The 57,671-nt window shown below is 60.5% G+C and carries 48 protein-coding genes and 3 pseudogenes (1 of these 51 only partly in view); 24 read left to right on the top strand and 27 right to left on the bottom strand.

The annotated features are described in order from the left end of the window. On the bottom strand, positions 1-447 hold the 5' end (the start) of the coding sequence (locus NB311A_RS09515) for a glycosyltransferase family 4 protein (RefSeq protein WP_009798318.1). It extends 621 nt beyond the left edge of the window; the window shows 447 of its 1,068 coding nt (coding positions 1-447); its start codon is at positions 445-447; the stop codon falls past the left edge of the window. Between the two features lie 318 nt (positions 448-765). Between NB311A_RS09515 and NB311A_RS09510 the strand changes: the two genes are divergently transcribed. The 4 genes from NB311A_RS09510 (at position 766) to NB311A_RS09495 (ending at position 6,861) form a co-directional block, all read left to right on the top strand. Further along, on the top strand, positions 766-2,529 hold the full coding sequence (locus NB311A_RS09510) for an ABC transporter ATP-binding protein (RefSeq protein ID WP_040674679.1): 1,764 nt from the start codon (positions 766-768) through the stop codon (positions 2,527-2,529). A gap of 75 nt (positions 2,530-2,604) precedes the next feature. Continuing rightward, positions 2,605-4,803, top strand: coding sequence for an amylo-alpha-1,6-glucosidase (locus NB311A_RS09505; RefSeq protein WP_009798316.1), 2,199 nt, complete (start codon positions 2,605-2,607; stop codon positions 4,801-4,803). A gap of 287 nt (positions 4,804-5,090) precedes the next feature. Further along, the gene (locus NB311A_RS09500) at positions 5,091-5,537 is read left to right on the top strand and encodes a PRC-barrel domain-containing protein (protein ID WP_009798315.1); all 447 of its coding nucleotides are present in this window, start codon (positions 5,091-5,093) and stop codon (positions 5,535-5,537) included. 40 nt (positions 5,538-5,577) lie between these two features. Next, positions 5,578-6,861: an MFS transporter gene (locus tag NB311A_RS09495; RefSeq protein ID WP_009798314.1), complete on the top strand. Its 1,284-nt coding sequence runs from the start codon at positions 5,578-5,580 to the stop codon at positions 6,859-6,861. Positions 6,862-6,968: 107 nt separating this feature from the next. Here the strand turns inward: NB311A_RS09495 and NB311A_RS09490 are convergent, their stop codons facing one another. Then, positions 6,969-8,975 carry a carbohydrate porin gene (locus NB311A_RS09490; protein WP_009798313.1) on the bottom strand — a complete coding sequence of 669 codons (2,007 nt, stop codon included), beginning with the start codon at positions 8,973-8,975 and terminating at the stop codon, positions 6,969-6,971. A 254-nt stretch (positions 8,976-9,229) separates the two neighbouring features. Here NB311A_RS09490 and NB311A_RS09485 point away from each other — a divergent pair, with 254 nt between their 5' ends. Continuing rightward, on the top strand, positions 9,230-10,321 hold the full coding sequence (locus NB311A_RS09485; protein WP_009797950.1) for an IS5-like element ISNisp7 family transposase: 1,092 nt from the start codon (positions 9,230-9,232) through the stop codon (positions 10,319-10,321). Positions 10,322-10,562: 241 nt separating this feature from the next. Here the strand turns inward: NB311A_RS09485 and NB311A_RS09480 are convergent, their stop codons facing one another. Beyond that, positions 10,563-11,381 (bottom strand): creatininase family protein, encoded by an 819-nt coding sequence (locus tag NB311A_RS09480; RefSeq protein ID WP_009798312.1) that lies wholly within the window; start codon positions 11,379-11,381, stop codon positions 10,563-10,565. 247 nt (positions 11,382-11,628) lie between these two features. On the opposite strand from NB311A_RS09480, the gene NB311A_RS09475 reads away from it, so the two are divergent. The 4 genes from NB311A_RS09475 to NB311A_RS09460 are packed head-to-tail and all read left to right on the top strand — an operon-like array spanning position 11,629 to position 15,040. Further along, positions 11,629-12,651 (top strand): ABC transporter substrate-binding protein, encoded by a 1,023-nt coding sequence (locus NB311A_RS09475; RefSeq protein ID WP_009798311.1) that lies wholly within the window; start codon positions 11,629-11,631, stop codon positions 12,649-12,651. Positions 12,652-12,663: 12 nt separating this feature from the next. Then, the gene (locus NB311A_RS09470) at positions 12,664-13,464 is read left to right on the top strand and encodes an ABC transporter ATP-binding protein (RefSeq protein ID WP_009798310.1); all 801 of its coding nucleotides are present in this window, start codon (positions 12,664-12,666) and stop codon (positions 13,462-13,464) included. Beyond that, positions 13,461-14,300, top strand: coding sequence for an ABC transporter permease (locus tag NB311A_RS09465; protein ID WP_009798309.1), 840 nt, complete (start codon positions 13,461-13,463; stop codon positions 14,298-14,300). Before NB311A_RS09470 ends, NB311A_RS09465 begins: the two co-directional genes overlap by 4 nt. After that, the gene (locus tag NB311A_RS09460; protein WP_009798308.1) at positions 14,300-15,040 is read left to right on the top strand and encodes a protease inhibitor Inh/omp19 family protein; all 741 of its coding nucleotides are present in this window, start codon (positions 14,300-14,302) and stop codon (positions 15,038-15,040) included. Before NB311A_RS09465 ends, NB311A_RS09460 begins: the two co-directional genes overlap by 1 nt. Positions 15,041-15,095: 55 nt before the next feature. Here the strand turns inward: NB311A_RS09460 and NB311A_RS20545 are convergent. The 3 genes and pseudogenes from NB311A_RS20545 to NB311A_RS09450 form a co-directional block, all read right to left on the bottom strand. After that, positions 15,096-15,260, bottom strand: a pseudogene (locus tag NB311A_RS20545) (JAB domain-containing protein); the annotation flags it as partial. A gap of 270 nt (positions 15,261-15,530) precedes the next feature. Further along, positions 15,531-15,773, bottom strand: coding sequence for a helix-turn-helix domain-containing protein (locus tag NB311A_RS09455; protein ID WP_009798306.1), 243 nt, complete (start codon positions 15,771-15,773; stop codon positions 15,531-15,533). A 218-nt stretch (positions 15,774-15,991) separates the two neighbouring features. Then, positions 15,992-16,228, bottom strand: a pseudogene (locus NB311A_RS09450) (helix-turn-helix transcriptional regulator); the annotation flags it as partial. 161 nt (positions 16,229-16,389) lie between these two features. Between NB311A_RS09450 and NB311A_RS20540 the strand changes: the two are divergent. The 5 genes from NB311A_RS20540 (at position 16,390) to NB311A_RS21100 (ending at position 24,603) form a co-directional block, all read left to right on the top strand. Beyond that, positions 16,390-16,746: a hypothetical protein gene (locus tag NB311A_RS20540; protein WP_207382369.1), complete on the top strand. Its 357-nt coding sequence runs from the start codon at positions 16,390-16,392 to the stop codon at positions 16,744-16,746. Positions 16,747-16,996: 250 nt separating this feature from the next. Then, a complete protein-coding gene (locus NB311A_RS09445) occupies positions 16,997-17,248 on the top strand; it encodes a helix-turn-helix domain-containing protein (protein ID WP_009798304.1) in 252 nt (83 codons plus the stop codon). After that, positions 17,248-18,555: a type II toxin-antitoxin system HipA family toxin gene (locus tag NB311A_RS09440; protein ID WP_009798303.1), complete on the top strand. Its 1,308-nt coding sequence runs from the start codon at positions 17,248-17,250 to the stop codon at positions 18,553-18,555. The genes NB311A_RS09445 and NB311A_RS09440 overlap by 1 nt, the downstream gene beginning before the upstream one ends. Before the next feature lie 252 nt (positions 18,556-18,807). Continuing rightward, a complete protein-coding gene (locus NB311A_RS21110; protein ID WP_131522906.1) occupies positions 18,808-21,432 on the top strand; it encodes an ATP-binding protein in 2,625 nt (874 codons plus the stop codon). Between the two features lie 891 nt (positions 21,433-22,323). Next, positions 22,324-24,603: a hypothetical protein gene (locus tag NB311A_RS21100; RefSeq protein ID WP_165475248.1), complete on the top strand. Its 2,280-nt coding sequence runs from the start codon at positions 22,324-22,326 to the stop codon at positions 24,601-24,603. A 202-nt stretch (positions 24,604-24,805) separates the two neighbouring features. Here the strand turns inward: NB311A_RS21100 and NB311A_RS22925 are convergent, their stop codons facing one another. Together NB311A_RS22925 and NB311A_RS09430 are read right to left on the bottom strand one after the other, a co-directional pair. Further along, on the bottom strand, positions 24,806-24,940 hold the full coding sequence (locus NB311A_RS22925) for a hypothetical protein (protein ID WP_256365414.1): 135 nt from the start codon (positions 24,938-24,940) through the stop codon (positions 24,806-24,808). 131 nt (positions 24,941-25,071) lie between these two features. After that, a complete protein-coding gene (locus NB311A_RS09430) occupies positions 25,072-26,517 on the bottom strand; it encodes an IS4 family transposase (RefSeq protein ID WP_009798298.1) in 1,446 nt (481 codons plus the stop codon). A gap of 161 nt (positions 26,518-26,678) precedes the next feature. On the opposite strand from NB311A_RS09430, the gene NB311A_RS09425 reads away from it, so the two are divergent. The 6 genes and pseudogenes from NB311A_RS09425 (at position 26,679) to NB311A_RS22615 (ending at position 29,349) form a co-directional block, all read left to right on the top strand. Beyond that, entirely contained in the window at positions 26,679-27,083 is a 405-nt protein-coding gene (locus tag NB311A_RS09425; protein WP_009798297.1) for a transposase, read from the top strand. Beyond that, positions 27,080-27,400, top strand: a complete 321-nt coding sequence (gene tnpB, locus NB311A_RS09420) for an IS66 family insertion sequence element accessory protein TnpB (protein ID WP_009798296.1) — start codon at positions 27,080-27,082, stop codon at positions 27,398-27,400. Before NB311A_RS09425 ends, tnpB begins: the two co-directional genes overlap by 4 nt. A gap of 34 nt (positions 27,401-27,434) precedes the next feature. Beyond that, a pseudogene (locus tag NB311A_RS21315) lies at positions 27,435-28,293 on the top strand (IS66 family transposase); the annotation flags it as partial. Continuing rightward, positions 28,280-28,426 carry a transposase domain-containing protein gene (locus NB311A_RS23175; RefSeq protein ID WP_366071731.1) on the top strand — a complete coding sequence of 49 codons (147 nt, stop codon included), beginning with the start codon at positions 28,280-28,282 and terminating at the stop codon, positions 28,424-28,426. The pseudogene NB311A_RS21315 and the gene NB311A_RS23175, both read left to right, overlap by 14 nt. Beyond that, on the top strand, positions 28,423-29,040 hold the full coding sequence (locus NB311A_RS09410; protein ID WP_009798294.1) for a plasmid pRiA4b ORF-3 family protein: 618 nt from the start codon (positions 28,423-28,425) through the stop codon (positions 29,038-29,040). Before NB311A_RS23175 ends, NB311A_RS09410 begins: the two co-directional genes overlap by 4 nt. A 48-nt stretch (positions 29,041-29,088) precedes the next feature. After that, complete coding sequence (locus NB311A_RS22615; protein ID WP_116394750.1) at positions 29,089-29,349, top strand: transposase; 261 nt, start codon at positions 29,089-29,091, stop codon at positions 29,347-29,349. Between the two features lie 215 nt (positions 29,350-29,564). On the opposite strand, the gene radC is transcribed toward NB311A_RS22615, so the two are convergent. Together radC and map are read right to left on the bottom strand one after the other, a co-directional pair. Beyond that, positions 29,565-30,275 carry a DNA repair protein RadC gene (gene radC, locus NB311A_RS09405; protein ID WP_009798293.1) on the bottom strand — a complete coding sequence of 237 codons (711 nt, stop codon included), beginning with the start codon at positions 30,273-30,275 and terminating at the stop codon, positions 29,565-29,567. 384 nt (positions 30,276-30,659) lie between these two features. Beyond that, positions 30,660-31,484, bottom strand: a complete 825-nt coding sequence (gene map / locus NB311A_RS09400) for a type I methionyl aminopeptidase (RefSeq protein WP_009798292.1) — start codon at positions 31,482-31,484, stop codon at positions 30,660-30,662. Between the two features lie 320 nt (positions 31,485-31,804). Between map and NB311A_RS09395 the strand changes: the two genes are divergently transcribed. Continuing rightward, positions 31,805-33,601 (top strand): potassium/proton antiporter, encoded by a 1,797-nt coding sequence (locus tag NB311A_RS09395; RefSeq protein WP_040674784.1) that lies wholly within the window; start codon positions 31,805-31,807, stop codon positions 33,599-33,601. Here the strand turns inward: NB311A_RS09395 and modC are convergent, their stop codons facing one another. The 11 genes from modC to NB311A_RS09340 all read right to left on the bottom strand — a co-directional run bounded on the left by modC (position 33,602) and on the right by NB311A_RS09340 (position 44,211). Continuing rightward, on the bottom strand, positions 33,602-34,267 hold the full coding sequence (modC, locus tag NB311A_RS09390; RefSeq protein WP_009798290.1) for a molybdenum ABC transporter ATP-binding protein: 666 nt from the start codon (positions 34,265-34,267) through the stop codon (positions 33,602-33,604). Between the two features lie 2 nt (positions 34,268-34,269). Further along, positions 34,270-34,965, bottom strand: a complete 696-nt coding sequence (gene modB, locus NB311A_RS09385) for a molybdate ABC transporter permease subunit (RefSeq protein WP_009798289.1) — start codon at positions 34,963-34,965, stop codon at positions 34,270-34,272. Between the two features lie 467 nt (positions 34,966-35,432). After that, positions 35,433-36,257 (bottom strand): molybdate ABC transporter substrate-binding protein, encoded by an 825-nt coding sequence (modA, locus tag NB311A_RS09380; RefSeq protein ID WP_009798287.1) that lies wholly within the window; start codon positions 36,255-36,257, stop codon positions 35,433-35,435. Positions 36,258-36,578: 321 nt separating this feature from the next. Then, positions 36,579-37,547 (bottom strand): penicillin-insensitive murein endopeptidase, encoded by a 969-nt coding sequence (gene mepA, locus NB311A_RS09375; RefSeq protein ID WP_009798286.1) that lies wholly within the window; start codon positions 37,545-37,547, stop codon positions 36,579-36,581. 209 nt (positions 37,548-37,756) lie between these two features. After that, on the bottom strand, positions 37,757-38,116 hold the full coding sequence (locus tag NB311A_RS09370; protein ID WP_009798285.1) for a hypothetical protein: 360 nt from the start codon (positions 38,114-38,116) through the stop codon (positions 37,757-37,759). A 113-nt stretch (positions 38,117-38,229) separates the two neighbouring features. After that, positions 38,230-40,041 carry a translation elongation factor 4 gene (gene lepA / locus NB311A_RS09365; protein WP_009798284.1) on the bottom strand — a complete coding sequence of 604 codons (1,812 nt, stop codon included), beginning with the start codon at positions 40,039-40,041 and terminating at the stop codon, positions 38,230-38,232. Positions 40,042-40,140: 99 nt separating this feature from the next. Beyond that, the gene (locus NB311A_RS09360; RefSeq protein ID WP_009798283.1) at positions 40,141-40,470 is read right to left on the bottom strand and encodes an HPr family phosphocarrier protein; all 330 of its coding nucleotides are present in this window, start codon (positions 40,468-40,470) and stop codon (positions 40,141-40,143) included. Beyond that, complete coding sequence (locus tag NB311A_RS09355; RefSeq protein ID WP_009798282.1) at positions 40,467-40,868, bottom strand: PTS sugar transporter subunit IIA; 402 nt, start codon at positions 40,866-40,868, stop codon at positions 40,467-40,469. Before NB311A_RS09355 ends, NB311A_RS09360 begins: the two co-directional genes overlap by 4 nt. Before the next feature lie 153 nt (positions 40,869-41,021). Continuing rightward, positions 41,022-41,519: an HPr kinase/phosphorylase gene (locus NB311A_RS09350; RefSeq protein ID WP_009798281.1), complete on the bottom strand. Its 498-nt coding sequence runs from the start codon at positions 41,517-41,519 to the stop codon at positions 41,022-41,024. After that, positions 41,516-43,333 carry a sensor histidine kinase gene (locus NB311A_RS09345; protein ID WP_009798280.1) on the bottom strand — a complete coding sequence of 606 codons (1,818 nt, stop codon included), beginning with the start codon at positions 43,331-43,333 and terminating at the stop codon, positions 41,516-41,518. The genes NB311A_RS09350 and NB311A_RS09345 overlap by 4 nt, the downstream gene beginning before the upstream one ends. 176 nt (positions 43,334-43,509) lie before the next feature. Further along, the gene (locus NB311A_RS09340) at positions 43,510-44,211 is read right to left on the bottom strand and encodes a response regulator transcription factor (RefSeq protein ID WP_009798279.1); all 702 of its coding nucleotides are present in this window, start codon (positions 44,209-44,211) and stop codon (positions 43,510-43,512) included. 213 nt (positions 44,212-44,424) lie between these two features. On the opposite strand from NB311A_RS09340, the gene NB311A_RS09335 reads away from it, so the two are divergent. Together NB311A_RS09335 and NB311A_RS09330 are read left to right on the top strand one after the other, a co-directional pair. Further along, a complete protein-coding gene (locus NB311A_RS09335) occupies positions 44,425-45,162 on the top strand; it encodes a HugZ family protein (RefSeq protein WP_009798278.1) in 738 nt (245 codons plus the stop codon). Positions 45,163-45,280: 118 nt separating this feature from the next. Beyond that, positions 45,281-46,894 carry a phosphoenolpyruvate carboxykinase gene (locus tag NB311A_RS09330; protein WP_040674772.1) on the top strand — a complete coding sequence of 538 codons (1,614 nt, stop codon included), beginning with the start codon at positions 45,281-45,283 and terminating at the stop codon, positions 46,892-46,894. A gap of 102 nt (positions 46,895-46,996) precedes the next feature. Here the strand turns inward: NB311A_RS09330 and rocF are convergent, their stop codons facing one another. The 6 genes from rocF to NB311A_RS09300 form a co-directional block, all read right to left on the bottom strand. Continuing rightward, entirely contained in the window at positions 46,997-47,968 is a 972-nt protein-coding gene (gene rocF, locus NB311A_RS09325; protein ID WP_009798276.1) for an arginase, read from the bottom strand. Next, a complete protein-coding gene (ligD, locus tag NB311A_RS09320) occupies positions 47,965-50,703 on the bottom strand; it encodes a DNA ligase D (RefSeq protein WP_009798275.1) in 2,739 nt (912 codons plus the stop codon). Before ligD ends, rocF begins: the two co-directional genes overlap by 4 nt. Before the next feature lie 135 nt (positions 50,704-50,838). Further along, on the bottom strand, positions 50,839-51,027 hold the full coding sequence (locus tag NB311A_RS09315) for a hypothetical protein (RefSeq protein ID WP_009798274.1): 189 nt from the start codon (positions 51,025-51,027) through the stop codon (positions 50,839-50,841). A gap of 12 nt (positions 51,028-51,039) precedes the next feature. Beyond that, the gene (locus NB311A_RS09310) at positions 51,040-52,011 is read right to left on the bottom strand and encodes a Ku protein (protein ID WP_009798273.1); all 972 of its coding nucleotides are present in this window, start codon (positions 52,009-52,011) and stop codon (positions 51,040-51,042) included. A gap of 237 nt (positions 52,012-52,248) precedes the next feature. Then, positions 52,249-55,311 (bottom strand): DNA polymerase I, encoded by a 3,063-nt coding sequence (polA, locus tag NB311A_RS09305; protein WP_009798272.1) that lies wholly within the window; start codon positions 55,309-55,311, stop codon positions 52,249-52,251. A gap of 111 nt (positions 55,312-55,422) precedes the next feature. Further along, positions 55,423-56,472, bottom strand: coding sequence for an acyltransferase family protein (locus NB311A_RS09300; protein WP_009798271.1), 1,050 nt, complete (start codon positions 56,470-56,472; stop codon positions 55,423-55,425). Between the two features lie 218 nt (positions 56,473-56,690). On the opposite strand from NB311A_RS09300, the gene NB311A_RS09295 reads away from it, so the two are divergent. Further along, the coding region (locus NB311A_RS09295) for a DEAD/DEAH box helicase (RefSeq protein WP_040674770.1) at positions 56,691-57,671 on the top strand (981 nt) is incomplete at its 3' end.

Genomic DNA, 57,671 nt, shown 5'->3' with positions numbered 1-57,671 from the left:
GGGCGCCGGGCGGCGTTGTGCGTTGGAGATTGAAATCAAGGGAATTGAGGAAAATTCGTTGAAGACCGGTTGAAGTTCCGGAAGGTCGAGACGGCCATGCAACGTGGTGAGAAAGGGTGTCGGTTGTCTCGAAAACAGCGAGAAGGGATAGTAGTCGAGATGAAAGTGGAGAAAGTCGAATGCTCCATCCTCGCACTTCCGGCACACCCGTTCAAGCATCACCATATGCAGGGCGTTTGGATCGCGCACGGCGCCATCCAGCCGCAAGGCTCTCGGCCAGGGCGCATCGAGCCGGGCCGAGGTAAGAGAGTCGCCGCTGGCGAAAAGGGTCACGTCGTGTCCCAACGCGACAAGTTCCTCCGTCAACCAATGCACCACACGTTCGGTGCCGCCATACAATTTCGGAGGAACGGCTTCCGTCAACGGGGCAACCTGCGCGATGCGCATCTAGCAGTCTCCTGTGATTTGTTTGATTTGTTTCATGTCACTTCCGGTCAGGGAGAAGGCGTTGGTTTTTTCGGGATTCAGGAACGCTTTCGGATTTGAGAGGTTCCTTTCTTCCGCGCAACTTCTTCCATGTTGTCTGTTGGCCACATTGTCGTCTTGGTGATGCCATCACTCCCCGGCAGACAGACAGCCTATGCAGGCTTTGCAACGAAGTTTCTGCGCATTGACGGCTTTTCTGAGGGTCTTGTGCGGCATTGTCGAACGGGGTCCCGAGCAGGCGTCTAACTCTGGTGGCTATCAAGCAGCTCGGTAGGAATCATGGACGATTTCTCGGGATACGCCTGTCGACCCCTTGCATTCGTGATGCGGTATTGCCGTCGGCGATTGGCGGCGCACGCCGCGATCCTTTTATGTGTCGTGGCGGCGGTGGTGTGTTCAGTGGGGACGCAATACGGCGTCAAATCGCTGGTCGACGTGCTGGCGCACGGGCCCGCGCATAGCGGGGCGGTATGGCTGGCGTTTATCTTTCTTGTGTCGTTGATCGCCGCTGACAACTTCCTTTGGCGTATCGCAAGTTGGGTCGCAAGCTTCACCTTCGTTGGCGTTACCGGCGACCTGCGCCGCGATATGTTCAAGCATCTGACAGGTCATGCGCCAAGTTATTTCGCTGGACGGATGCCGGGGATGTTGACGAGTCGGATCACGGCGACATCGAACGCGGTCCATACCGTCGAAAACATGATGGTCTGGAACGTGCTGCCGCCCTGCATCGCCACTGTAGTTGCGATTGCGTTTATTGGGACGGTCAGTCCCCTGATGGCGGCAGGGTTGACGCTTGTCGCCGTCATCATGATCCTCGTCATGTTCGGAATGGCTGCCGCGGGTAAGACGCTGCATGACGATTTTGCCGCCAAGGCTGCGATGGTCGATGGCGAGATGGTCGATGTCGTCAACAATATGCCGCTGGTCAGGGCTTTCTGCGGGACCGACCATGAGCTGGACAGGTTCAATACCACGGTTGGCCGCGAAATGAGCGCGCGCGGACGAAGCCTCCGTTATCTCGAAAAGCTCAGGATCGCACACGCCGCGGTCACGGTCGTGCTGACCATTTCCCTGCTGGCGTGGGCCATTACGTTGTGGCAGCGCGGCGATGCCAGCACGGGGGACGTCGTTCTGGTCTGCACGCTGGGTCTGTCGATTCTGCACGCAACCCGAGATCTGGCTGTCGCGCTCGTGGATGTCACCCAGCATGTTGCGCGGCTATCGGAAGCCGTTGCTACGCTGCTGGTCCCGCACGAACTGACCGATCACCCGGAAGCGAGGCCGCTACGAAAGAACGGCGCGGCCATCGCCTTCAACAATGTTTCGTTTCACTACCCCGGCAGCCCATCCGTTTTTGAGCGGTTCAATCTCAGGATTCAGGCCGGGCAGCGCGTCGGATTGGTTGGAGAATCGGGCGGCGGCAAATCGACCCTGTTTGCCCTGTTGCAGCGGTTCTACGATCCGAAGCGCGGAAGCGTGACGATCGACGGTCAGGATATCGCGCGAGTTACGCAGCGGAGCCTGCGCGCAGCCATATCTGTAGTGCCGCAGGACATTTCGCTGTTTCACAGGTCCATTCTGGAGAACATCCGCTATGGCCGTCCGACGGCGACCGACGACGAGGTGCTGCGCGCAGCCATCGCCGCGCGTTGTGATTTTGTCGAAAATCTTCCCGAAGGACTGGCGACCATAGTCGGCGACCGCGGCGTAAAGCTTTCCGGCGGTCAGCGCCAGCGTATTGCCATCGCGCGCGCTTTCCTCAAGGATACGCCGATCTTGCTGCTTGACGAGGCGACCGCAGCATTGGACAGTGAAGCCGAAGAGGCGATCCGGGAGGCGCTTGGAAGTTTGATGCGCGGTCGCACAGTGATCGCGATCGCACACCGGCTTTCGACCTTGCGCAATTTCGATCGCGTCGTCGTGCTCAAGGACGGCAAGATCATCGAAGACGGTCAACCTGCTTGTCTGATGCGCAAGGATGGACACTACCGGAATCTCGTCGCCAAGGAGATGGGCCGACTCTCTGTTCACGCGGCCTAAACCCTGATCCCGTCAAGCGCCGGGCGTTGGCCGCTGCCGGCGCCGCTTGATCGGGAATTCGGCAAGGGAGAGGTGATGGCAACAAAACGCGCGGCCCAGATCACGATCGCGCCGTCAGAAGTTTTCTCCGAATCGCCGTTCTATATTCCCATGACCGGGCCGTCGGCGCGCCCGCGCCGTACGCTGAAACACGATGATACGTTCGTCGTGCTGGACAGCCATGGCGATATCGGAGCTTCCGCGGGAGGGCCGGACGGGCTGTTTAATTCCGACACGCGATATCTTGCCCGGCTGGAGTTGGTTCTCAACGACATGCAGCCGCTTCTGCTCGGCTCCAACCTGCGCAATGATAATTCCGGCCTCACGGTCGATCTCACCAATCCCGATATCTATGACGGCGACCGGATCGTATTTCGTAAGGATACGATTCATATCGTGCGCACGATCTTTCTGTGGCGAGGAACGGCGTATCAGAGGATCGGTTTGCAGAATCACGGCGAGCAGACCGCAAGCGTCGTTCTCTCCCTTCAGTTCGACAACGATTTTGCTGACCTGTTCGAGGCGCGGGGCGAGCGGCGCAAGCGCCGCGGGACCGGCACCAGCGAACTTGCCGATCCCGCCACCGTCGTTCTGTCCTACACCGGCATCGATGACGTCGTTCGGACGTCGCGTCTGCATTTCGAGCCGCGGCCGACGCGTCTGGCGGTCAACAGCGCGATGTATCAGATCGATCTTCCACCGCAACAGACTGCGGGAATTTTCCTCACCGTGTCTTGCAACAAGCCGGAGACGGAGCGGCCCGTTGGGTTTTATCGCGGGTTGCTGGCACATCGCCGTGAGATGCGGCGCGCCTGGTCTCATGCCACGAATGTCGAAACCTCGAATAATATTTTCAACGAGGTATTGTGCCAGTCGATGGCTGATCTGAATATCCTGCTGACGCAGACGCCGCAGGGCCGTTATCCCTATGCCGGAATCCCTTGGTATTCGACGACGTTCGGGCGTGACGGCCTGATAACTGCCTTGCAGATGCTGTGGATCGATCCCGGCATCGCGCGTGGCGTTCTCCGGAGGCTCGCGGCCTTTCAGGCGACAACCGTCGATCCTCTCGCGGATGCCGAGCCGGGAAAGATTCTTCACGAAATGCGCGGTGGCGAAATGGCGGCGCTGCGCGAGGTGCCGTTCGCACGATACTACGGTAGCGTCGATTCCACTCCTTTGTTCGTGCTGCTTGCGGGGCTTTACGTCGAACGCACGGGCGACGAGTCGATTTTGAAAGAGCTGTGGCCGGCGATCGAGGCTGCGCTCGGCTGGATCGATGGCACCGGCGATCCGGATGGCGACGGCTTCGTCGAATATCGGTGCGCGTCCGAGCAGGGTCTTGCCAACCAAGGTTGGAAGGACTCGTTCGACTCGATTTTCCATGCCGACGGCACGCTTGCTGAAGGCAATATCGCACTCGCGGAGGTGCAGGGGTATGTCTTCGCCGCCAAGCGATCGGCGGCGCGGTGCGCGCGCGCACTCGGTCTGGCCGATCGCGCCCGAGAACTGGAGGACGCCGCCGAGCGCCTGGCGTGCCGGTTCGAGGAGACATTTTGGTTGCCGGATTTGCGCACCTACGCGCTGGCGCTAGATGGGAAGAAACGCCCATGCGAAGTGCGGACGTCGAACGCCGGGCAATTGCTGTTCACCGGCATCGTCCAAGAAGAACGTGCGCGGATGGTCGCCGCTGATCTGATGCGGCCGGCGTTCTTCACCGGATGGGGGATTCGCACCGTTGCCATCGGGGAAGCGCGTTACAATCCAATGTCCTATCACAATGGCTCCATCTGGCCGCACGACAATGCGCTGATCGCGCTCGGGCTCGCGCGATATGGTCTCAAGCACTCGGTTGAGCATGTTTTCAAGGGACTGTTCGATGCGGCCTCCTACATGGATCTGCGGCGGCTGCCGGAACTGTTCTGCGGCTTCCGGCGTGAGCCGCGCCGTGGGCCCACCCTCTATCCCGTCGCCTGTCTGCCGCAGGCATGGGCGAGCGCAACACCGTTCACGCTGCTGGAAGCAGCGCTGGGTTTGGAGTTCGATCCCGCAAGGAGCGAGATCAGGCTACGCAATCCGCGGCTTCCGGCATTTCTCAATGAGATGATCCTGCGGCGGCTGCATCTCGGCGAATCCACTGTCGATCTGCGTCTTCGCCGGCATGATGAGGACGTGTCGGTCGAGGTATTGCGGACGCAAGGCCATGTTCAAGTATCGATGGTGCTGTCTCGTTAGAGACCTTCCGCTTCTGATTGAATCAAAAGCGGGGCTCTCGGATTTTGAATTGACGTTTTCGTCACGCGAACCGGTGTTCATCCTCCGGTCAAGCCCGAGGACATGCTTCGCTCGAAAATGCTCTCGTGTTTCGCGTCCGCGTTCGCATGTCCTTGTAGCAGTGAACTTCGGAACGACCACGCTGACGGCGATTCGCGCAGCGTGGTTCATTTAGGCAGCGAGGATTCATGTCTCGAAAAGGCTCCACGAGCGCTATTCTCCCGTTGGCTGTCCTGGTTTTCACCGCCATGCATGTGATGGCCGAGGACGCGGGACGGCAGGAGGCTGATCCGGCTCCCGCCAACCCGCCGGCGGCTGCAAAACCGTCGGGCGAGACGACAGCTCCGCCCTCGATCACCGTGATCGATCCCGCCGATGCGCATGGCGTGCTGGGACGCGACGTGCGGAGCGCTAGCGGCCAGAACATGGGACGAGTCGTTGAGGTGATCGTAGATCGGGCGGGTGCGGTTCGCGCCGCCGTGATTGATTTTGGCGGCTTCCTCGGAGTCGGCAGCAGGAAAATCGTGGTCGATTGGAATGCGCTCCGCTTTAGCGGGGTGAAGGGTGCGACCGACAGCATCAGTCTTGCACTCACGCAGGATCAGGTGAAGGCGGCGCCGGAATATAAGGAAGGTGCGCCCGTCGTGGTGCTGGGCGCGTCAGGAACCCTGCAGCCGCTCAACTTCGGCCCTTGATTGAGGGAAGGTATCCGATCTGCGCGATGGGACCCGACGATTGTCCGATCTGAAGAGCGCACGCCCGCGACGGGCGGGGACAGGGGACGCGAATCCGCCGCCGGACCGCCGGCCGTCGGCGCAAAGTCAGCGCGGTCTCGACTGGTTCATTTTCTTCCTTGCCGATGTGCAGACTGGATTTGGCCCCTTCGTCGCGGTCTATCTCACCACGCAGAAGTGGACACAATCCGAGATCGGGCTGATCCTGTCGATCGGCGGGATCATTGGGTTGATAGGTCAGATGCCAGGCGGCGCCGTCGTCGATGCGGCGCGCTCGGAGCGTCTGGTCGCGGGGCTCGCTGTCGCCACGATCGGCGTCAGCGCGCTTGCCTATGCGGCGTGGCCGATCTTTCCGGTCATCGCACTGGCGGCGATCCTGCATGCCGCGGCGAGTTGCGTGCTCGGGCCTGTGATCGCCGCTATCAGCCTCGGTCTTGTGGGACCGAAAGCGATCGGCGAGAGACTCGGACGCAATGCGCGCTTTGCATCGCTTGGCAATGGCGTGGCGGCGGGAGTGATGGGTGTTATCGGATACCTGCTGTCGAGCCGCGCCGTGTTCGTGGTGAGTTTTGTGTTCGTAATCGCGACGCTGCTTTCGCTTGCCCGCATCCGTCACCGGGAAATCGATCCCGAACAGGCTCACGGGGCGACGGCGTGCGCGGAGCCGGATCTGGATGCGACCAGCATCGCCCATCTTCTGCATCAGCGGCCGCTGGTTATCTTCGCCTGTACGGTTTTCCTGCTCCAGCTCGCCAATGCGGCCATGCTGCCGTTGATGGCGGGCATCGTGACCCAACGTTCGAGCCAGGGCGCGCCGGCGCTGATCGCGTTCTGCATCATCGTCCCGCAGGCGATCGTCGCCCTGGTGGCGCCTACCGTCGGCCGCAAGGCGCAGGTATGGGGGCGCCGTCCGCTGCTCATGATCGCGTTCGCCGCGCTGGCTATTCGGGGAGCGTTATTTGCGATGGTCCACGATCCGGTCCTGTTGGTCGCCGTGCAGGTGCTGGATGGCATCACGGCTGCGGTCTTCGGCGTCATGATCCCGCTCATTGTCGCCGACGTCACCTTCGGCTCCGGTCATTTCAACCTTGCGCAAGGCGTCATCGGCACGGCCGTCGGAATAGGCGCCTCGCTTAGCAACATGGTCGCCGGTCATGTGAGCGATCATTTCGGGCATGGCGTCGCGTTCATGGGATTGGCCGCCGTCGCATTGTCGGGCCTGCTGGTGGTCTGGATCCTCATGCCGGAAACAAGGCTTCGGGAGGGATTGGAGCAACGATCGTAAGATGAATACTCGGCGGGCGGCTTCGTTCGCGCTCGAGCGTCGTAGCGCCGAACTGTCAGACTTGATAACCCACCCGACCGGGATAACCCATCCGGACGAGGCTATTTTCAGAACTCGCCGTGCAGCCGCCCGGAAAATACGTGAACCGGGCCGCGGTCGGCGTTGTAGGCGGGGTTCGTAACAAGCTGGTAGTCTGCGGTCAGCGTGAACCACTTGTTCAGCGCAAAGGCATAATACGCCTCCATCACGCGTTCGCGGCGGTAGTTGAGTTGGCCGTCGCCGATGAGAATGCCAAGACCTCCGGCCGCGATGAAGTCGCGATGATCCTGTGACAGGGCGTTGATCGCACCGCCGATACCGATCACATCGTCCGGCCGGCCCCAGCGCGTTCCCTTGATCGAGGTCCCGACCGCAAGGCTGGCGTCGATATCGGTGAATGCCATGATTTCAGTCCTGCCGTCATTCCAGCTCCAGCGTCCGAATAACCCGACGTCGTCGGTGACGACCTGTTCGACGCTAAAGACGTACCCGTACTTGATGCGCCCGGCCCGGGTCAGCGCGATGTCGAGATTGAAAGCGGGGTTATTCAGCGTGTCGCGATAGCTGCCCATGTAAGCGCTGTTGAGCCAGCCGATGGAGCGGAGCTTGCCAGGCCGGCCCAGCAGCGAATAGCGCGTCTCCAGTTCCAGCAGGTACTCGCCGCGCTCAAACAGGCGGCCATCGAAGCTGTTGGAATTCGATTCGGAAACCATCAGAAAATAGCCGCCGCGCAACGCCCATCGTTTCTGATTGAGCTCGGCGGTGACGCCGTAGCTGAGGCCAACTTTGTCCGCGGAATAGTCGAAGGCGCCCGGCGCCCACAGCGCCCAATTCATGAAATCCTTGCGGGTGTCCTTGGCGAAGTCGTTGCCGTCGAACACGTCGAGGACGGCGAACTTGCCGGCTTGCAGCGTCAGCCGGGAGATATCGGCCTTGTCCGACAACTGGGTTGGTCCGTTGGCCAGTTCTTCCTGCTCGCCACCGAGGCCAAAGGTCTGGCGTGCGAACAGCCGAGTGGTGTTGTAGTGCGGATAAGGAAAGTTGGACCTTTGCGCCTCGCCGTTTGTAAAACCCGCTATGCCCACGGTGTCGTTGAAGCCAAATCCCTGAAGCAACTCGGGGTTATAATAGACCTCGCCGCCGTCCCATAGCCGCGCGTTCAGAAACAGGCTGTTGCTCCAGGTCGCCTTGTATTGCGCGGCCGGGCTCAAACTGTTGGCGCCGCTATAGGGAGCGCCGAAGGATGGGTAACCCTGGCCGATATAGGTGGTCTGGCCGTGAACTTCCCAGCGATCCGATTCGGGATCGGTGAGCGAGGCCGCCGAAAGGTTGACGCTGGCTGCGTTCGGGAAGAGCTTGCGGTTAAGGCCGACGCGGATCGACTGAAAATCCATTGTTGCGGTATATTGCGCGGCTGATGGAAACTGAACGTTCGTTTTGTCGAACTGGTAATAGAGATATTCAAGCCGCGCGCTCCAGTGCGGCGCGAAGGCGTATTCAAGCCCTGCTCCGGCGACCCAGCCAAGTCGGGAGCCCAATGTTTTCTCCCGATCGCCCGATGGCGGATCGTTCAGGTAACGCTCACCCGCAATCGCTAGGCCGCCGGTGGCATAGGTGAGCCATGGACCCGTGGCGTAGCCGATCCGGCCGCGGGCCGATCCGATGAAGTCCCACTGGTGCGTGACGTCGGAGCGCGCTGTCGCAAGCTTCGAGACGAACGAATTGGATTCGATGTAGCTCGGAAATGAGATGTCGGTTTCGACGCCGAGCAAAAGCCCCGAGGGGAGCTGGAGGTTGTAGCCCGCCTGAACACCGCTGATCAGCCCGCCGAAATCGTTGCCGGTGGTGATCGGTGCAGGGTCCGCCAGTGTGGCCGTCGATCGGCCGCCGCCGAACCCGGCATGGGCCCCCAAATAAAGACCGGTCCACTGGATTATTGGATGGGGCACGGCTTTGGTGGGGATTGAGGCGCCGATATCCGCGGCGGCGGCCGAACCGGCCAGCGCGACCAGCACCAAACCGGTCAGGACGATTTGCCTCCCGCGTCGCAATCGGAATGCCCGGATCGTTGTCATCGGACCGCCTGGTTAAAACGGGTAACGCCCCGTATTTGTCGTTGTCGCCTATTCGATCGAAACGCGTCACGCAATGCCTTCGACCTGAGGTGGCGCCGGTTCGCGTGAGGAAACGCGTCAAATCAAAACCTTAGACGAGCGCTCTGCTTTTGATTCAATCAGAAGCGGAAAGGCTCTAGCAGGCTGTTGAAAAAGCCAGTCGCGGCCGAGCTGTGAGCATGATTTATTGCTCCGAAGCGATTTGGAGATGATGAGTGCGCGGTGGTGACAATCTGACTGGCGAGCTGTTCAGCTACGTTGATCTGGAGGCGCGGGTTCGACGCGACCACCCGCTTCGCGCCATCCGGGTCACGGTGAACGAAGGGCTTGTCGCTTTGGAGCGGGAGTTCGCGGCGCTGTACTCGCCACTCGGGCGGCCGTCGATCCCACCCGAGAAGTTGCTCAGGGCGATGCTCTTGCAGGCGTTCTACTCGATCCGCTCGGAGCGGTTGCTTATGGAGCGGCTGGAATACGACCTTCTGTTCCGCTGGTTCGTGGGCATCGGCGTCGACGATCCAGCCTGGGACCATTCGGTGTTCTCGAAGAATCGCGAGCGGCTGCTTGAGGGCGACATCGCGGCCAAATTCCTGAGTGCGGTGCTGGCCCAGCCCAAGGTGAAGAAGCTGCTGTCGACAGATCACTTCTCGGTCGACGGCACGCTGATCGAGGCCTGGGCTTCGATGAAGAGCGTCAAACCGAAGGACGGCTCTGGCGAGCCGCCGGCCGGCGGCGTCGGGCGCAATGCCGAAGCCGACTTCCACGGCCAGAAGCGGACTAACGACACGCATGCCTCGACCACCGATCCGGACGCAAGGCTCTACAAGAAGGGCAAGGGCAAGGAGGCGAAGCTATGCTTCATGGGTCATGGGCTGATGGAGAACCGCCACGGCCTGTTGGTCGACGCCTGCCTGACGCTGGCCGACGGACATGCCGAGCGGGTGGCGGCGTTGCACATGATCGAACCTCGCGCCGACCGGCCCCTGGCCATCACACTTGGCGCTGATAAGGCCTATGACACGGAGGACTTCGTCAATGAGTTGCGCGCGATGAAGGTGACGCCGCACGTGGCGCAGAACACGAGAGGCCGAAGCTCGGCGATCGACGGACGCACGACGCGGCACAGCGGCTATGCCGTCAGCCAGCGTATCCGCAAGCGCATTGAGGAAGCCTTCGGCTGGATCAAGACGGTCGCCCGCCAGGACAAGACCCGCTTCCGCGGCCGCGACCGCGTCGAATGGGCCTTCACCTTCGCAGCCGCCGCTTACAATCTGGTGCGACTGCCGAAGCTCATGGCGGTGCCAGCATGACCCCCCGTCCCACGGCCACGCCAAACTGCTCGACAGCTCAATCCAAATCTCATCACAACGGCGATTAAGCCATCCCGAAAGCCAGACGGGACACTTCTTCAACAGCCTGCTAGGCATCTTCTTGGTTCATATCATTGCAACTCATTTGCAATTGTTGGGTATTGGGGAGAATAGAACGTTCATCCCATCGCGCGATGACACCGACATGACGACGGCGATCGCGTACCCAACGCGAATGGTGTCAGGCGTGATCGCGTGGCCCGTCCGTCAGCACCGCCGGGTCGAACTTCATGATGTCCGCCAGCAATTCGCAAAACGCGCGGGCGCCATGCGCGAGCAGCCGCTCGCCTTTCTCGGCTGAAGCCAGGGTGGCGTCGCCGACGGCGCCGCTGGGATGAAGGTCCTGAGCCTGCCATGCGAAAGGCGCGGGCCGTCGTGTGCCGAGCCAGCGATAGGTTTTCTCGATTGCAATGCTCGCAGGGCTGAAATCGGCGATGCAGTCGCTGCGGACCTGATCCGGGTAGCGGGCCAGCATGATGGACGTTTCGACGGCGCCGCCGTGAATGCCATGGCGCAACTCCTGCGCATCGAACAGGCCGTCGGGCACGCCGAATCGTGACCACGCCGTGGAGACCGCGAGCATTCGATGCCGAGCCCGCAGGTCCTGCGCCACCATCGACATCGCCGCGCTGTTACCGCCGTGGCTGGACACCATCACGATCTTTTTGATACCGCGCCGCGCGACCTCCTCACCAAGCGCAGTCCAGGCCCTGAGCGCCGCCTCGTTGGTCAGCGTCCGGGTGCCCGGAAAATCCATGTGCTCGGTGGAAATGCCGACGGGCTGCACTGGCAGAAAGGTCGCGGGAATATCCTGCGGCAGCAACTCGCGGACCTTTGCAATGTAGGCCTCCGCGATCAGCACGTCGGTCGTGAGCGGCAGATGCGGCCCGTGCTGCTCGGTTGCGGCGAGTGGCAACACCGCGATCCAGTTTGCCGCGTTCTCTGCTGCAACGCCGGGCCAGTGCATGGTCAACCAGTCAAAAGGGGGCGTTCGGATCATCTCGCGCAGCGTTTTATTGAACGGAAACGCAGATTATAGCGTTTCGAGCAACGTGGACACCGGTTTGCGTGAAAACGCGCGTTCAGAATCAAAACCATGAAGCCAGCTTCTGTTTCTTCGGAAACGGAAAGGCTCTAAGCTGAGTGTCCGATCGAGGCCGCCGGACGAAACCAGCAGGCGCGCCGGTACGGTCGATTCCCGCCATGCCAGGTCCTGTCATGGGCCAGAACGATCGAGGAGCCGAAGGATGAACCTTGCCGTTTCGCTGCGAAGGTTAACTGCCGCAATCGTGCTTGCGCTTGGCATCGCACCATCAGCTTCGGCTGAAACGGCGCTGGACAAGGTTTCCTTCGGCACGAACTGGGTCGCCGAGGGCGAACACGGCGGCTTTTTTCAAGCCCTGGCCGACGGTACCTACAGAAAGTTTGGTCTGGACGTGACTATTGTTCCGGGTGGTCCCAATGTGAACAACCGGGTTCTGCTGATTGCCGGCAAGCTCGACTTCTTCATGACCGCGAACACCCTTCAGTCCTTCGATGCGGTCGCCAATAACGTGCCTGTCGTCGCGGTGGCCGCGATGTTCCAGAAGGACCCGCAGGTTTTTCTTGCCCACCCGGAAACGAAGGTGACGAAAGTCGAGGACCTGAAGCCGCTTAATCTGTTCATTTCCAAGGAAGGCATCGCAAGCTACTTCCAGTGGCTCAAGTCCGAGTATGGATTCAGCGCCGAGAAGGTCAAACCTTACACCTTCAACGCTCAGCCGTTTCTCGCCGACAAGAAAAGCGCGATGCAGGGTTACGTCACCTCGGAGCCATTCGCCGTGGAGAAGCGGGCCGGCTTCAAGCCGACCGTGATCCTGCTCGCCGACGCCGGATTCAATCCGTACTCGACCCTGATCGAAACCCGCCGCGATCTGGTCGAGAACAAGCAGGATTTGGTGCAGCGTTTCGTCGACGCCTCGATCATCGGTTGGTATACCTACCTCTACGGCGACAACACGGCCGGCAACGCCATGATCAAGAAGCTCAATCCTGAAATGACCGACGACCTTTTGGCCTATTCGGTGGCGAAGATGAAGGAGCATGGCATCGTCGATTCCGGCGACTCCTTGCGCGATGGCATCGGCGCCATGAACGATGCGCGCTATGCGAGATTCTTCGACATGATGGTGCGGGCCGGCGTGGTGCGCCGGGACGTTGATTATCGCAAGGCCTATACGCTGCAATTCGTCAACAAGGGCGTGGGTCTCGATTTGCGTCCCAAGAAATAGAACCCGCGGCCAATGACTGAGCACGCAACAGCGTTCTCCACGGCTGGCGCGGGCTCGTGCGCTGGAGACGCCGTGAGGCTGGAAGGCGTTACAAAACGCTATGACCGTGGCGTCGCGGCGCTGGGCCCTGTCGATTTCACTGTACGCAAGGGCGAGTTCGTGTCGCTGCTTGGGCCGTCCGGGTGCGGGAAGTCGACTGCGTTGCGGATCATTGCCGGATTGAGCGAGCCGACGGCCGGCAGGGTTCTGCTTGCCGGCGGCGGGCGCTCCATCGGCTTCGTGTTTCAAGAGCCAACGCTGATGCCATGGGCAACCGTGCGCGACAACGTGGCGCTGCCGCTGAAGCTTTCGCGCCAGCGCCGCGCTGACATCGGAGATCAGGTCGAGGTTGCGCTGGCGCAGGTGGGGCTTGCAGAGTTCGCAGCCGCCTATCCGCGCGAACTGTCCGGTGGAATGAAGATGCGGGCATCGCTCGCCCGCGCACTCGTTACCGACCCGGATGTCCTTCTGATGGACGAGCCGTTTGCGGCGCTTGACGAGATCACCCGATTCCGTCTCAACAACGATTTGCTCGCGCTGTGGCGCGGCCTGCGCAAGACCGTCATCTTCGTCACGCACTCGGTGTTCGAGTCGGTCTATCTCTCGCGCCGCGTCGTGGTGATGACGCCGCGTCCCGGCCGCATCAGCGCCGAGTACTGCATCGACACGATCGAGCCACGGGATGAGAATTTCAGAACCTCGGCGGAGTATGCGGCGTATTGCCGTAAGGTGTCGGCGGCGCTGTCGTTGGCCATGGGAGCACACCGCCGATGACGGCGTCCGGCTCATTCGCGCCAGCCGACAATGAGCCGCCGGAAGAGGGCGTTCGGACGACGCCGGTGGCACGCATGCTGTTGCCGTTGGCCGTGTTGGGGGCGAGCATACTGGTATGGCATGCGATCGTGGATCTCTACGACATTCCGCCCTATGTGCTGCCCGGCCCGGGGCTGGTGGCGGTGACGCTGCTGGAAGACTGGCCGATTCTATGGCGCTCGCTGCTGACGACCTTGCTGACCACTGTCGAAGGCTTCGCCGCCGCAGCGGTGGGCGGCATTGGGCTGGCGCTGCTGTTCAACCAGTCGAAATGGCTGGAACAGGCTTTCCTGCCCTATGCGATCGTCCTGCAGGTCACGCCGGTGATTGCGATTGCACCGCTGCTTTTGATTTATTTGCCGCAGCACACGGCGGTCGTCGTTTGCGCCTGGATCGTCGCGTTCTTTCCAGTGCTGTCGAACACCACGCTCGGCCTAAACTCGGTGGACCGTGGCCTCGTCGGGCTGTTCCAGCTTTACGGAGCGTCGCGCCTGCAAACGCTGCGTTATCTCAAACTGCCGGCGGCATTGCCGTACATTTTCGGCGGATTACGCATTGCCGGCGGCCTGTCGTTAATCGGCGCGGTGGTTGCGGAAATCGCGGCGGGTTCGGCCGGTGCCGGTTCGGGTCTTGCGTACAGAATTGCGGAGTCCGGCTACCGGCTCAACATTCCGCGCATGTTCGCGGCGTTATTGTTGCTCTCTGTGGCCGGCATTGTCATTTATATGTGCCTTGCGACGGCGTCGCATCTGATGTTGCGGCGCTGGCACGAAAGCGCGATCGGGAAGGAAAGCTGATGGCCGCCCCCGTCTCCCTGAACAAGATCGATGGCCGCACGTCTGTGTGGCGAAGGCGGAGATCTGTTCTTGTCGCAGTCGCGATGGTGATGTCTTGTGGATCAGCCGCATCGGCGCAGGATGCATCCGCCTTGAAGAAAAACATGGTCGGACAGTGGGAGTTGTCAACGACCGAACGCAGCAAGACTTGCGTGCTGACGCTCAAGAGCGATCCATCGCCGCAGGGTTTCAAGCTCGATCTTGAGCCGGGTTGCGCGGCGTCGCTGCCGTTCACGAAGGACGTTGCGGCCTGGACCGTCGCCGGTCTTGATATTGTGCGCTTGCGGGCCGCGACCGGAGAGCCGGTGATCGATTTCACCGAAGTCGAGAGCGGCATTTTCGAAGGCCGGCGGGAGAATGAGGGCATCTACATCCTGCAAAATCTTGCCGAGGCCCGCTCGCTCGCCAGATCGATGGACCAGATGATCGGCGACTGGGCCTTCGTCCGCGGCAACGGTCAGCCGATCTGCGGCATCACGCTGACGAACACTGAAGTCCCACCCGACAATTTCCAGGCTTTCCTCAAACCCAAATGCGATACGGCGATCGCGAACTTTAAGCCGGAGGTCTGGCGGCTCGAGCACGGTGAAATCCTGCTGATGTCAGCGAGCGGCGAGACCTGGCACTTCCAGGCCGATGACAACGCGCAGTGGCGGCTGGTTCCCGACAGCACCAGTCCGCTGATCCTCATTCGGCAGTAATCCTTAGAGCCTTTCCGCTTCCGATTGGATCAGATGCGGGGCTCCATGATTTGATCTAGATCAGCCGCAGCCCTTTCAGACTCGCGTGGCCGTTCTTGCCGACAATGATGTGGTCATGCACGGAGATTCCGAGCGGCGATGAAATGTCGATAATCGATCTGGTCATCTGGATGTCGGCTTGCGATGGCGTCGGATCGCCAGAGGGGTAGTTATGCATCAACCCGTGAAACTTTGAAAAGATATATATTTCAATAAGATAATTAACGTCAAAGATGAGATGGTGCCGGTATCTGGGGTCTGTAACTCGCGCAAATTCGCGGCAATCCCGGTGCAACCCGCGTAACCCCTCAAGCGCCCGCATTCGCAAGCTGCTGCACGAACTTCACATCGGTCTATCCCATTTTAGGCGAGCACGGATCAAAACAGGAGCTGACCTTGATCGACGATGGCAAACCGCACCCATCGTCAATCGAAGGCCAGCTCTGTCCATTCAGTCCATTGCGCCCTCGGTGTCGTTGGCGCCGAAGGACGCAGTTGATATGCGCTTACAGGAAATCAGGTTTGAACGATCCCATCGCTCCAACTCCTCGATCGGGTATAGGATCGCTTTGCCGATTTTGACGAATGACGGACCAATTCTCTTCGATCGCCAGTTGCGTAGCGTACCCTCGCTAACTTGGTTGCGATAACGCTCGACGACCTCTTCGAGGGTCAGATAGGCAGGAACGGACACAGTTTCTCCATAGCTCTAGTAATAGTGCAACGGCCCGTTGCACTAACGTGTATGAGGCGGATGAACAGGGTTGACCCTCGCTGCGCTTGGCGCTTGGCAGTTCAGCCGTCACACTGGCTAGCAGGAAATCCGACATTGGACTCGAGATCGCGGATGCTTCTCGACGGAGTGTCCGCGAGCCCGATCGGTACTTGGGCCTTCCGGCGAGTTATCCGATGCTGTGACGAGGCCGGTCGGACCGTTTTGCTGTTCGGATCGGATGTTGAACTCACTGTCCCCGAATCCGCCCATTGTTGCAGATCGACGATCGCATAGACGACTCGACCGCCGAGCTTGCGGTAGATCGGGCCTGTTCCATAAGTGCGATGCTTCTCAAATGTTCGCGGCGACAGTCCAAGAAACATTGCGGCCTCGTGGGTACGAAGATAGCGCGGCGGAATGACGGGTGGCTGCATATCGATAACTCCTTTGTTTCGCGGGCCGGAATGGCGTGCGACCAGGTGGTTTTACGATTTCACTGAAAAGAACTGCCTGTTGGCGAAGAGTCGACGCCGCCACTCACGCTTCAATTTAGTTGTTTCATCACCTCTTCAGCAGAGCTAAAGAAACGAGAGCCATGAGGCAACCGTTCCCTTTCTTCGATAAAAGCGATTTTGCGGGCGTTCCAAGCCAGCGTTCCACCCGACCGATCAAGGAATTTGAAGCAGCTATTGATCGAGCCGTTGGAGAACAGGTGAGAGCCGATGGTGCATGTGGCGTCGATCTCTGGTCGGCGTTGGCCAACGGTCGATGGCATGCATCGAATGGGGCCGTTGTTTCCTACTCTTTTCGAGAAGCGGCCCGGCTTGTCGCCTGGGTACGTGAAGAGGGTGACTCCATCTTGTGGTATTGCAGCGGACCTCCGGGCGAGGTGGCGCAGTGGATCGGTGAAGCGATGGCCGCTGAAGGCTGGAGTTGGACCGCTTCTGACTGATCGCGCTCTTCGCTGGCGAGGAACCATTCTCCCGCGCGATACCGTGCTCCGGTTCGGGGCAGGTAGAAGTGATTGAGTCGCGCTGAGTACTGGATTGAGAACCTCGCGAACCGGTGCGAGCGTAGTGGATTATACGCTAAGGCGTATTTATCTACATTATACGTTGTGACGTATATAGATATTCATTCTCTGAAGCGTATATTGACATTTACACTCTTAAGCGTATATAGCGTGCCCAGAGAGGTGCGCCGTGGACCAGATTGTCCGAACGCCTAAGCAAATCGGAGATGCCATCCGCCGGCAACGTCGCAAGCACGGCCTGAATCAGACCAACGTCGGGGACCGGACGAAGCTACGACAGGCAACCATCTCCGCCGTCGAGAGTGGCGCGCTCGGAACTCAGCTCGGAACGCTTTGTGACATTCTCGCTGCGCTCGACCTAGAGTTCGTTATCCGTCCCAGGACGAAGGCAAAGCCGGCCGAGATCGAGGACATCTTCTGATGGCCCGCCCGCGGCGGCACATCTCGCTCAATGTCTTCCTGAACGGCCGTCTCGTCGGACGCCTGAATAGGCAATCCAGCGGCGCAATCGATTTTCAGTACGATCCGTCCTGGCTTGCCTGGGAGCATGCGCTGCCCGTGTCGCTCTCTCTGCCTTTGCGTGAGGACCGTTATATCGGTGCGCCTGTCATCGCCGTTTTCGACAATCTCCTGCCTGACAGCACGCCCATCCGTCGCCGCATGGCGGAGCGGGTCCACGCTCAGGGGATCGACGCTTACGACCTGCTTGCCGCTGTCGGACGGGATTGCGTCGGCGCGTTGCAATTCCTGCCGGACGGCGTCGAACCCGGCGCCGCCGGCGCTGTTGGCGGCAAACCTATCGACGACAAGGGAATCGCCCGGCTTCTCGGTGACCTTGCATCGGCTCCCCTTGGACTTGGCGAGGATGAGGACTTTCGGATATCGATCGCCGGCGCCCAGGAAAAGACCGCACTGCTGTTCTGGAACGGGCGTTGGTACAAGCCGCTGGCGACTACGGCCACGACGCACATCCTCAAACCGCAGATTGGCCGACTGCCGAACGGCATCGATCTATCCTACAGCGTTGAAAACGAGTTCTTCTGCCTTAAGCTGGCGGCTGCTCTTGGACTTCCGAGCGCCGCCGTTGCGATTGAAGAGTTTGAGGGTAACCACGTGCTCGTGGTCGAGCGGTTCGATCGCCGTTGGACCAGCGACAACCGTCTCCTGCGTTTGCCGCAGGAGGATTGCTGCCAGGCCTTGTCCGTGCCGCCATCCTTGAAATACGAATCCGATGGCGGCCCCGGCATTCCGGCTATTCTCAATCTGCTCAAGGGAAGCGACCAGCCGAAGGCAGATCAAACAACGTTTCTGAGAGCCGTAATTGCCTTCTGGCTGCTCGGTGCCACGGATGGTCACGCCAAGAATTTCAGCGTTTTTCTCTCTCCCGGAGGTCGCTTCCGCATGACACCGCTCTACGATGTGATCTCGGCGCAGCCTAGCCTCGACACAGGCCAGATCAAACGTAACAAGATGAAGCTGGCCATGGCCGTCGGGGACAGCCGCCACTACGTCGTCGGTGGCGTGATGCCTCGCCATTTTGTCCAGACCGCCGCCAAGGCGGGGATTGGCGCGGGACTCGTGACCGCGATCTTCGATGAGCTGCGCACACAGACACCGGCAGCGGTCGAGCAGGTCACCGCGTCGCTCCCGAAAGGATTTCCTGCCGAAGTCGCTGACAGCGTCAGTAATGGCGTCAAGGCTCGTCTGCGCAGGTTGGAGGACGCGTGATGCTAAAGGTTCATGTGCGACCAGCTTAGTCAGAGCCGGCATTGCCGTTTTGGTTGTAGCAAGCCAGAGGAATTATCTAGCCGCGATAGCGCTGGATGACTTTCAGTTAGGATGAGGTGAGCAGAGGAGTGGACACGTATTCTTCTACGGCCAAATAATAGTGAAACAGTTTACTACACCCGGGCGAACGATGATGGGGCAAGCCCCGGACTTGCGCTAGGGATCGTTCCAAAACTCTTTAATGCTCTGATCATGGCTAAAAAGGCTCCGAAAAATCCAACCGTAGATATCGTGAGCGCCTCCCGCGCGGGACACACGTTTCATGAGCGCTGGGCAGCACGGCGAGCCATGCAACTGGTCTTCCCAAGTGACCGCTTAAAAGCGATTGCTATTGAAGGACTATCGAAGACCGAAACTGCCAATCCCGGCGCAGAAGCCGAAGACGTGGCAGATCTCGTTCTCTACTACGGAGATGGCGACAACTTTGCCACCTCGGAAGCTGTACAGACCGCGCAATTCAAATACAGAACAATAGCCGGTTTGGTGACGGCCTCATATCTTCGTAAGACAATTGAAAAGTTTGCCGACACGATTGTGGGATATGAAAAGACGATATCTTCGGCTGATGTCGACAAGAAGTTGACTTTTTCGTTTGTCACGAACGCAGAGTTCTCGCCGGATCTATGGGCAGCGATAGCCGGTCTGAAATCGGGTGTAACGCCTGCCAAAGGCGAGGCTCTAACTCAACATGACTATTTAAAAGGTCTCTGCGCAAAGAAGAAGGTAGATGCACAACGGCTATTCAGTCGGTGCGAATTTCGCGCTTCGGAGGAAACGCTTCCACTTTTGAATAGTAACTTGAGACGCACCATGGCTGACTGGTCTGCCGGAAATGAGCTGCGCAGCAAGTCTCGGCTTTTTGAGGTAGTCGAAGTCGTCCGCGAGAAGGCTGGTCTAAAAAACAAGAACAACAACCTCATAAAACGAGAGGACGTACTCGTCGCATTGGGGCGCGAAGAGGAAGATCTATTCCCGGCAGATACTCGATTCATTGACGTAGGAGAAATTGTTCTACGCGAACAGTTGGACGATGCGATAAATTTGATCAAAACTAAAAAAGAGCCGGTCTTCATTCATGCCGACGGGGGAGTGGGTAAAACAGTTTTTATTGGCAGTCTCGCTGCCGCTCAATCGGAAGCGTACGAGGTCGTCGTGTTCGATTGCTTTGGTGGGGGCGCTTATCGATCACAGGACCAAGAGCGTCATTTACCGCGAGTGGGATACGTACAAATCGCCAACGAGTTGGCTTCAAGAGGGCTGTGCGACCCGTTGCTTCCTGGCGACGCAGAATCCCTTGCGTTGATAAATGCACTACGCCGCCGCCTTACTCAGGCCGTTGAGACGCTGAAAGTCCAATCGAAGCGAAAGGGCATAATGATAATCATCGATGCGGCAGACAATGCGCAAATCGAAGCTGACGACCGTAAGGACGATTCATTTCCAAAGCTTCTTCTGGCGTCACTCAGCGAAAACAGCGTCGAGGGAGTAAAGCTTGTTCTGACGGCCCGTACACATCGAATGGCTCGCGTTGTCGATCGATCAACAGTTGTACCGTTTCCGCTTCGTCCGTTTACGCAGAAAGAAGCAGAATTATATCTGGCTTCACGCCGCGAAAATATCACGAGCGCTGAATTTGCGACCGCGTTTTCACGATCTAGCGGCAACGCGCGGGTGTTGGCTTATTTGGTTGATACTTGGGGTACGAACGTAGCGGGAAATCCAGACAAAGCCGAAATCACCGTTGATAAACTCATCTCGGAGAAGTGCAACAAGATCTTCTCCGATCTTCGAATCGCTGGGTGGCTAGATTCGGATGTTCGGGAGTTCTTCTCCGCTATTTCTTTATTGCCGCCGCCCATGCCTTTGGACGAACTGGCAACCGCCTTAGGGTGGTTGATATCGCAAGTGGTGAGCGCGGCTTCTGATCTGGCTCCGATGCTCGAGATCGTTCCCACGCACGGCGCGATTTTCCGCGATGAACCAACAGAAACTTATGTCCGTGATACGTATTCTAACGACACGGCTTCTCAACAAGCCATAGCGCAGCGTCTCCATGACGCACAGGTATCGTCGCAATATGCAGCGGAGGCTCTGCCTGGGTTCTTGGTAGCAATCAAGGACGGTGCTCGGGCTTATGCTTTGGCGGATTCGACGCAGTTTCCGACTTCAATTCAGTCGGACTTCGGACGGCGGCGTTTGACACTAGCACGATTCAATGCCGCGTTTAAATTGGCGGTTAAAGACGGCGATCTCAACCATGCGCTCGGCATCACCATGCGTTTGGCTCAAGTGGTCGCGGCAAACAGTCGTGGCGATGAGTTCATACGCAAGTCGCCCGCATTGGCAGCGACTCTGGGCGATCGGGACGCCTATCGACGCTTATTCAGCGACCGATCCGGGTGGCGCGGCGCTCGTGATGCACGGCTAACAATCGCCCATGCTTTCTCGAATGAGATGGAAGAGGCTGAAATTCACTGTGGCCGTGCGATCGACTGGATAAACTGGAACGCGCGCAAAGAGAGAGATGAGCGCGAACTTCCTCACGAGAGGACCGGTCCAGCCCACGACGACTTTGCTTCCATTGTATTTCTGAAGATCGTTCAGAAAGATTTTAAACCTGTTGATGGAAATTTGCATCAATGGGGCCGGGGATTAGCAATTCCGGTCGCGCGGCAAGCGGTCAAACTTGCTCGGCAATATGAGTGCGCAACGGGATTGAGCGTCTTGGCCGAGCTTGCAGCATTTGCGGCCAGCTCGAAGGCCGCTTTGATAGCCGCGAATGTCAGGAAATTGCCGTCGGGATCGAGACGGTTCTGAAAATTATTGAGCCAATTCAGGCCAGCATGTGTGCTCGCGTCGCTGATAAGGGCGTGAGCGCGTTTCTCGGTAATTGGGCCTCCTTTGTATCAAAGACGGTGCCACGCGGGTTCGAAGAGCCTGAAAAGATGCTTGCTAAGACCGTGGGGCTTGGATTTGCAAGACTGCTTCTTCAACACGCGTCGGCTATTTCAGACAGCGATGCGGTCGCGGTTATTGATGTGATTTCTCGGCCAGGTTTTTTGCTGAGCGAGAAAGCGTATGTGCTCTCGTTGCTAGCAGCAAAAGGTCATCTTCACTCTCGCGCCGGTGCGTTTGCGCAATCGATGGTCGATGAGATTCGCAAAGACGATCAGACCGATCAGCGTGGCGACGATTACGCTTCTTTGGCCGAGGCATTGCTGGAAATGAGCGTTCCCGAAGCGCGCCTATATTATCGCAACGGATTGGCGGAACTGGATAAGCTCGGCAGCGGCGATTACGACTTGATTTACGCGATACTGCATTACGCAGCGGGCCAACCTGGCGGGTGCATCCGGCCCGAGTTGGGGCATAGGCTGATGAACCTATGCCAGACTATTTTTGCTCATGATTCACATAAGTTTGGCTGGAATCTTTTCGGCATAGCTTGCGCTAAATCCATAGGAACGACAGCCGCAACCAAGCTTATACGGTGGAATGACGAAGACGTTGCGAGCTATTCTCTCGGACTGCCTCAGCTCGCTTCATATCTTTCTGCCGAGAAGCATCTTTCGCCGTTACGCGCTGCGGTGCTGTTGGGCATTTGCAAAGACCATGGCTGGCACGAGTGGAGCGTTGGTGACGGACTATCATCGATTCTTCCACAAGCGCGCAACGTCGGTGAGCAAAGGACAATATTCGAGGCTGTATTTGGAAGAGGCTGTATTTGGAAAATTAATTGCCGAGCACTCGGATGGCGGCTGGTCCTCTGTCTGGCAAGGCATATTGAATGTTGCCGAAAAAAATCCAGCCGTCGTGGGCGACGGCGATGTCAGCACGGCAAAGCAATTACTTGAGGAAGCAGAACGGAAAAGGCACGAGTATAATTCGCGCTCGTCATCAGGACCGAGTTCGCCTGCGAGCATTGAAAGCAAGAAAAAAGAACAAGACCCAGACGCTTTTGTCAAGGCTCTGATTTCTAAGTGTGACCCAGGATCAGCGGCGTCTATTGACGAAGCGCTCAACGAAATAGATGCCGTTAAGTCACTTCCATTTTATGTGAGACGGGACTTCTTCTCTACAATTCGTGCAGCTTGCCCCTACGCGAAACGGCTCGATCACTTGCTTGCTTTGGCTGAGGCCAATAACGTCTCGTTCGACCAAGCTATCGATCACATTCAAGATTGTGTTTCGGAATGGTCTGGTTCATCAGCATATATTGCGGCAGAGCAAAAAAACGTTGTTTCACACTTATTCAAATCGAAAGGATCTGAACTCTTCAGCATTTCTTACGGCAGTGTGAGCCGCGAGATAAAGCAACTCAGCGATCTTTGTGGTGACGAAAGCTTCGTCTTGAACCACGTCCTAGATACAATTTCGACTGAACGATTGGAATTGAATGGTGAACAGTGGTTGCAGCTTGCCACGGTACTGTCTCACCAAACGTCGCATAGCGCTTCGCGCGATGCCCTCGAAAACTTTCTGTCTGGGCCGGCCGCAGGCTTGGCCGATCAGATTGGAGAAGGTGCGTACAAGCCCGATTTCAAAATTTCAGATGAGCGAGAGCTTCTCGTCGGAATAATCTGGCATCTTTTAGGGGATGACGATGCTTACATAAAGTGGAGCATTGCGCGCGCATTGCCGCTCTTTGTTTCATTGGGTTTAATCGACGATTTGAATGCACTTCTCGCGCAGTTCGATCGCAGAGAGGTGCCGGCACTCAAAACAGAAAGCTATAACCTCTCATTTCAGAATTCACAGCAATGGCTTCTGATGGGGCTGGCCCGTGCCGCATTGATTCACGGGGCAAAGCTGGCCCCGTTGAAACCTCGACTTTTCCAACTGGCTGCGCGAAATGACGTTCACATCCTTAATAAGCGACACATCCTGCGATGCTTGCGAAATATTGGCTGCGAGGCAGCCGACATCGCAAATTTAGCGCAAGAAGTTGAAGTCGATCCAAAGGGAATCGCAGTTGTTAAAGGCTCTTGGCCGAAGCACGTTCCTGCCAAATCTGGTTTCAGTTTCGATTATGAATTCAACAAGTCAGAGATTTCGCATCTTGCGAGAGTATTTCATATTTCAGACGGTCAATGCGTCGATGCTATCGCTCATGAAATTCAGCGGATCTGGCCGAGCGCTACAAATATGGATGCATTTCCTGGGCATGATCGTTATCGAAAAGAACGAACTGACAGATACGAATATTATCGTGAGCATGTTCAAAAGCACGCATTGCTAAGCGCAGCAACTACGTTGCGGCAATCGCATCCGGTGGCGCGTCAAAGCTATGATGAAGATCCTGCGTCGCCCTTTGAGCTGTGGCTCAACGACTATGACGTTACGTTTAAAGATGGTTCTTGGCTCAGCGATCACAAAGATCAAGAGCCTGAGGTTTGCGGAAGGAGTCTGTTGGGACCACGAGTCAAGAATGTCGAATCACTAATTCCGACTCCAGTGATTTTCGAGAGCTTAGGAATTTTGAATATTGCGGAATCCGCGATGTTGCCGATTTATGGACAGTGGAAGTCCCCGGACGGAGTTTATGTTCGTATTGAAACGGCGTTAGGAAAACCCCGTGGGATCGTGGGACTTTGCCAGAAATTCGTTAGAAGAGCGGACCACGATCTCTGGCTACCGCTGTTTCTTCATGACGGCTTTGACGACCCATACAGACAGGCATCGCCCTTTGAGCCAGTTGTGTGGGTTTTGGAAAATTACAGCATTGGGGTAGATTCACGCGAGAAAATCGCGACTGACGGCGTGGCGTCGCGACCACGTCTTGGCGTCAAACTTCTCAAGGCATTTGGGCTCATACCGGACAAGGATTTTCGGGAGTGGATAACCTCTCACAACGAACTAGCTATGCGGAGTCAGGTGTGGGGGGGGGATGGATACCTGACCCGGACGACAACCGGGGCAGTCATCGAAACGAAAATGGTGAGATTTTATGGGCGTCGCAAGACTGGCTGGACCGGGCATTACCTCTAATCGATCGTCAGCTCGTGTTCCACGTTACGTTGAGCAAGTACAAAGACCGTCGCTTCGGCGACAGTTCAGGTGTGAAAGCTGTATATGTAGGAACCAGACCGGCTGGGGATGAGATTCGTTTCTGGTACGCGAAGAAATCCTCAAACACGACTTACTAGGCGGCGTGGACAAATAGTTCGCCAATATGGCGCGCGCTTTGTTGTTACCGATTAGCCGCGATGCGTTTGCGATAGAGGGCGTCAGGCCCTTTCGCGACCTCAATGCGAATGTGTCTGCGCAGCAGTGCAAGAGCTAATGGGCCGACGACGAGCATCACGCCCAGCACGGTCTTAATCATGGTCGGCAACCACCTGGCACCCTCATTTTCATTCAGCATTCGATTAACCGGGCTGTTTTGGCAGAATAAGCGACATCGACTCGGAACGCGGTTGGCGCCGTTGGGAGGTACCCCTCCGGTGAAGCTTTCAATTACCCATATCGTCGACGAGTTCCGATTGAGAGGCCGAAGACGATGTCATTGAGGCGTGTTAGGCCTCGCCAGACGACCATGTTTCCTGGCGGCGGATCGTGGTTGCGTGCGAGATAGCCGCCGAGCATGGCGATCTGGAGCAAATAGGTGGCGAGGGTCTTGCGCAAGATGCGCGGCTTGGCCCGCGCCGCGTCGATGGCATCAAGCGTCGCGATTTCGGTCGGGGTGAGGACTGTCTCCGGCGCAACCTCGGGCTTTGCTCGTGCGGACATGGTGAGGAAGAAGATGCGCCAGCTGACCATCGCGATGAGGGCGAGGAACTTGGCCAGCCGCTCGGCGGTCTCAAGCCTCGCCTCTTCCGCGCGACAGCCAGACTTCAGTACCTTGTGAAACACCTCCGCTTTCCAGCGCAAGGCGTACCATTCGAGCTTCTCGATGGCGATGGCGAAATCTCCGACCGGCAGATTGGTCACCAGCTTCCAGTCGATCGGCGGACGGTTCGCCGGCGGATCGATCTCAAGGGCTTGGATGTAGGTGAGAAGCTGAGGACTGTATCGCTTCTGCTTGCCGACGGGCGGCAGGGTTTGGATGGCGGCGAACTTCACGTGCACGCACGCCGTCTCATCCTGTCCGATCGCGACGTAATGGCGTCCCGCCCAAGGCGCAGCCGAGAGCTGGGCAAAGACCCGATGAGCTCCATCCCGTGGCTCTGCGTCGGCGGGCGCGGCGGCCAACCGATTGGTCTGCACTCGCACCAGAAAGCGCGTGCCAAGATCCTGCGCCAGGCAAAAGAGCTCGTAGATGTCGCTCTCGCGGTCGGCCACATGCACGCAGCGCTCCGGCGTGCCCACGAGCGCCATCGACTGGCGCAGGTTCTCCAGCCAGCGATAGCTTTCCTTCGTCTCGATCGGCACGCGCGTGGGGTTCACGTGCCGCTTGAGCGTCCAGGTCCCCTTGAACTTCGTGCGTGTCCAGAACTTCGCTGCCGTCAGCCCGAGCGGCGTGCCACCGAGGGTTACAGCCAGGCTCGAATGCATCAGCACCCCACACAAGGTCACCACGTTGGGCTGACCCGCCTTATAACGTCCGGCGTTGACGGTCTTGGTGAAGCCGATCTTACCCGGCTGCGCACGGCTGTAGATGAACTCGGTGGTACCCTGCAGAATGAGGATTGGTCCTTCGCTCGCCGCGCAGCGCATGGCGGTCGCGGCAAAATGGCCGGCCAGCATCCCGTGCTCGGTAACACGTGGGTTGTCGAAGAAGCGATAGGCCGCCTTTGTCGCCGCCCAGTCGCCGCACGCGGCCGGGACGGGTTGGCCGGGTGCCGCCGACATCTGATCAAGCAGGCGGCCAAATCGGCGCGCAAGTCGCTTGTCCGGCAGCCCTGCCGAAACGACTTCATCGTCATGCCAGCCTGCAGCACCGGCTCCCGTGTCTCCGCTCATCTGTGACGCCTCCGCGAATCGGCGTCACAGACAGAATCACAGACAATTCAACAGGTGCAAATCCTACGTACGAGATGTGGGTAATTGAAAGCCGGTGAAGGCCGCCTTGCGGGCTGAGGACGAACGTCGGAAGTCCTAGGGATAATCCTAGGAGTAGCCCTATGACGATGCCGCGGGTGGAGGTGATCACGTCGATCGAGAGACGCCGGCGCTGGTCGCGTGAGGAGAAGGAGCGCCTGGTCGCGGCGTCGCTTGAGCCTGGTGTGTCGGTGTCGGGAGTCGCGCGATCGGCGGGCATTCAGGTCAGCCAGCTGTTCCGGTGGCGCAAGGACCTGTGCGATCGGGTCGATGTCGGTTCGTCGGGATTGGTCCCGATGGAGATCGTTCCTGCTGCTGCCATCCCGCCCGCCGTTGAGGCGCCGGGACCATCGGCGTCTGCCGGCCGACGTCGCCGCAAGAGCGGCATGATCGAGATCGATCTCGGTGGCGGGCGCCGTGTCCGCGTCGATCGCGACGTGGATGCCGAGGCGCTGCGGCGCGTGCTGGATGCGCTCGGGTCCCGATGATTCCGGTTCCGAGCGGCGTGCGGGTGTGGCTGGCGACCGGCCACACCGACATGAGGAAGGGCTTCCCGGGCCTGGCCCTGGTGGTGCAGGAGATGCTGAGGCGCGATCCGCATAGCGGCCACCTGTTCGTCTTCCGCGGCCGCCGCGGCGATCTGATCAAGGTTCTGTGGCACGACGGCCAGGGCGCCTGTCTGTTCTCAAAGAAGCTCGAGCGCGGCCGCTTCATCTGGCCATCGCCGGCCGACGGCGACCGGCTGAGGACTTTGGCCTTGCACATGGCGGTGGATATGATTCCATCGCCGTATGCCCGACGCTGAATCGCTCCCTTCCGACCTCGCCGCCGCGCATGCGATGATCCTCGCGGAGCGCGCCGCACGCGTCGAGGCCGAAGCGCCTGCCGCCCGCGCGGCGGCGGTCAGCTCCGGGACCGAGGCCCTGATTGCCCGGCTGAAGCTGGAGATCGAGAAGCTCCGGCGCGAGTTCTACGGCAGCCGTTCGGAACGCAAGGCCAGACTGCTCGAACAGATGGAGCTTCAGCTCGAAGATCTGGAGGCGAACGCAACCGAGGACGAACTGGCGGCGGAGCACGCGTCGCGTGCCACGACGGTTCGCTCGTTCGAGCGCCGGCGCCCGTCGCGCAAGCCGTTCCCGGAGCATCTGCCGCGCGAACGCGTCGTGATCGCCGCGCCCGAGAGTTGTCCCTGCTGCGGCTCGACCAGGCTGTCGAAGCTGGGCGAGGACGTGACCGAGACGCTGGAGCTGATCCCGCGCCAATGGAAGGTCATCCAGACGGTGCGTGAGAAGTTCTCGTGCCGCCAGTGCGAGACGATCACCCAGCCGCCGGCGCCATTCCATGTGACGCCTCGCGGCTTCGCCGGCCCGAACCTGCTGGCGATGATCCTGTTCGAGAAGTTCGGCCAGCATCAGCCGCTGAACCGGCAGAGCGAGCGTTATGCCCGCGAGGGCATTGATCTCGGCCTGTCGACGCTGGCCGATCAGGTCGGCACATGCGCGGCGGTGCTGCGTCCGCTGCATGCGCTGATCGAGGCCTATGTGTTGCTCTCGGCAGAGCGCCTTCACGGCGACGACACCACGGTGCCGATCCTGGCGAAGGGCAAGACCGACACCGGCCGCGCCTGGGTCTATGTCCGCGGACGACCGGCCCTTCGGCGGGACATCACCGCCGGCCGCTCACGCTGGTCGGCACCGCGAAGCTCAATAATGTCGATCCGCAGGCCTGGCTCGCCGACGTGCTCGCCCGCATCGCCGACACGCCGCAGAGCCGGCTGGCGGAACTCTTGCCGTGGAACTGGAAGGCGCAATCTGCAAGATTGGCGGCATGAGCCACGCCGATCGCATCGCCCGCATCAGGATCCAGCTCGATGACTGGCAGCCCGCCATCTGGCGGCGCGTCGAGGTGCCGCTAACGGCAACGCTCAAGGCCTTGCACGATGTCATCCAGGCGGCCATGCTGTTCGACGACTATCACCTGTTCGAGTTCCGAGCCGACGGAAAGCGATACGCCATCCCTGATCCCGAATGGGATAGCCTGCGCGACAAAACCTACTCGGCAAAGACCATACGGCTCGGAACGCTGGTCGATCGCAGCATCACGCAATTGGCCTACACCTACGACTTCGGCGACGACTGGCGGCACACGATCACGATCGAGGCAATCGCCGACGCCGATCCCTCTGTCGAGTATCCCCGTTACATCGACGGTGCCGGCCACGCCCCACCCGAAGACGTCGGCGGCATCCCCGGCTTCGAATTGTTCCTCAACGCCATCGCCGATCCCAGGCACGAGGAGCATCGCGAACTCAAACGCTGGCACAGCCGTCCGTTCGATCCGGCACATGCTGCTGAAGACGAAATCCAAACCCGGATGAAAAAACTCGCCAGACGCCGCGCTCTCGGCAAGGCCGGCTTCGAGAAAAGCCGCAGTCAGCCACGCTGAAGATCCGAGGAGGCCGCAGTCCTCACCGGAGGCTTACGTTGGGAGAGATTGATTCAAGGCTGCTTTTTGGAGGCAGGCTGGAGCCGGGGTGATCTCACCGAAGCAGAATGGCGCGTTCTGAAGGACTTATTGCCGATCGAGCCTGAGAACCGCGGTCGCGGCAGACCGCCAGAACAGAACTGCTCAATCATCAACAGCATCCTCTGGCGGCTTCGATGCGGAGTGCCATGGCGAGACATTTCGCCAAAATTCGGCAGTTGGAACACCATCTACCGCCGGTTCCGGCGATGGAGTGAAGCCGGGGTCTAGGAAACCGTGGCAGTAACGCTTGCCGAGATCATGGCGGACAGCAGGCACTACAGCATCGATAGCACCACAGTCTGCGCCCTACAGACAGCGCAACTGTAATCTGACAATCGGAGGCGCAAAGCCACCCCGCCTATGTGCACGCTTTTCTACGCTAGAACTCTCCCGTGTTCTGAACCGGCTTTACTTCATCCCACAAGTGGTGTGTCCTAATCGCGTTAGATCAGCCGCAGCCCTTTCAGACTCGCGTGGCCGTTCTTGCCGACAATGATGTGGTCATGCACGGAGATTCCGAGCGGCGATGAAATGTCGATAATCGATCTGGTCATCTGGATGTCGGCTTGCGATGGCGTCGGATCGCCGGAAGGGTGGTTGTGGACCATGATGATCGCGGTTGCCGATAGTTCGAGCGCGCGCTTGACGACTTCGCGCGGATAGACCGGCGTGTGATCGACGGTGCCGACTTGCTGCACCTCATCGGCGATCAACTGGTTGCGCTTGTCGAGGAACAGGATGCGGAACTGTTCCTTGTCGGCGAACGCCATCGAGGTCCAGCAATAGTCGATCACGGCGGTCCATGACGACAGCATCGTCCGCTGTTTCAACTGTCCCTTCGCCACGCGGCTGGCGCTCGCCGCGATCAGCTTGATCTCGATGATCGCGGCCTCGCCGAGCCCGCTGATCTCGCGGAGCCGCGCGTCGGGCGCATGAACCACCTCGGCGAATGATCCGAACCTGCCGATCAGGGACTTGGCCAGCGGTTTGACGTCGCGACGGGGCAACGCGCGAAACAGCACCATTTCGAGCAGTTCGTAATCGCTGAGTGCGTCCGGCCCGGCATCGCGGAAGCGCTCGCGCAGTCGTTCGCGATGGCCGTGATAGTGTGGCGCTTCGGCAAATCCTGCGGGGTTGTCGGCGTTGGCGGGCATTCGATGGAGCGAACCATTCCTAGAGCGTTTTCGAGCGAAGTGGACCCCGGTCCGCGCGAAGAAAACGTGTCAGATCAAAATCATGGAGCCTCGCTTCCGATTCCATCGGAAGCGGAAAGGCTCTGGCGGTCCGTTTTCCAACATTCGCATCCTGTTTCAGCGAAACGTCTTGCGGATGCTAGAATCGAACGACCACAAGTTGCTAGTGGAGTTTTGAATTTGACATTCGCGCCCGGGGCGCGCCGCCAGAGGGTCGCGAATCTCAAATTCACTTCACTGGTTTCCGCAACCTTGCCGTGGCTCGTGGCATTTGCAACCCCAATTCGGGAACGCGAGTGACGAAAGCGTGCGCGATCCAACGCAATCTGCTTCCGAACCAGAGGTTCAGCCTTCGCAGACCGGCTTGTCGAGTTGACGTGGCGACAGCGTGAAGATCTCAACCCCTGTCTGGGTCACGCCAACCGAATGCTCGAACTGCGCCGACAGCGAGCGATCGCGCGTGACCGCGGTCCAGCCGTCCGACAGGATTTTCACATGCGGCTTGCCCAGGTTGATCATCGGTTCGATGGTAAAGAACATCCCGGGCCTGAGCCGCACCCCGTCGCCGGGGCGGCCGACATGGATGATGTTGGGTTCATCGTGGAAGATGCGGCCGAGTCCGTGGCCACAGAAATCGCGAACGACACTCATGCCCTGGGGTTCGACAAAGCTCTGGATCGCGTGACCGATGTCACCGGTCGTCGCGCCGGGCTTGACCGCCGCGATGCCGCGCATCATTGCTTCATAGGTTATCTCGATCAGCCGTTCAGCCTTGCGTGGGATCGGGCCAACCGGGTACATGCGGCTGGAGTCGCCGTACCAGCTATCGACGATAAAAGTGACGTCCACGTTGACGATATCGCCCTCTCTCAGGACGCGATCGCCGGGCATCCCATGGCAGACGACGTGATTGACCGATGTGCAAGTCGAGTAGCGATAGCCACGATACATCAGCGTTGCCGGGTAAGCACCATGACTGAAGGCGAACTCACGGACAAAATCGTCGATCTGCGAGGTCAGAATGCCTGGTTTCACGAGATCGGCGAGTTCGTCGAGACAGCGTGCCGTCAGAGCGCCGGCCTTGCGCATCCCGGCGAAACCGCTCGGGCCGTGCAGTTTGATCTGTCCGGTCTTTCGCAGGGGAGTTTCGGAGGCTTCGACGTAGCTCATCAGGTGATCTGAATCCAAATGATAAGGAAGTTGTTGCTTCTAATCTAATGGATGGCGCTGCCAGCGCAAGCTGGGGGCTTAGAGGTGGCGCTATCAACGGCTCACTTCGGTGCGCCGCGGCAGGTGACGATTCCAAGTCTTCCTTTGGGGGTCGCCGCCAGTCGTGGTGACGCCGCCAGGCTTTTGAGTTCGAGTCTGACAAGGAGGCATTTGCGCACGGTCTGGAGCACAAACAACGCTGACCGGCGGAAAATCGATTGGCGCGCCGCGGCGGCGGCGATAAGGATGAAAATGCAAGTGTTTACCGCTTCGGACGTCTGATGGCATCTCTGGATTCGGTCAGTCTGGCCATCTTGCTCGGCGCGATTCTGGTTATGGCCGGAATTCTGTCGAGCCTGCTGGCGTTGCGGTTTGGCGCTCCCTTGCTGCTCGTCTTCCTGTTCATTGGCATGTTGGCAGGAGATTCCGGGCCCGGGGGCCTGACGTTCAGTGATGTCCAGAACACTTACCTTGTCGGGTCGGCTGCGCTGGCGCTGATTCTGTTCGACGGCGGTCTGAAGACGCGGTTCCAGAGCATCCGCACGGTCCTGGCGCCCTCGATGGTGCTCGCTACTTTCGGCGTGCTGCTGACCGCCCTGGTCACGGCGCCGGTCGCCAAATATGCGCTTGATCTGAACTGGACCGAGGCGTTGCTGATCGGCGCGGTCGTCGCCTCCACCGACGCGGCCGCGGTGTTTTTGCTGGTGCATGCGCAAGGGCTACGGCTGCGTCCGCGCGTTGGGGCGACCCTGGAGGCGGAGTCAGGCACCAACGATCCCTTCGCGGTATTTCTCACGCTGATGCTGGTGGAGCTGATTTCGGTCGGCGACAGTTCGGTCTGGCATGTGTTGCTCGAGTTCCTGCGAGAGTCCATGCTCGGCGGCATCATCGGTGTGATCGGCGGACGGCTCGTGGTCGTCGCCCTGAACCGGGTGGCGCTTCCTCAGGGGTTGCATGCGCCGTTCGTTACGACGGCGGCGCTTGTGGTTTTCGGGGTGGCGCAGATCTTCCACGCGTCGGGGTTTCTCGCGGTTTATCTTGCGGGAATTATCATCGGTAATCGTCCTACGCGCGCCCACAGTTCGGTGGTGACGTTCCTCGATGCCGCAACCTGGCTGGCGCAGATCGTGATGTTCGTGTTGCTCGGCTTGCTGGTCTCGCCGCACCGCCTGATGGATAGCGCGCTCCCGGCAGTGCTCGTCGCGCTCGTGCTGATGCTGGCGGCGCGGCCGCTCGCGGTCTTTTTATGCCTCGCACCGTTTCCTTTCAACTGGCGGGAAAAGCTGTTCATTGCCTGGACCGGGCTTCGGGGGGCGGTTGCGATCTTTCTGGCCTCGATTCCGATGCTGGTCGGGCTGTCGAAAGCGTATCTGTATTTCGACGTCGCATTCGTTGTGGTGATCATTTCGCTTTTGCTGCAGGGCTGGACGCTCGCTCTGGCCGCCCGGCGGCTGCATGTCGCGCTGCCCCGCGCCGATCGGGGGCCGCGCCGTGTGGAACTCGATTTGCCGGGACAACTCGAACAGCAGTTGGTCGGCTATGCGGTGCGACCGATGAGCCTGTTCCTTCGACGCGGGCTGCTTCCGTCATGGTCGAAGCCGACACTCGTGATCCGCAATGAGAAAATTCTAACGCCGGCTGAGGCCGAGCCGATCGCGGCGGGAGACTACCTCTATCTGTTGGCGCCGCCGGAAAAGGCCGAGGCGCTCGACCGCTTTTTTGTCGACATGCAACCTATGGCGTCACCAGACCCGCATCTGCTTGGCGATTTTCTGGTTTCCGGCGAAATCAGCCTTGGCGATATCGCGCAGATCTATGGCATTTCGGTCGATCCGGCCGCCGCGCAGTTGACGCTGGCGGATTACTTCGACGTCCATCTCGACCACGCTCCGAAAGAGGGCGCGACCCTGCCGCTTGACACTATCGTTCTCGTCGCGCGCAATATCAGCGAAGGCCGCGTCAACGCGGTCGGACTTCGTTTACCCGAAGACGAGGAGCACAAGCTGCCGCCGCTGACCAGAATGGGGGCGATCAGGCAGAAAGCGGCAAAGGCCTGGTCGTCGGTTGCAGGGACTTGACTAGGCGGGCAGGATCTCGGGGCTTCCGAATGCCGCGATCCGGCCGCGCTTGAGCATCACGACTTGTAAAGCAAGCTGGCGCAGTTCATCCGGGTCATGGCTGACATAGACCATCGGAACGCTGGCTTCATCGCGCAGCCGCATCAGGTAGGGCAGAATCTCCGCCTTTCGGTCCTCATCGAGCGATCCCAATGGTTCATCCAGCAACAAGAGTCTGGGACGCGAGAGCAGCGCGCGGCCGAGCGCAACTCTCTGCCGCTCGCCGCCCGAGAGCTGGCCGGGGCGGCGGTCCAACAGGTGACCGATATTGAGCATCTCGTTGAGCCGGGCTTCCTGCGCGGTGTCGCGGGCCAGGCGGTTCATCCTGCGACCGTAGTCGAGGTTTCGCCGTACATCGAGGTGCGGAAACAAGCGCGCATCCTGGAAGACATAACCGATGCGACGGCGATGTACGGCGACATGAAGATGTTGCGTGGTATCGTCGAGTGCTTCGCCATCGACCGAGATCACACCGCGGTCCGGCGTCATGAGCCCCGCGATCATGTTGACAAGCGACGTCTTGCCCGAGCCTGACGGGCCGAACAGCCCGGTGACGCGTCCTTCGCTCGCAAATGCGACATCGACCGAGAAACTGCCAAGCTGTTTTGATACCTCGACACGCAGCATGGTCAGTTTCCATGCAAGCGTCGTGTCGCGCGCCGTGCGAACACCTCGGAGGCGACAAGCGCCGCCATGGACATGACGATCGACACGATAACCAGCCGCAGCGCGGCCCTGTCGCCATCGGGCGTCTGGATCAGCGAGTAGATCGCCGAGGAAATCGTCTGGGTTTCGCCGGGAATATTGGATACGAATGTGATGGTCGCGCCGAATTCGCCAATCGCCTTGGCAAAGCCAAGCACCATGCCCGCCAGAATGCCGGGCAACGCGAGCGGCAGCGTCACGGTGGCGAAGACCTGCCAAGTCGATGCCCCGAGCGTGCTCGCCGCTTGCTCCAGCCGGCGGTCGATGGCGTCGATCGACAGCCGGATCGGCCGCACCAGCAGCGGGAACGACATCACGCCGCAGGCGAGCGCCGCGCCGGTCCAGCGAAATGCGAAAACGATTCCGAGATGATCGGCGAGCCAGCCGCCGACAAGCCCGCGTTTGCCGAAGGTCAGAAGCAGCAGATAGCCGGTGACGACGGGAGGCAACACCAGCGGCAGATGAACAGCGGCGTCGATAATCGATTTACCCCAGAACTCGTAGCGTGCAAGGGTCCACGCCAGCGCGATCGCGATCGGTGTTGCCGCAAGCGTTGCGACCACGCCTACCTTGAGTGAGAGCAGGACAGCCGTCCATTCGGGAGGCGAAATATCAAACATGCGGTCTCAGTGATATTGTTGTCTTCGCGGTCGAGATAAATTTGGCAAAGTCAAATTCGTCCTTGGCTCAAGGACGAGCCCAGAGCCTTTACCTCTTCTGATTGAATCAGAAGAGGCGTTTTCAGATTTTGATTTGACGCGTTTTCTTCACGCAAACCGGTATCCACTTTGCCCGAAAACGCTCTGGAGCGATCGGCTAGAGTCTGCTTCAACTGCGTTGAACCAGACTCGTCGCTTATCTTTTTGTTTGAACATGACCTTTTCCGAAAACCGGTCCCCACTTTTTCGGGATCATGCTCTCCAGCGTGGATTCCGGTTTTGCATCCGATTGGCGCTCTGGGATAGTGCGTGATCCTTTCGCCAAACTGCTCACACTTTGGCGAATCATGCGTTACGGCCATGCCGGTAGCGCGATCGGCAAATCCGGCGGAGCCGGGTTTGCCGATCGCTCGCTATGACGGCACGATTCAGGTGGTAGGGCTGACCAGGAACGAAAAGCCGTATTTTTCGAAGATGGCCTTGGCTTCCGAACTGCGCAGGAAGGCGAGATAATCCTCGGCTCCCTTATGTGCAGTGGAAGTCGCTGCCACGGGATAGACGATCGCCGGGTGAGAGGACGCCGGGAAGGTGCCGACGATCTTTACACCGGGTTCAATCTTGGCGTCGGTCGAATACACGATACCGAGCGGAGCTTCGTTCCGGGCCACCAACGCGAGCGCCGCTCGAACGTTCTCCGCCATTGCCATTTTTGGCTCGACCGCGGTCCATGCGCCGAGCTTTTCCAGCGCCGCCTTGGCATATTTGCCGGCGGGCACGGCCTTGACGTCGCCGGCGGCAACCTTGCCATCGCCTGCGAGTTTGGCGAGATCAAATCCCTGGTCGATAGTGACCTTGTCGATCTTCGAATCTTTCGGTGCGATCAGCACGAGGCTGTTCCCGAGCAAGTTGACGCGAGTCGGTTCGTTGATGGCTTTCTTGCCCGTCACGTAATCCATCCACGCGGTATCGGCCGAGATGAAAACGTCGGCCGGCGCGCCCTGTTCGATCTGCTTGGCAAGCGCCGAGCTTGCCGCATAGCTCGCGATTATCTTGACGCCGGTCTTGGCGGCGTAGGCATTGTCGACCTCGTCCAGCGCGTTCTTCATCGACGCCGCGGCAAACACGGTCAGCGTTTTGTCCTGCGCGGCAGCGGGCGCCATGGCCGAGGACTTTGCGTCCTTGGCGGAGGCGGGTACGGCCAGAAAGGCACCGACCAGCAGTGCCGCGAACAATGAACGGGTGAATATCTCCATGAGGCGCTCCAAATCAGTCCGGCGCGAGTGATCGCGCAGGTTGTGCGGGGGATTGGCAAGACGATCGATGGAAGCGCCGTTCCAGGAATTCCAGCAGGCTTACGGCCAGCCGGAAAGATCGCCCGGCAACACTATCAGCCGCACAATGCATACGTAAAGAGCCGCGGTCGATGGTTTTCAGAAGATCGGCGCCGATACGGTTTCTGGCTGCGCTGCTGACCTTTAGCCTTTCCAAGGGTAAAGGCGAGCCGGAGCTTTTCCACGCCGATACAGCCCGTGCGGCGGTCATGAATCCCCCGCACGCATCCTTGGCGTCAACTGCTATTGGCGGGCATCCGGTGCAGCCAGAACCTGACGGCAGTCCGCGGGGAGTTGCGACAACGTGATCGGAGGTTTCGGCTTCGGCGGCACCTTCGGCGGTCTCGGATGCAGCACGGCGTCGCTGAACCAATAGGCCAGATCGTGCGCGCTGCACCCTTCTTTGTCTTGTGGCGGGCGCTGGGACTCGCACTGGGGGCTGCCCGGCGGACACTTGATGCGGATGTGGAAGTGGTAGTCGTGGCCGTACATGGGTCGAACCTTCGAGAGCCAGCGGCGGTCGCCTTTGGCTTCGCGGCAGAGCGCCTTTTTGATCGCGGCATTGACGAAAATGCGTTCGACCGACGGCTCCCTGGCAGCGGCGCGGATGACGCTGAGGTGACTCGGCGTCCAGGCGCGGGGATCGATATCCAGGCGGTCGCGGCGCACCATCATGACCGCGGACATCTCCTCCCGCTCGTTGCGCGACAACAGCCGGTTCGGCATCGGCGTGAGCCAGACGTCGGCGTCGAGTCCGATCTGGTGGCTGGCATGACCGGAGAGCATCGGACCGCCGCGCGGTTGCGCCATGTCGCCGATCAGAAGTCCCGGCCAGCCGGCCTCCCTGCGTGCCTTCGCCGACACCCGTTCGAGCAGCGCCACCATAGCCGGGTGGGCCCAGTTGCGGTTGCGCGACAGCCGCATCACCTGCCAGGTCGCCCCGGTGACCGGCAACGCCTCCGCCCCGGCAATGCAGCCCCGCGCATAAAAGCCGATGACATAGGGCGGGCCCCCGGTCGGTCGCATCTTGCGGCCGAACAGTTGCTTGGCGGCCAATCTGGGGTCGTCGGGATTGGCCAGGGGCGGCAGCGGCAGCGGCTTCGGGTGCAGCGTGCCTTTGTCCTGCGCGAGCGCTCCGGACACGAGAGCGCCGGCGCCCGAGATTGCGAGAGTGGAGAGCAGAAGCAGAAAGCGAATCGCGCGGACGTTCATGAGCAGCGATTCTATAGCGCTTTCGAGCGAAGTGGATAACCCACCCCGTATATCGAACACGCATTAAACGCTGCCTTCCCGGGATAACTCTGGCTGAATCCACCGGAAATCAGTTAGCCACCTTCACGATACAGTCAGTCGTACTCCGGCGCCATGATAACCCCGGCCGACATCACGGCCCGTCGACAGGGGAGCCGTGACAATAACCGTTATCGCCTGGCTGCGGTTTTCTTGGCCGGAGAGCGTTTTGATTTCGCCGGGGAGCGCTTTGCGGCATTGCGCTTGCGAGTCGCCGCGGCCTTTTTCGCCGAGCGCGACCGGTCGGCTGCGGAACGGGCGGCGGAAGCCTTGCCGCCAGTCTTGCCGCCGCGTTTCGACGAGACGTTCGTGGTCTTGCGGCCGCGGCCCGAGCCGCTCTTCTCGCCGCCGCCGCTCTCCTTGTTGACCGTCGCCCACGCCCGGCGCTCGGCTTCCTTCTTCTTCACCCCGCGCTTCTCGTATCCTTCCTCGATGTGCTCGGCCTTGCGCTTCTGCTTGTCCGTGTAGCTCGACTTGTCGCCGCGCGGCATGATGCCTCTCCGTTTGCGTTTCGATGGAGACGAAACGTCCGGCGGTTGCGAGGGTTCCTGACAGTCGCGATGCGGCCGTTAGCCCATCCATCCTTGGGCTGACGCGGGGGAGATCAGCTATCGACCTTCAGCGCGGCGATGAAGGCTTCCTGCGGAATATCGACCTTGCCGAACTGCCGCATCTTCTTCTTGCCTTCCTTCTGCTTCTCCAGAAGTTTTCTCTTGCGGCTGACGTCGCCGCCGTAGCACTTCGCGGTGACGTCCTTGCGCAATGCGCGCACCGTCTCGCGCGCGATCACCTTGCCGCCGATCGCCGCCTGGATCGGAATCTGGAACATGTGCGGCGGGATCAGCTCTTTCATCTTCTCGACCATGGCGCGGCCACGGCCTTCGGCGCGGGTGCGATGCACCAGCATGGACAGCGCATCGACCGGCTCGCCGTTGACGAGGATCTGCATCTTCACGAGGTCGGCCGGCTTGTATTCGGTGAGGTGATAATCGAATGAGGCGTAGCCTTTGGAGACGGATTTGAGCCGGTCGTAAAAGTCGAACACGACTTCGTTGAGGGGCAGGTCGTATTTCACCATGGCCCGCGCGCCGACATAAGTGAGTTCTTTCTGCACGCCGCGGCGATCCTGGCAAAGCTTCAGCACACCGCCGAGATACTCGTCGGGCGTGAGGATGGTGGCCTCGATCCACGGCTCCTCGATCTCGGCGATCTTCACCACGTCCGGCATGTCGATCGGATTGTGAATCTCGATCTCCTGCCCGTCGGTGAGATGCATCTTGTAGATGACGCTCGGCGCGGTCGCGATCAGATTGAGGTCGAATTCCCGGGACAGCCGTTCCTGGATGATCTCAAGATGCAACAACCCTAGGAAACCGCAGCGGAAGCCGAAGCCGAGCGCGGCCGAGGTTTCCATTTCAAACGAGAAGCTGGCGTCGTTGAGGCGCAGCTTGCCCATGGCCGTACGCAACGTCTCGAAATCGTCGGCGTCGACAGGAAACAGACCGCAGAAAACCACGGGTATCGCCGGCTTGAAGCCGGGCAGCATCTCCGTCACCGGCTTGCGATCGTCGGTGATGGTATCGCCGACACGGGTGTCTGCGACTTCCTTGATGGCGGCTGTGATGAAGCCGATCTCGCCGGGGCCGAGTTCGTCGACCTGCTGCATTTTCGGCGTGAAGAAGCCGACGCGCTCGACATCGTAAGCGGCGCTCGTACCCATCATCCGGATACGACTGCCTTTCCTGAGCACGCCGTCGATGACGCGGATCAGCACGACCACGCCGAGATAAACGTCGTACCAGCTATCGACCAGAAGCGCCTTCAGCGTGGCGTCGCGGTCGCCTTTCGGCGGCGGCAGCCGGGTGACGATGGCCTCCAGCACATCGGGCACGCCAAGGCCGGTCTTGGCCGAAATCATGACCGCGTCGGAGGCGTCGATTCCGATCACGTCCTCGATCTGCTGCTTCACTTTATCCGCTTCGGCCGCGGGCAGGTCGACCTTGTTAAGGACGGGCACGATCTCATGGTTGTTGTCGAGCGCCTGATAGACGTTGGCGAGCGTCTGCGCTTCCACGCCCTGGCTCGCATCCACCACCAGCAGCGAACCTTCACAAGCCGCGAGCGAGCGCGAAACCTCGTAGGCGAAGTCGACGTGCCCGGGCGTGTCCATCAGGTTGAAAACATAATCCTTGCCGTCCTTGGCGCGGTATTTCAGACGTACCGTCTGCGCCTTGATGGTGATGCCGCGTTCGCGCTCGATGTCCATCGAATCGAGCACCTGCTCCTTGCCCGCCATCTCGCGATCGGTCAGACCGCCGGTCATCTGGATCAGGCGGTCGGCCAGCGTCGACTTTCCATGATCGATATGAGCGACAATGGAGAAGTTGCGGATGTTGGCTATGGGAGAGGTCGTCATGGGGCGCGGGATAGCACTCGCCCGAACGCCGGGCAAGCAAGCGTCAACCTCGGGAAACGCTTTCTAACGGCTGTTTTGGGAGCAAAAGCGCGAAGACGGTCACTCGTCCTCGTTGAATCTGTTGCCGATGAGTTCCGCGATCGCGGCGACCGCCGCTTTGGCTTCCGGACCGGTCGCGGAAACGGTGATCGTGGTTCCGATGCCCGCGGACAGCATCATCAATCCCATGATCGAATTGCCGCCGACGGTCTCGCCGTTGCGGGTAACGCTGACGTCGGCCTCGAAGCGTTCGACCATCTGCACGAATTTCGCGGACGCCCTCGCATGAAGGCCGCGCTTGTTGACGATCGGTATGTCGCAGGAGATCGTACCGGCGGCGGATGCGCCGTCCACTGTCGGCGCGGCTTCGTCGTCCGGCTGCCCGGTCATTTGCCGGCAAGCACCCGGCTGGCGATCGTCACGTATTTACGCCCGGCCTCCTGCGCCATCGCGATGGCGTCGGGCAGCGTGCGTTCCTCGCGCACCTTGGCGAGCTTGACCAGCATCGGAAGATTGATTCCCGCGAGCACCTCGACCTTGGGCCGGCTCATGCAGGAGATCGCGAGGTTTGAAGGCGTGCCGCCGAACATATCCGTCAGAATGGCGACCCCGTCGCCGCTGTCGACCCGGTTGACGGCTTCGATGATATCGCTCCGGCACAGGTCGGCGTCATCCTCGGCGCCGATGGTAATGGCTTCGATTTGCTTTTGCGGGCCCATTACGTGTTCAAGCGCGGCCTTGAATTCGTCGGCGAGGCGCCCGTGGGTCACAAGTACCAGACCAATCATTGACAACTCCTCGCGGGTGCTTTTGGTGCACCGCACGAACGGGTCACTTTGACCATCCGGAGCCCTCACGCAAGAGGGCGCGGGGATTTTTTCCCTTAAAAAGCGCTCCCGGGCTTGGCGGTTTACTCCGTGGCAATCGTGGAATCTATATGGTTATCCGGATTTCTTCCGGCAATCGGGTGCCGGCCGCGCGTCGGTGCAACCTGGGATAGTCGTTAGCGCGGCGATGGCGATCGGGATTGGCGAAAAGCCGACAGCAACCGGGATTCGCGCCAGTTCGACGTCCAAAAGGGTGGTTCGCAGCGCTTCCGGCGGCGGCAGGCGCTCTGCGTCGGGCGCCTCGAGATCGATCACGAGGCTGACCGGCGCCTCCGCGACAAAGGCGCAGCGGCGAATCCCGAGACCACGGATTTCTATCATTCCCTCAAGTTCAGGCGGCGGTCTGACGAGGAGTCTGTCGCGGAGCGGCGTCACGAAGAGGCGGTCATCACCGACCAGCGTCGTTACCGGGAGCTGGCCGCTGCGGCCGGCGAGAATGAGGTCGAAGGCAAGGCGCGACTTTCCGGCACCCGAGGGGCCGCGGATCAGAACGGCGCGATCTCCCACCAGAACCGCGGAGCCGTGGATCGTCTGAGCTGACGACGCGCTCATGTGGCGGGAAGCCGGACAATGAAACGCGCGCCCGCGATCCGGGTATCGCCGTGGGGATCAGTCACTCCGGGGCGGTTTTCAGCCCAGATGCGTCCGCGATGCGCTTCGATGATCTGCTTGGAGATCGAAAGGCCAAGCCCCGAATTCTGACCGAAGCCCTGGTGAGGCCGGTCGGTATAGAAGCGTTCGAACACGCGCTCCAGCGCATCCGGGCGAATGCCGGGACCGTCGTCGTCCACGACGATCTCGATTTCGGATTTCAGGCGGCGGCACACGATGCGCACACGGCCGCCCGATTTCGAAAACGATTGTGCATTGGTCAGGAGGTTGGAAATCACCTGTCCCAGTCGCAAATCATGGCCCGGCACCGAGAAGATGTCGTTGCGGGCACCTTCGAAGCGCACATCGACGCTGATGTCGTGGCCGAGCTTGGTTTCGTTCGCGGCCGACGTCAGCGTGGTCAAAAGGCGCCGGATGTCGACGGGCGCCTCGTCCTGCCGTTGCAACTCGGCGTCGAGCCGGCTTGCGTCGGAAATGTCGGAGATCAGTCGATCAAGACGGCGGACATCGTGCTCGATCACTTCCAGGAGCCGGCTGCGGCTGGTGTCGGTTTTTGCGAGCGGCAGTGTCTCCACCGCGGAGCGCAGCGAGGTCAGGGGATTTTTCAGTTCATGAGAAACGTCGGCGGCGAAAGTCTCGATCGCCTCGATGCGGTTGTAGAGCGCGTCGGTCATGTCGCGAAGCGCTCCGGACAGATGGCCGATTTCATCGCGGCGGCGGGTGAAGTCGGGAATCTCGATGCGCGTCTTGATCCGGCGCCGAACCCGCTCCGCGCTGTCTGCAAGCCGCCGCACCGGTCCGGCGATGGTGCTGGCGAGCAGCAGCGACAGCACGATCATGACGATCATGGCGACGCCGAATACTTTCAGAATCGCCAGCCGCTCCGCCGTGACCATCTGGTCGATATCGTCGCCTTGCGTGGACAGCATCAGCGAGCCGAAAATGGTGGAGCGCGGTCGCTCGACCGGAACGGCGACCGAGACGATGATTTCGCCCCGGTCGTTGATGCGCACCATGCTGGATTTCCCGCCCCGTAACGACTGCGCGACCTCCTGATAGCCGTTGCCGTTTTCGGGGCCGAGTTCGCGATAGAGCGGAAGATCGCCGCGATTGAGCCAGGTGCGGATCGCGATCGTGGTGCGCTCTATGAAACCCGGCTTGACGTCGGTCGGGGGCGGCAGTTCGAAACGTATGACGTCGCCGCGGCGGAAAAGGCTGCGGCTGTCGAGAATCAGGACTCCGTCGCGATCGTAGATGCGCGCCCGGGTCTTGGTCGGAGAGATCAGCCGCCGCAGCACGGGAGCGACGCGCTCGGGATTGATTGGAAAGTCCAGCCCTGAAATTTCGTCTGGTGCGCCGTAGCTCTCGCCGGGCTTGAGATCGAGCAGGCGATCGGGATCGATGGTAATCGTGTTGGTCTCGACCGTGGCCGACGCGGCAATGGCGCTTGCTATGATCTCGCCCTGCACCAGCAGGCTTTGCGCGCGGGCATCGATCAGGCCGGCGCGGAATTGCGAGAGATAGAGAATGCTGGCGACCAGCGCGATCAGGCCGGCCAGATTCAGCGACACGATGCGGCGGGTCAGGCTCGAAAAGCTGAGCGTGAAAAGAAACTGCCCCGCGCGCCTCAGCCAGCCAAGCGGCCGTTGCCAGTGCGGCGTCCGTTCGGCCTGATCGGCAAAACTCTCCACCGCGAGGACCTGTGAGGTGTCCTCGGTCTCGGGATCAAAATCAGGCTGCGTTCGATCAAGCAATGACTGAAACTGTCCGCTGCACCAAATCCACTATTGCCGTCATTCCCGCGTCAACGCTGCACGTTTATCGCTGAAAGTGCGGTCGGATGACGACTGCCCGCGATCGCACCGGGAGTGAACCGGAGGTGTCATTTCACATCCGGTTCACGGGCTGCCTGCTCCATAGTGAGAGGTTATCAGGTTTCCTTGAAGCGGTAACCCACGCCGTAGAGGGTTTCGATCATTTCAAAGTCGTCGTCGACGACCTTGAACTTCTTGCGCAGCCGTTTGATGTGGCTGTCGATGGTGCGATCGTCGACATAGACCTGATCGTCATAGGCGGCGTCCATCAGCGCGTTGCGACTCTTGACGACGCCGGGACGCGTCGCCAGCGCTTGCAGAATCAGGAATTCCGTAACGGTCAGGGTGACGGGCTCGTTCTTCCAGGTGCAGGTGTGACGCTCCGGGTCCATGCGCAGCAAGCCGCGGTCGAGCGCCTTGGCGTCGCTTTCCTTGGGCACGGCGGCAGGATCTTTCGGGCAGGCCCGGCGCAAAACCGCCTTGACGCGCTCGACCAGCAACCGTTGCGAGAACGGCTTGCGGATGAAATCGTCGGCACCCATCTTGAGGCCGAACAGTTCATCGATCTCTTCGTCTTTGGAGGTGAGGAAAATAACCGGCAGGTCGGATTTCTGACGCAGCCGTCGCAGTGTCTCCATTCCGTCCATGCGCGGCATCTTGATGTCGAGGATCGCGAGGTCCGGCTGGCTGGTGCGGAATCCGTCGAGCGCCGACGCACCATCGGTATAGGTCATGATGCGATAGCCTTCGGCTTCAAGCGCGATCGACACCGATGTGAGTATGTTGCGGTCGTCATCGACCAGAGCAATTGTGGGCATATGCCTGCTTTCCGAAGCGGATGGCGAGAGGCGAACAATTCGACCGTCTGCCGTTGGTGTGGCTTTAAGAACGCAGTCAACGAGCAATGCAAGCGAGGCTGAAGTGTGACCGTGTTTCCTGAAAACGTGTGAAAGGCCCTACCGTTCCGTCTCTGTTCGGTTGTGCAATTTAGCCTGACAAGGTGATTTTTTCAAATTTGAGGACTTAAAGCCATGCAGCCGACCGCCAATTTCACAGCAGCAAACCTGACCCGATCACTGCTGCGCCGGAGCCGGCAAGGCGCGTTGGCGACCTTGATGGTTGGCAGCGGCGACCCCTATTGCTCTCTTGTAAACGTCGCAAGTCATTACGATGGCTCACCAATTCTTCTGATTTCCCGCCTTGCGGTGCATACGAAAAATCTGCTCGCCGACCCCAGGGTGTCGCTGATGCTGGACGAACGCGCAGCCGGGGACCCCCTGGAAGGCTCGCGAATCATGGTTGCGGGAACCGCCGAGGAGGCGGATGGGGAACTCAAGGCGGTTTTGCGGAAACGTTATCTGAACGTTCACCCATCGGCGGAGGGATTTGCGGATTTCAATGATTTTTCGTTCTTTCGGATTCGGCTGAGCGGCGTTCATCTGGTCGCCGGTTTCGGGCGGATCGTCGATCTCAAGCCGGAAAAGGTTCTGACCAGCCTTGAGGGTGCGGAGGCGCTGGTTGCGGCTGAACAAAATGCGATCGACCACATGAATGGCGATCATCGCGACGCCCTGAAACTTTATGCCACGCGGTTGCTCGGCGCGGAGGCGGCCGATTGGAGATGCACCGGCTGCGATCCCGACGGCCTGGATATGAGTGCCGACAAGCATGATGCCTTGCGTCTGGATTTTCCACGGCGGATCGTCGACCCGGCCGAGCTTCGCGTCGTTTTGAAAGAATTGGCGGATAAGGCCCGCGCGATCGGCTAGACGAGTTCGGCCTTGATCGGTGCCGGCTCGGGACGGCTATAATTGAGACCATCGCTGCGGAGGCACGATTGGCTATGATGGCGTCCCGCGATGGGTGTTCGACGAGGAGGAGTTTTCCGTGCCTGAGATAGGCGTGCGTAACGGCGCCTTCGGCGCCGATAAGTTCGGCCTCAAAAATCTCAAGGCCGTGTACTGGAATTTAGGTACGCCGCAGCTTTACGAGCATGCGCTACGCTCGGGCGAGGCGATGGTGAACGCGGATGGCGCGCTATGCGCGGAAACCGGCGTCTTCACCGGCCGTAGCCCCAAGGATAAGTTCGCGGTCCGCGATACGGTCACCGACAAGAATATCTGGTGGGCCGGCAACCAGTCGATGACGCCCGACCAATTCGCCGAGCTGTATTCCGACTTTCTGGCGCACGCCGCGAACATGACGCTGTTCGCGCAGGACCTGTATGGCGGCGCCGATCCGAATTTCCGGATCAAGACCCGCGTTTTCACCGAATTGGCCTGGCATTCGCTTTTTATTCGCACCTTGCTGCGCCGGCCCGAGACATCGGAACTTGCTGACTTCGTACCTGAACTGACCGTCATCGACTTGCCGAGCTTCCGCGCCGATCCCGAACGGCACGGCGTCCGCTCGGAGAACGTTGTGGCCATCGACTTCACCCGCAAGATCATTTTGATAGGCGGCTCTCATTATGCCGGCGAGATGAAGAAAAGTATCTTCACCACGCTGAACTATCATCTGCCCGACAAGGACGTGCTGCCGATGCACTGTTCGGCCAATGTCGGCCCCGACGGCGACAGCGCAATCTTCTTCGGGCTCTCCGGAACGGGCAAAACCACGCTGTCAGCCGATCCCAGACGCACCCTGATCGGCGACGACGAGCACGGCTGGAGCAAGGACGGGATCTTCAATTTTGAAGGGGGATGCTACGCTAAATGCATCAGGCTGTCGCAGGAGGCCGAGCCCGAGATTTACGCCGCTTCGAAACGCTTTGGCGCAGTCCTTGAAAATGTCGTGCATGACGAATTCACGCGGATACCCGATTTCAACGACGGCTCGAAGACCGAGAACACGCGTTCGGCCTATCCGCTCGAATTCATTCCGAACGCGTCTTTGACAGGTTGTGCCGGCCAGCCGAAAAATCTGGTTATGTTGGCCGCCGACGCCTTCGGCGTATTGCCGCCTATCGCCAGGCTGACGCCGGCGCAGGCCATGTATCATTTTCTGTCGGGTTACACGGCCAAGGTAGCGGGAACCGAACGCGACCTCGGCAACGAGCCGCAACCTGAATTCTCCACCTGCTTCGGCTCGCCGTTCCTGCCGCGCGACCCCGGCGTCTACGGCAGTATGCTGCGCGCCTTGATCGCCAGGCACAAGGTCGATTGCTGGCTGGTGAACACCGGTTGGACCGGCGGTAAATACGGGACAGGCCGGCGCATGCCGATCAAGGTGACGCGCGCTCTGCTCGGTGCGGCGCTCGACGGCTCCTTGCGCGGCGTTGAGTTTCACAACGACAGGTATTTCGGGTTCGCAGTCCCGACGTCGGTGCCCGGCGTCGAGCCGCATATCCTCGATCCGGTCAAAACCTGGGCCGACAAGATCGAGTTCGACAGGACGGCGCGCGCGCTGATCGGCATGTTCCAGCAGAATTTCGCCAAGTTCGAAAACGATGTTGATGCCGAGGTCAAGGCCGCCGCCCCGGCGGTCAAGGCGGCGGCGTAGGTCTGCCCATCAACACCGCGGGCACTCTGTCGCTCGCGCGCATCAACGCTCTCGGCGCGGATGTCCGCCGCATCGCATGATGTCCGTCATGCTGCCGCGCATTCACCTTCTGTCCGGCTCCAGCGCATTGCTCGGAGTCGGGCGGTCGGTGATCTGCTGCCCGAACAGGCTGGCGATCAATTCCACCGCAACCCGCGCCGTCCGCCCGCGCTCGTCGAGAAACGGGTTGAGTTCGACGATATCCACCGAACCAACCAGGCCGGAATCATACAGCAATTCCATGACCAGATGAGCCTCGCGATAGGTCGCTCCTCCCGGAACGGTGGTGCCGACGCCGGGTGCGATGCCGGGATCCAGGACGTCGAGATCGAAACTGACATGCAGCACGCCGTTGCGCGCCCTGACACGCTCGATGACGCGATGAATCAAGACGGCCACGCCGAACTCATCGATCGCGCGCATGTCAGCGATCGCGATGCGGCGGTCCTGCACCAGCTTTTTCTCGAGCGGGTCGATTGAATGGATACCGAACAGATCTAGATGAGCGGGCGTGATAGAGGCGCGCGGTTCGTCGCCGAGCAGGCCGTCAAGTCCGGCCTCGCCGCAGACAAAAGCGGCGGACATGCCGTGCATGTTGGCGGTCATGGTCGTCAGCGGCGTATTGTAGTCGGCGTGAGCGTCGAGCCACAGCACGAACAGTTCGCGTCCCTGTTCATGCCAATAGCGCGCGACGCCGTTGATCGAGCCCATCGACAGGCTGTGGTCGCCGCCAAGGAAGATCGGGATCGCGCCGGACTTCGCCAGATCATAAGCGCGCGGGCTCAGCGCGCGGATCCATGCCTGGATATCGCGGTAGTTGTTGGCCTTGGCGGGAATTGCGTCGGTTGCCGGCGCGAGCCGGGCGATGGAGATGTCGCCGTGATCCGCCAGATCGATGCCCAGGCTCTCCAGCACCGGCGTGATGCCTGCGGTGCGCAGCGCGGCCGGCCCCATCAATGTGCCGCGTTGTGATGCGCCCATGTCGATGGGAACGCCGAGCAGCGCAACCTTTGGGTTCCCCGTCATGTTCGTCATCGCACGAGCCTGCCGATTGCGGTGGTTAGAGAACGCGCAGCCCTGTCATAGTCCGCCCATGCCTTGCTTCTTTTCAGGAGATCGGGCGCGGTGCGGAGCGTAAAGCGTTTCGGATCGAGGCTGGCTTTCACCTGCGACCAGTTCAGCGGCATGGATACGGTGGCGCCTGATCGCGCCCGGGGCGACAGCGGCGCGACCGCAGTCGACTTGGCATCGTTGCGAAGATAGTCGAGAAAGATCTTACCCTCGCGCTGCTTCTTCGACATGTTGACGAGATACTTGTCGGGTGCGTCGGTGGCCATCTGTTCGCAAACGGTCTGGGCGAACATCTTGGCCTGCTTCCAGTTCAATCCGTCTTTTTGCCTGATTGCAAGCGGCGTGATGACGTGCAGGCCCTTGCCGCCGGTGGTCTTGCAGAATGTTTCGAGCCCGAGCGCCTCGAGCCGCTGCTTCAGCTCCTTGGCGGCAGCGATCACGCCGGGGAATGCAACGTCCGGCGCGGGGTCGAGGTCGAATACCAGCCGTCCCGGCACCGTGTATTCGTTGGGCGCGCAATTCCACGGATGCAGTTCGATGCCGCCGATCTGCGCCACCGCGGCCAATGCCTCGATGCGGTCGATCTGTAGATATGGCTTCCGGTCCCCTGACACCTTCGCTTGCGTCACCAGGTCCGACAGGCCGGGCATGGCGTGGCGCTGGAAGAACGTCTCGCCGTCGATGCCATCCGGGGCGCGCACGATCGAACACGGCCGTCCGCGGATGTGGCCGATCATCCAGCCGCCTACCGTTTCCATGTAGGTTGCAAGATCGCGCTTGGTGACCGGCTGCTTGTCCCCCGCATCCGGCCACAGCGCTTTATCCGGATGCGATATCACAACACCCATCACGGTCGAGCGGTCGCGCGCCGCAGCAGCGCGAGGTTGCCGTGCTCTCGTCGTGTCGGTGCGCGTTGCTGGTGTGGCTCTCGCGTCGGGCGGTGTTGCCTCGAGCTTTGTCTTGTCAAGTTTTGGGGCCGCCGCGCGGGTCGGCATCTCCGCCCTGACCTCGCGTGCCGGCTTGTCCATCCGCAGCCCCTTGAAGGCCGCCTGCCGGACCATGCCATCATTGGTCCAACCGGCGAATTCGATTTCGGCGACCAGTTCAGGTTTCAGCCAATGAACGTTACGGCCGCCCGCCGGCGCATTCTTGCCAGAGAATGGACTTCTCGACGCAGCTACCGCTTTTAATGCGGGCATGATGCGTTTCACGGTATCGCCGCCGTAGCCGGTGCCGACGATGCCGGTATAGACGAGGTGGTCGCCGTGATAGACGCCGGCCATCAGCGAGCGGAACTTGTCGCCTGTTGTCTTCCAGCCGCCGATCACGACTTCATGCCCGGGGCGGCTCTTGGTTTTGACCCAGTTACCGCCGCGGCCGGCGCGATAAGGCGCGTCGACGCGTTTGGAAATGATTCCTTCGAGGCCGGAATCGCGCGCTGTTGCGAGCATGTGTTCGCCGTTCACCTCGAAATGCTCCACGTAGCGGATCGATGCGCGGTCGGATCTTGCAGAGCGACCAAGCAGCTTGCGAAGACGGTTCTTGCGCGCCAGCAGCGACAGCGGGCGCAGATCCTTGCCGTCGGCGAAGAGCAGGTCGAATGCGAAGAACGCGAGGTTATCCGTCTTGCCTTCGGACAGCGCCGCCTGCATCGCCGGGAAATCCGGATCGCCATTCGCGTTGAGCGCGACGATCTCGCCATCGATGATGGCGTCCGGCAGTTTCGCGGCCGCCTTTGCGATGGCTGAAAACTTGTCGGTCCAGTCAAGGCCCTTTCGGGTCTTGAGCGTGACGTTGCCACTCTTGACTCGCATCTGGATGCGATAGCCGTCGAACTTGATCTCATGCACCCAACCATCCGCCGAGGGCGGACGTGCTGCCGCTTCGCAAAGCTGAAGTTCCGCAAAGTCCGGCATCTTGCCCTTGATCGCGCGAGCCTTGGCTGTTTGTGGTTCGCTCTTCTTGTGCGCCGTCTTGCGGGTTGAAGCGGGCTTTGCGCTCGCCTTTGCCGGCCGCCTCGTTCTGGCGCGCGCTTCCGCTGCAACGCCCTTGTTCGAATTCCAAACTGCGTCAGAGCCTGCGATCCGCCTGGTCATCATGAAAGGCTCCGGCGCCTTGCCCTTGCCCTTGGCGATCTGTTCGAGGGTCCGGTTTGATGCGACCGAACGGTCCTGCTTCAGCACGTCCTCGCCGTCGCCCGGCCTGGCGTAATCGTCGCGGTGCTTGATCAACAGCCAGTTTTTGCGCTTTCCGTCGCTGCGGTCGTGCTTCATGCGCACCAGCACCCATTCGCCTTTGAGCTTCTCGCCCATCAGCGCGAATTTAAGGTTGCCCTTGGCGAGGCCCTTCGCCGGATCATCGGCGTACCAGTAGCCGCGATCCCAGATTTCCACCGTGCCGCCGCCATACTGGCCTTTCGGGATGGTGCCTTCGAAGTCGCCATAGTCGAGCGGGTGATCCTCCACCTCGACAGCCAACCGCTTCTCGCCGGGGTCGAGCGAGGGGCCTCGCGTCACAGCCCAGGATTTGAACACCCCGTCATACTCAAGGCGGAAATCGTAATGCAGCCGGGTGGCATCGTGCTTCTGGATCACGAACCGCAGTTGCCTGGCGGGCGCGCCGCGTGCTGCGCCGCTCGGCTCGGCGGTTCTCGTAAAGTCACGTTTATCGCGATAGGTGCTCAGTTTTCGCGAGGGCACGGCGTTGGTTCCAATCAGAGCGTTTTCGAGCGAAGTGGAAACCGGTTCGTGTGAAGAAAACGCGTCAAATCAAATCAAGAAAGGCTCCAAGGATCACATGCGGGCAACGTCCTGTCCGGGTGCGAGTGCCCCGGATCACGACTTTTTCCTTTTGACGCCCGCGCTCCTGCGCAGAGCGTCCTTGAGGTCGATGGGCCTGCCATGCTTCTTCAGAAGGTCGGCGAACGCCTCATCCGCCAGATCCTGAAGGGTCGCCATGCGGTCATGGCCAAGTTGCGTCAGCGCGGTCATGGTCTCGTCGTCGAAGGCGATCAGCTTGCGCATGTCCGCGACGGGTTATCCGGCCTTGCGCTTTGCCGCAGGCGACTTTTTTGCGGCGCGCGCCTTGGCCGGTCGCTTCGCGGGCTCGCGCTTGGACTCCTTGGCGGCTTTTTTGCCTTCGATCGGAAACAGCATTTCGCGTTGACCCTCGACGCGCTTCCTTGACCGCTTGCCCCTCGCGGGAGGAGCGGTGGTTTCTTTCCGATCGGCCTTGCCGCCCTTCAGGCTCTGCCGCAAGGCATCCATCAGGTTGATGACATTGCCTTCGGTTTTGACCTTGGCTTTCGTGACCGGATGGCCGGCCTTTTTCTGCTCGATCAGGTCCAGCAGCGCTGCTTCATAATGATCCTCGAAGGCAGCGGGCTCGAAGCCGCCGGACTTCTGCTCGACAATATGCCTGGCGAGATCGAGCATGTCCTTGGTGATCTTCACGTCCTTGATGCCGTCGAAATAGTCGGATGCCTCGCGTACCTCGTAAGCGTAGCGCAACAGCAGGCCGACCAACCCATTGTCGCGCGCTTCAAGCGCAATGACGTGCTCGCGATTGGTCAGCACCACCCGGGCCAGCGCGACCTTACCCGTCGCCTTGATAGTGTCGCGGATCACGGCGTAGGCATCATGTCCGACCTTGCCGTCCGGCACCAGATAATACGGCCTGACGATATAGAGATCGTCGATCTCCGCGCGCGGCACGAACCGGTCGATATCGATGGTGTGGGTGGACTCCAGCGCGATGTTGTCGAGTTCGTCCTTCGTCACTTCGAGATAGGTATCGGTATCGATCTTGTATCCCTTGACGATATCGTCGTTGTCGACCTCCTCGCCGGTTTCGGCATCGACCTTCTGATACTTGATGCGGTGGCCGGTCCTGCGATTGATCTGGTTGAAGCTGACCTTCTCGGACTCCGACGTCGCGGGATAAAGAGCTACAGGGCAGGTCACGAGGGAGAGGCGAAGGAAGCCTTTCCAGTTCGCACGCGGGGCCATCGGAGAACTCCATACGCGACAGGCCTAGAGCATGATCCCGAAAACTGAAAACCGGCTATCGGACAAGACCACGCTCAATCGAAAGAATAGAACATAGTCCGAATTCCAAGCAGTTGAATCGGACACCACGGACGGCAGAATAGATTTAATGTCACGGCGCGCTAAACGTTCCGCCGGCGCGGGCAGCATCAGTCTCGCCCGTCGCGATGTTCTTGTTGTGTTCCTTGAGGGATAGCCTTAATGCGCCTCGTCCCAATTATCGGCGGCGCGGGCGTCGACCTGCAACGGCACCGACAGCAACACTGCCGGGAACGGCGCGTCCTGCATGACATGCTGCACGACCGGCAGCGTCGCCGCGACCTCCTCGTCCGGTACTTCAAAAATCAGCTCGTCATGGACCTGCAGCAGCATCCGTGCGGACAGCTTCTTCGCCGCCAGAGCATCATCCATCCTTACCATGGCGCGGCGGATGATATCGGCAGCCGATCCCTGTAGACGCGCATTGATCGCGGCGCGCTCGTTGAAGGCGCGATGCGACGGATTCGGCGCCTTGATGTCCGGGTAATGGCATTTGCGGCCGAACAGGGTCGTGACATAGCCGTGCTCGCGGCAGAAATCGCGGGTTGCATCCATGTAGGCGCGAATACCGGGAAAGCGTTCGAAGTACTTTTTGATATAGGCGGCTGCTTCCTCGCGAGGGATGCCGAGCTGGTTGGCGAGGCCGAACGCCGAGATGCCGTAAATGATGCCGAAGTTGATGGCCTTGGCCCGGCGGCGGATTTCGCCGGGCATTCCTTGCACCGGCACGCCGAACATTTCCGACGCGGTCATGGCGTGGATGTCGAGGCCGTCGCGGAACGCCTGTTTCAGCACCGGGATATCGGCGATCTCCGCGAGCAGCCGCAATTCGATTTGAGAGTAGTCGGCTGACACCAGTCTGTGTCCGGGGGCCGCGATGAAGGCGCGGCGAATCTTTCGTCCCTCCTCGTTGCGCACCGGGATGTTCTGCAGGTTCGGCTCGTTCGACGACAATCGGCCCGTGGTGGTGGCGGCGAGCGCATAGGTCGTGTGGACGCGCCGGGTCTGCGGATTGACGTATTCCGGCAGCGCGTCGGTGTAGGTGGATTTCAGTTTCGAAACCTGACGCCAGTCGAGAATCTTGCGCGGGAAGTCGTGACCCTGCTCGGCGAGTTCGTCGAGGACCTGGGCCGAGGTCGACCATGCGCCGGTCTTGGTCTTGCTGCCGCCCGGCAGGCCCATCTTGCCGAACATGATGTCGCCGATCTGCTTCGGGCTGCCGACATTGATCGGCTCGCCTGCGAGCTGCTGGATTTCGGCTTCCAGCCGGGCCGCGGTCTGCGCGAGTTCACCCGACAGGCGCGACAGCACCTGCCGGTCGATGGTGATGCCGCGCCGCTCCATCCGCGCCAGCGTCGCCGTCATCGGCCGCTCCAGCGTCTCGTAGACCGCATTCATGCGCTCGGCGACCAACCGCGGCTTCAGCACCTGCCACAGCCGCAAGGTCATATCTGCATATTCCGCCGCGTAAGCCGTGGCGCGGTCGATCGCGACCTGATCGACGGCAAGCCTGTTCCTGCCGCTGCCGGTCAGTTCGCCATGGCTCAATGTGGTGTGGCCAAGCCAGCGCTTCGCCAGCGATGCGAGATCGTGAGAGCCGCGCCCGGCATCGAGCGTATAAGAGATCAGCTCGACGTCGTCGTGATTCTGCATGACGATGCCATGTTGCGCGAGAAGCACGGCGCTGAACTTGATGTTGAGGCCGATCTTCAGGTGGCCGCCGGATTCAAGAATCGGCTTCAGGAGTTCCAGCGCATCGCGAATGGCGATCTGATCGGGCGCAAGCCCGGCGGCAAATAGCCCGGCGCTGTCGCCGGCCTGCTTGTGGCCAAGCGGGATGTAGCACGCGTCGTTCGGCGCGAGCGCCAGCGAGAGGCCCGCCAGTTCAGCCTGCATGGGATCGATGGTCGGCGCCAGCGCTTCGAAGGCAAAACTGCCGTTGTCATCGATGCGGGCGATCCAGTCGCGCAGCCGGTCGAGCGTACGGATTGTTTCGTAGCTGTCGGGCCGGACCGGCAAGGCGCGCACCGCTTCAAGCCGGGCGGCGGCAAGGGCCGCAGGCGTTTTGATCTCCGTATGGCTCGTCGCCTTTGCCCCGCTGACCGGCGCTTTTTTCGCGACGTTATCGCTGCTTCCGAACAGGTCGCCTGATATGGCCCCCCCACCCCGACCTTCCCCCGCAAGGGGGGAGGGAGCAGAGAGGGCTTTGGCATCGATCATATTGCTGGCGTTTTTCGCATCCGGCTCGATCTCGGCCGCGTTGATCTCAGAGTAATCGGCGACGCGCTTGGTCAGCGTGGTGAATTCCATGGCCTTCAGGAAGGCGATCAGCTTGCGGGCGTCGGGCTCCTGCACCGCGAGGTCATCCAGCGGCACGTCGAGCGCGACGTGGTCGTCGAGCAGCACGAGCTGCCGCGAGATGCGCGCTTTCTCGGCGTTCTCGATCAACGCCTCGCGTCGCTTCGGCTGCTTGATCTCGGCGGCGCGCGCCAGCAGCGTGTCGAGGTCGCCGTATTCGGTGATGAGTTGCGCGGCGGTCTTGACGCCGATGCCGGGCACGCCCGGAACGTTATCGACGCTGTCGCCGGCCAACGCCTGCACCTCGATGACCTTGTCGGGCGGCACGCCGAATTTCTCGATCACCTCGGGGATGCCGAGGCGGCGATCCTTCATGGTATCGTACATGGTGACGCAGTCGGTGACGAGCTGCATCAGATCCTTGTCGGAAGAGACGATGGTCGCGGTCGCGCCGCGCTCGCACGCTTGCCGCACGTAAGTCGCGATCAGGTCGTCGGCCTCGAAGCCGGCCTGTTCGAGGCAGGGCAGGTCGAACGCCTTCACCGCCTCGCGGATCAGCGCAAATTGCGGGATCAGGTCGTCGGGTGCGGGCGGCCGGTGCGCCTTGTAAGCGGGATAGAGCTTGTTGCGGAACGTCACCTCGGACTTGTCGAATACGATCGCGAGGTGCGTCGGCCTGTCGTCTTTCGGCATGTCGCGCAGCAGCTTCCACAGCATGTTGCAGAAGCCGAGCACTGCGTTGACCTGCAACCCGTCGGACTTCCGGTTCAGCGGCGGCAGCGCATGATAGGCGCGGAAGATGTAGGAGGAGCCGTCGACGAGAAAGACGTGCTTGCCCTGCATAGTGGTCCCCGCCGCTTTCACCGGGGGAATCGTTGCGGGGGCGGTGGCCGGGATCTCGGCTGCGGCGGGCTTCTTCGACATGGTCGCAACTTAAGGCGTTTTCCCGCCAATGGCACCCCCGCGGCGTCTCCATGACCGACAAAATCGCGAGGAGTTTCTGGCCTTGATCCGGTGTGCAGCCGCTGAGCCGAATTATTCGGCCGCGGCCTGAACCGTGGAGGCGCGTTTTTTCGGCGCGATCCAGAAGGCGTCAGGACGCTCGAACAGGAAGTTCGCCCGCGTGTTGCGGCAGACCCACCAGATCAGCACCGCGCCGGCCACGCCGGCGATGGTGACGATCAGAGAGACCAGGCCGACATCCTGGATAACACCTGCTTTCAGCAGGATCGTGCGCGAGGCTGCCATCGGCAGGAAGAATGCGAGATAGATGACGATCGAGTGCTCTCCGCAATAGCGCAGGGTGTCCAGCCAGCGCATTTTCGCCAGCAGCGTGCCGACGGCGATGATGGCGCCGGCGCCGGCGAGACCGAGCGCGAGCGAGACCATCGGCCATTCGCTGATGCCGGTATGCACCAGTCCGCCGTTGACGACAGCCCACAGCGCCAGCGCCGCCAGCGCCAGCCTCGGATGGGCGCGGGCGCGGTCCGACCACGCGAAAACATAGGTTGCGAACAGGTAGCCGGAATAGATGTAGACGAAGCGAGCGGCGAATTCGTCGATCAGCGTCCAGCCGGTGGAGATGTGCGCCATCTCGAGCGACGCCGCAACGCCCCAGATCGCCCAGGGCGCGATCCGGCGCGTGACCTTGATGACCACGAAGAAGACCGGCAGCAGATAGATGAACCACAGCGTGCCGAACGGGTCGATGAACGACATCAGCCAGAGCCTGACGACGCCGGGCCATCCGACGTCGGCTGCAAAAGCCGGGGCCTTGAAGCCGAATTGGATTGTGACCCACAGCACATAGAAGTAAGCGAAGTGCACCACCTTGCGGTCGAGATAGGTGCGCCAGTCGCGATTGATGACGAGCGGCAGGAACAGGCCCGAAAGCAGGAAGAAGTCCGGCATCCGGAACGGTTTTGCGAATTCGACCACATGGTGCATGAAGCCGGTCTGTCCGGCTGCGGCCTCGACGCCCAGCACCGAGTGCATCATCACCACCATGATGATGCAGATGCCCTTGGCATAGTCGACCCAATCGACCCGTGGGTTCTTCTGTGGGACTGTGCCGTTTCCGGTCATGGGTGTCTCTTTTCGGCGCGATGGGGCCTGCTTACAGCAGGATCGGTTGCATTCTCGTTTTATCAATCAAATAATGTGCCGGGTTTCCGGAAAGTGATCGGACGGAGCCATAGCGTTTTATCAAAGGCGGAAAGGCTTCGGCTTGGCCCGCGTCCGGGCCGTGCGCTATGAGGCAGGCCAGTATAGCCGTTAACCATGCCGTGCGCCCGGACCGATCCTTGACGGAACCATTTGCCAGCCCGCTTCCGATCGACGCCGTGCTCGGCGAACTCGGACGCACGCTTGCCGCGCAGCACACCGCGGTGCTGGTGGCGCCGCCGGGCGCCGGCAAGACGACGCGGGTGCCGCTGGCGCTGCTCGACGCGCCCTGGATCGCCGGCAGGAAGATCCTGGTCTTGGAGCCGCGCCGGATCGCGGCGCGCGCCAGCGCGGAACGGATGGCGCGGACGCTGGGCGAGCGCGTCGGCGAGACCGTGGGCTATCGCGTGCGCTTCGGCTCCAAGGTCTCGCGCAAGACGCGCATCGAGGTCGTCACCGAAGGCATTTTCTCGCGGCGGATCCTCGATGATCCCGAACTGAACGGCGTCGCCGCGATTCTGTTCGACGAGTTTCATGAGCGTTCGCTCGATGCGGACCTCGGGCTTGCCCTGGCGCGCGACGTGCAGAGCGGCTTGCGGGAGGATCTGCGCATCCTGGTGATGTCCGCGACCATCGACGGCGCGCGGGTGGCGAAGCTGCTTGATGATGCGCCGGTGATCGAAAGCGAGGGCCGCGCCTTCCCGGTCGAGACGCGGTATCTCGGCCGCAAACCCGATTCTCCGATAGAGCGGCAGATGGCCGACGCGATCGCCATGGCGCTGCGCGCGGAGGCCGGTTCGGTGCTGGCGTTCCTGCCGGGAGCGTCCGAAATCCGCCGCACCCAGAATATGCTCGCCGAAAGAATCCATGATGCGTCGATCGAGATCGTGCCGCTGTTCGGCGCGCTCGAGGCGGCGGTGCAGGATCGCGCCATCGCGCCGGCCCCGAAAGGCCAGCGCAAGGTGGTGCTGGCGACTTCGATCGCGGAGACCTCGCTCACGATTGAGGGTGTCCGCATCGTGGTGGATTCCGGCATGGCGCGGGTGCCGCGTTATGAGCCGGACATCGGCCTGACCCGGCTGGAAACCGTGCGTGCCTCGCGCGCCGCGGTGGATCAGCGC

The organism is Nitrobacter sp. Nb-311A, from assembly GCF_000152905.1.
Taxonomy (GTDB): Bacteria; Pseudomonadota; Alphaproteobacteria; order Rhizobiales; family Xanthobacteraceae; genus Nitrobacter.
Note: the sequence above shows the minus strand (reverse complement) of the source record. Positions and strands in the feature narration are given on the sequence as shown.

Excerpts from the sequence above, each read along its gene's own strand:
- NB311A_RS09470 (WP_009798310.1), top strand. The coding sequence starts at position 12,664 with ATGACTGAGCACGCAACAGCGTTCTCCACGGCTGGCGCGGGCTCGTGC.
- NB311A_RS09300 (WP_009798271.1), bottom strand. The coding sequence starts at position 56,472 with ATGACCGGAAACGGCACAGTCCCACAGAAGAACCCACGGGTCGATTGG.
- NB311A_RS09465 (WP_009798309.1), top strand. The coding sequence starts at position 13,461 with ATGACGGCGTCCGGCTCATTCGCGCCAGCCGACAATGAGCCGCCGGAA.
- NB311A_RS09355 (WP_009798282.1), bottom strand. The coding sequence starts at position 40,868 with ATGATTGGTCTGGTACTTGTGACCCACGGGCGCCTCGCCGACGAATTC.
- modC (WP_009798290.1), bottom strand. The coding sequence starts at position 34,267 with ATGCTGCGTGTCGAGGTATCAAAACAGCTTGGCAGTTTCTCGGTCGAT.
- tnpB (WP_009798296.1), top strand. The coding sequence starts at position 27,080 with ATGATTCCGGTTCCGAGCGGCGTGCGGGTGTGGCTGGCGACCGGCCAC.
- NB311A_RS20540 (WP_207382369.1), top strand. The coding sequence starts at position 16,390 with ATGAGGCAACCGTTCCCTTTCTTCGATAAAAGCGATTTTGCGGGCGTT.
- NB311A_RS09370 (WP_009798285.1), bottom strand. The coding sequence starts at position 38,116 with ATGCCGCGCGGCGACAAGTCGAGCTACACGGACAAGCAGAAGCGCAAG.
- modB (WP_009798289.1), bottom strand. The coding sequence starts at position 34,965 with ATGTTTGATATTTCGCCTCCCGAATGGACGGCTGTCCTGCTCTCACTC.
- NB311A_RS09460 (WP_009798308.1), top strand. The coding sequence starts at position 14,300 with ATGGCCGCCCCCGTCTCCCTGAACAAGATCGATGGCCGCACGTCTGTG.
- modA (WP_009798287.1), bottom strand. The coding sequence starts at position 36,257 with ATGGAGATATTCACCCGTTCATTGTTCGCGGCACTGCTGGTCGGTGCC.
- map (WP_009798292.1), bottom strand. The coding sequence starts at position 31,484 with ATGAGCTACGTCGAAGCCTCCGAAACTCCCCTGCGAAAGACCGGACAG.
- NB311A_RS09430 (WP_009798298.1), bottom strand. The coding sequence starts at position 26,517 with ATGAGCGGAGACACGGGAGCCGGTGCTGCAGGCTGGCATGACGATGAA.
- NB311A_RS09350 (WP_009798281.1), bottom strand. The coding sequence starts at position 41,519 with ATGAGCGCGTCGTCAGCTCAGACGATCCACGGCTCCGCGGTTCTGGTG.
- lepA (WP_009798284.1), bottom strand. The coding sequence starts at position 40,041 with ATGACGACCTCTCCCATAGCCAACATCCGCAACTTCTCCATTGTCGCT.
- NB311A_RS09410 (WP_009798294.1), top strand. The coding sequence starts at position 28,423 with ATGAGCCACGCCGATCGCATCGCCCGCATCAGGATCCAGCTCGATGAC.
- NB311A_RS09335 (WP_009798278.1), top strand. The coding sequence starts at position 44,425 with ATGCAGCCGACCGCCAATTTCACAGCAGCAAACCTGACCCGATCACTG.
- NB311A_RS09480 (WP_009798312.1), bottom strand. The coding sequence starts at position 11,381 with ATGATCCGAACGCCCCCTTTTGACTGGTTGACCATGCACTGGCCCGGC.
- NB311A_RS09475 (WP_009798311.1), top strand. The coding sequence starts at position 11,629 with ATGAACCTTGCCGTTTCGCTGCGAAGGTTAACTGCCGCAATCGTGCTT.
- NB311A_RS09395 (WP_040674784.1), top strand. The coding sequence starts at position 31,805 with ATGGCATCTCTGGATTCGGTCAGTCTGGCCATCTTGCTCGGCGCGATT.
- rocF (WP_009798276.1), bottom strand. The coding sequence starts at position 47,968 with ATGACGAACATGACGGGGAACCCAAAGGTTGCGCTGCTCGGCGTTCCC.
- NB311A_RS09490 (WP_009798313.1), bottom strand. The coding sequence starts at position 8,975 with ATGACAACGATCCGGGCATTCCGATTGCGACGCGGGAGGCAAATCGTC.
- polA (WP_009798272.1), bottom strand. The coding sequence starts at position 55,311 with ATGTCGAAGAAGCCCGCCGCAGCCGAGATCCCGGCCACCGCCCCCGCA.
- NB311A_RS21110 (WP_131522906.1), top strand. The coding sequence starts at position 18,808 with ATGGCTAAAAAGGCTCCGAAAAATCCAACCGTAGATATCGTGAGCGCC.
- NB311A_RS09360 (WP_009798283.1), bottom strand. The coding sequence starts at position 40,470 with ATGACCGGGCAGCCGGACGACGAAGCCGCGCCGACAGTGGACGGCGCA.
- radC (WP_009798293.1), bottom strand. The coding sequence starts at position 30,275 with ATGCCCGCCAACGCCGACAACCCCGCAGGATTTGCCGAAGCGCCACAC.
- NB311A_RS09310 (WP_009798273.1), bottom strand. The coding sequence starts at position 52,011 with ATGGCCCCGCGTGCGAACTGGAAAGGCTTCCTTCGCCTCTCCCTCGTG.
- NB311A_RS09315 (WP_009798274.1), bottom strand. The coding sequence starts at position 51,027 with ATGCGCAAGCTGATCGCCTTCGACGACGAGACCATGACCGCGCTGACG.
- NB311A_RS09340 (WP_009798279.1), bottom strand. The coding sequence starts at position 44,211 with ATGCCCACAATTGCTCTGGTCGATGACGACCGCAACATACTCACATCG.
- NB311A_RS09505 (WP_009798316.1), top strand. The coding sequence starts at position 2,605 with ATGGCAACAAAACGCGCGGCCCAGATCACGATCGCGCCGTCAGAAGTT.
- NB311A_RS22925 (WP_256365414.1), bottom strand. The coding sequence starts at position 24,940 with ATGATTAAGACCGTGCTGGGCGTGATGCTCGTCGTCGGCCCATTAGCT.
- NB311A_RS09440 (WP_009798303.1), top strand. The coding sequence starts at position 17,248 with ATGGCCCGCCCGCGGCGGCACATCTCGCTCAATGTCTTCCTGAACGGC.
- NB311A_RS09425 (WP_009798297.1), top strand. The coding sequence starts at position 26,679 with ATGACGATGCCGCGGGTGGAGGTGATCACGTCGATCGAGAGACGCCGG.
- NB311A_RS09510 (WP_040674679.1), top strand. The coding sequence starts at position 766 with ATGGACGATTTCTCGGGATACGCCTGTCGACCCCTTGCATTCGTGATG.
- mepA (WP_009798286.1), bottom strand. The coding sequence starts at position 37,547 with ATGAACGTCCGCGCGATTCGCTTTCTGCTTCTGCTCTCCACTCTCGCA.
- NB311A_RS09500 (WP_009798315.1), top strand. The coding sequence starts at position 5,091 with ATGCATGTGATGGCCGAGGACGCGGGACGGCAGGAGGCTGATCCGGCT.